This is a genomic window from Microbulbifer maximicatervae (SeqCode) (genome assembly GCF_056231245.1).
In genome coordinates this window covers 4,108,637-4,166,307 of record NZ_CP174334.1, presented here as the reverse complement: position 1 = coordinate 4,166,307, position 57,671 = coordinate 4,108,637, and the positions used below count along the sequence as shown (strand labels likewise).

The following is a 57,671-nucleotide window of genomic DNA, read 5'->3' as shown; positions in this document are numbered from 1 at the left end:
CACTACCAAGAGGGTGATGGGAATATGGCCGAGTCTTTCCAGCAGTTTATGACTGAGTCCAGTTCGTTGGAAATTAACCAGATTGGGAATAATAACGATACGACAGCGGAGCAACTTGAGTCACTTGGTTCTACCCAGGAACTAAATCAAGCTGGGGAAATGAACTTTATGACCATCACCCAGACTGATACTGAAGCATCCAGTATCGCGGTGAATCAAACTGGGGATATGAATGATGCGATCATAATGGGGCAGGTCTTCGATATTTTGGGAAGTGATGTCATCCTAAATCAAATTGGCGATGACAATATGGCCCAGATTTCCCAGCAGAGTGTTGTTGAATTTAGCTCTGTGTCAGCAGATCAGCTTGGCAACCAGAATAACTTTGATAGTGAGCAATTAATGGGGGTTTTTAACTCTACCGTTACTGCTATTCAGTCAGGCGATATGAATGACATCGAGTCCGATCAGGAAAATGGAGTTACTTCAAGTACGGTCCTTATTGCCCAAACCGGTACCAGCAACTTTGGTGGGGCACTACAGCAGAATGGTGTTGCCAATAGTACTGTAAGTGTGACTCAAGTAGGGGATGGAAACTTTGGTGGCGGCGTTCAGGATACTGGTATAGATGCCAGTGTTGGTATAGTGAGCCAATCTGGTACTGCGAATATGGGCGTTACCCAGCAAGCTGGGGGAACTTCTTTTGCCTCTGCAACGGTTACTCAGTTAGGGTCAATGAATGATGCGACGTTGGGGCAAATTACTGCCACCTCAGTTACGGGCTCCATATTTCAAAATGGCACCAGTAATATTGCCGGTGTGCTCCAACAGGGAAATATGCTCAGTGTGGCGACAACTACTCAAATCGGTGATTTGAATCAACATACAACATCGCAAATGCTAGATTCACAAACTGCAATCGCAACGCAAAATGGTACTTCCAATATTGGATTTATTTTTCAATAGATTTCATTGGGGCTTTGCGATATCAGTATGAATGCCGGCAGCTGTCGTGTATTTGCAAAGCCCCAGTTTTTCTTTTGTGTATTATTCAGTCCTATGTTTGAGATAAGAGCGATTTTTTAGGGAGTTGCATGTTCTCTTCCTATTGATTCTCTCCTGTCTGGTTTGGCTTTTAACTCTAATTTAAATTGGCTTAGATTATTTTCTGGGATGCTTTGCTACGCCTGGACTTTAAACAGAAGGGGTGGGATTTATGTACAAGGGATTAGTTAAATGAGAATTTGGACTTCAGTTACTGCAATAGCTGCGCTCACTTTCAGTGGCCATTCTATGGGCGGCAATAATACGACAGATATTGATCAGGACGGTGTTGGGCATCTGGCAACAGTGGACCAGTCTAATCCGACCAGTACCAATAATACCGTCTCGATAACTCAAACAGGGGATTCCCACCAGGCATCGGTTTTACAAGGTGCCCTTACAGATTTGAACACGGGCACGGTAGAGCAATCGGGTTTGATGAATGAAGCAATATTGGAGCAAATTGCAGAGGTCTCAGAGAGTACGGCTTTAATTAGCCAGTCTGGTGACGGTAATTTTGGTTGGGTAGTCCAGGATGACTTTGTTGAAGCTGGTAGTGCCACTGTTATCCAATCCGGTTTAAATAATGAGGGCATTGCTGCCCAGGTGGATGTGGGGGGAATACAGGGTACTGTCGCTGTTACTCAGAGCGGGACCATGAATTTTGCACAGGCTGTTCACGAAGATTTTGCGCTCAATAGTACTGGATTAATTAATCAACTTGGGAGTGAAAATAGTGCTGAGTTATTCCAGGGGCTTCTCACTGAGTCAAGCTTTATCAGTGTTGGTCAGGATGGAACGCTCAATGGGGCCTTAGTAGGGCAGGGGTTTGCCTTATTTTCCTCTATTACCACCTTCCAGAGTGGTGATATGAATTATGTAGAGGTTTCTCAGTTGGGGTTAAGCACTGGACTGGCCACTATTACTCAGGTGGGGACCTCCAATATTCATGTTACAACTCAGACAAATGATGGACAGGTGGCCACGGCGGTTCAGGTAGGAACGGGCAATCAGGGAAATATTGTTCAGTAGTAATGGACTTCTGGGGGGGTATTGTTATCTCTGCAGGATTGTGGCTGTACTGAAATATGCTACTGGGGTGGAAGGAACGAATACACTGCACTCGAAACACGCTGTGAATACATCCCTGTAAGTTCCTAATCGGCATCCATGCCTCATAGGGTCCCGAGCGCAGTGTATTCTTTCCTTCTCCCTTTTTAGTAAATTTTAGTCATTGCTAAGTAATAAGTTAGCCAATAATTTCTGAAACCACCTTTCCCAGATATAGTGAAGAAGTTAGACCTGGAGATTCAATACCAAAGAACGCCACTAGCCGAGAATGGTTGTTGAGTTTCTTATGGTAAACCTGAAAATCACCAGCGGGGGTTCCTTGGGGAACAATCTTGGGGCGAATACCGGCATAGCCAGGCTGCAATGTGTCGCTTTCTAAACCGGGCCAGTAGCGACGGATACTGCTATAGAATTTTTCCCGCTTGTCCGGATCTACTTGGTAGTTAATGGTTTTAATCCACTCCACATCCGGCCCAAACCGCGCCCCTCCAGCTAAATCCAGAGTGAGGTGAATACCCAGACCGGCGCTTTCAGGTAGAGGGTAAATTAAGTGTGAAAAAGGCACCTTACTTGACTGAGTAAAGTAGCTGCCCTTAACAAAATACGTGATGGGAATTTCTCGTTTTATAGCTTCGCTATTTACTGTGCCCATCAGTGAGCTGGTGTGAAGGCCTGCGGCCAAAATTAGATTACGGGTTTTCAATCGGTAACCATCTTCCATAATCAGCTGGCAAGCTTCGGCAGATATTTCAATTCGTGTGACTTTACTTGCGAGTACGATTTCCCCTTCCTTGGATTCTATGGCGCCCTCAAGAGCCAGCATCAGTCTGTGGCTGTCGATAATGCCCGTCGTTGGTGAGTAGATGGCCCCGGCACACTGTAACTCTGGCTCCATAGATAGAGCCTCTTTAACGTTCAGTAAACGAAGTCCCCCGGCGTTGTTCGCATCCCCCTGGGCTTTGAGGGCTCGGAGTTGCGGCAGCTGTGCTTTATCTGTGGCGACTACCAGTTTGCCGATCTGTTTATGGGGAACCGCGTATTCCTGGCAAAATTGGTACAGCATGGATTTACCGCTGACACAGGCGCGGGCTTTCAAGCTGTTCGTCGGGTAGTAGAGCCCTGCGTGAATAACCTCACTATTGCGCGCGCTGGTTTCAGTTCCAATAGCAGTGTGTTGTTCCAGCACCATCACTTTGTGGCCAGAGAGGCTCAACTTGTAGGCACAGGCAAGCCCCAATATGCCTGCCCCGACTATCACTGTGTCTAATATCTCCATAGAGACCCTGTTGCTAAAATACCCACCTTTTTGAGGTGGCCAGGATGAATCCCTTCGGCCTATTTTGCCTGTAACGCCAGATTAAAGTTGCTGTCGAAAGGGTGCGTGGTGGTGTCGTTTCATTGCGCTATAATGCGCGCTTTTCCGCGACTGGAAGTTAGTCATGACTCATAAGTCCATTGCCGCAGACAAGGTAGATTCTCGCTCTTTGGTGCAAGCGCACCTGGCGGAGCCGGTAATGTCTCAATATAGCGAAGAAGAGCTGCAAGAATGGCGCGAGCGCATCAAGCGCTTGTTGAAAGAACAGAATGCAGTATTGGTCGCACACTACTATACCGATCCTTTGATTCAGGCCCTCGCGGAGGAAACCGGCGGCTGCGTTTCTGACTCATTGGAAATGGCCCGTTTTGGCGCTCAGCACTCGGCGGACACTCTGGTAGTGGCCGGGGTAAAGTTTATGGGTGAGACCGCTAAGATCCTTACCCCTAACAAGAAAGTACTGATGCCGACCCTTGAGGCAACCTGCTCCCTGGATCTCGGCTGCCCCCCACAGGAGTTCTCTGACTTTTGCGATCAGCATCCGGACCGCACCGTGGTGGTTTACGCTAATACTTCTGCTGCGGTAAAAGCTAGGGCGGACTGGGTGGTGACCTCGAGTATTGCGCTGGATGTAGTGGATCACCTGGATGCCAATGGCGAAAAAATCCTTTGGGCACCTGACAAACACCTCGGCGGCTATGTCCAGCGGGAAACCGGCGCGGATGTACTGTTATGGGATGGTTCCTGTATTGTGCATGAAGAGTTTAAGGCCAAGGGGGTTGAGGACTTAAAGGCCCTCTACCCGGATGCTGTGGTTCTAGTGCATCCTGAATCTCCCGCCTCTGTGGTAGCCCTGGCCGATGTGGTGGGTTCTACCTCGCAGATTATTAATGCTGCCAAGACCCGCCCTGAGAAGCGCTTTATTGTGGCTACCGACCAGGGCATTTTCTACAAGATGCAGCAGGAGTGCCCAGACAAGGAGCTTATGGTAGCGCCAACCGCCGGTGCTGGAGCCACTTGCCGCAGCTGTGCTAATTGCCCCTGGATGGCGATGAACTCTCTGGAGAACCTCTGCGGTGTACTGGAGCGCGGGGATAATGAGATCTTTGTGGACCCGGAACTGGGGCGCAAGGCGATGATCCCGCTACAGCGGATGTTGGATTTCCGCAAAGGTTAGCTCTTGAGAGAATAGCGGTGGGTAAACAAAAAGAGCGGCCAGTGGCCGCTCTTTTTGTTGGGAGGAGTTACAGCTCTTCGATTCTTTCCTGCATTTTCAGTACATCTTTGAGGCGCTGTTCCAGGATGGCATTGACCTGGTAATCGTCTTTTGACATGCGAATTCCATGGCGCAGGTGTTGAATAGCCTTGTCGAATATGCCGTTGAGGATGTAATACTCGGCCCTGGCCTCGTGCACGCCAACAATATCTCCGGCCAATCCGTGAGTCTCCGCCAGTAGATACCATACTGCCGGGTCTTTCTTCCGCGTACGGCTATATTTCGCCAGCAGGCGTTCTGCAGCCAGGTAGTTACCGGCTTTAAAGTGGGCATTGGCGAGGCCCATGATTAAGGCGTGGTCTCCCGGATTGCGATCGAGGGCCCACTGCAGGCGCTTGGTGGCACTGCTGTAGTCTTCTCGGACCAGATCGATATCTGCTCGGGCCAACACATAGGCTGCTTTTGAGGGGGTCTTGTCTAACAGGGGCTGCAGGGTGTCCAGCGCTGAATCGGGCCTGCCTGCGGCTACTTGGGCCAGGGCGAGGCCGTAACGGGCCGCATCCTCATTGTCATTAATACCATTCAGCTCTGCGCTAAAGCGTTTTACTGCTTGCTGCGGCGTTGGTTCTGTGGCGAGCCGTACCCGGGCACGCATCAGGTGATAATCCAGGTCCTCGCTGGGAGCCACTTTTTCCATACGCTGAGCGCGCAACTTGGCATCGGCAATACGCTTTTCTGTAACGGGGTGGGTCAGGAGAAACTCTGGCGGGCGCTGGTAGTAACGTGTGGCCTTGAGCATTTGCTCGAACATTTCACCGGCGGCCTCTGGATCGCGACCGGATTTGGCCAGGGTATCGATACCGACCCTATCTGCCTCTTGCTCATTCTTGCGGCTGAATCGCAGTTGGTTATCCAGGGCTGCAGCCTGGGTCGCGCTCATAGCTGCTATTCCCGCTTCACCACCGGCGGTAGCTGCCAGAACCAGGGCACCGAGCATACCGGCCAGGGTGGGAATTGTACTGTTGCGCTGTGCTTCCAGGGAGCGGGCGTAGTGCCGCTGGCTGAGGTGGCCCAATTCGTGGGCAACTACCGATGCAAACTGGTCTTCACGCTCTGCAAACAGAAACAGGCCGGTATGGACCCCCATGACTCCACCGGGGACTGCAAAGGCGTTCATGGTTTTGTTGTTTACTACAACAACATCAATTTCTTTGTCTTCCAGTGGGCTGTACTCGGCCAATTCCTTGACCATGCCCTCGACAAATTGCTGAATCAGGGCATCACTAGAGGTGCGAACCTGACTGCGAAAAATACGCAGCCACATCTGCCCCAGTTCTTTTTCCTGGGTGTGCGATACGACACCGCTGGTTCTGTCACCGAGCTCCGGGAGGCGGATTTCATCACTGTCCGCTATGGCAGCAAACGGGACTGCGCCGAGTAACAACCCCATACCCAGGCTTCGCAGTCCTGCGCGAAGTCGGTGGAGGATAGCTGGGGGGCGCGTTCGGTGAAGCAGGCTGTTTTTGGAATCAGTCATCTTGATTACTGCTCGGTCTGTCCATGAAGGATCTATAGTCCAACTCTATACGCTACCCCGTTGGACTGTCGAGGGTTGGACTTAGTGGACCATAAAAGGTTCACGCTTGCGCCAGGCGGAAAGTTAAAAAGCGTAAAGCCTGTGCGGGTTATGGCGTCTGGTTCGCGCTATAATCCCCGGCAATTCTGGTTTGTGACTAAAAAGGCAATGTCAGTAACTTCTTCTACCAATCAGCCCGATACCCAGATACCGAACTGGGACGCGGCCACTATTGTGGATGCAAGAAATCTGCCCTGCCCACAACCGTTACTGACCATGCGCCGGGCATTGCGGGAATACCCAGAGGGAACGCTGCTTTGTGTGCTGGCCACTGATGAAGGGTCCTGGCGAGACTTCCACAGTTTTGCGTCTTTAAGTGGCCGGTCCCTGCTCCGCGCTGAGCGACGTAATAATACCTTTCAATATTGGCTGTACGCTGGCAAATGAATAAAGATAAATCCCGAGAGTCTATGTTATCGATTGTAAAAGGCTGGGTGAACCGCTACTTCAGTCAGGAAGAAGTGGTGCTTCTGGTTTTAATATTGACCCTGGCCCTGGTGGTCCTGGCGACTCTGGGCGCTGTGCTGGCCCCGGTATTCACCGCGCTGGTGATCGCCTTCCTGATGCAGGGTATGGTGCAAAAGCTGAAGTCTTGGCGTGTGCCACACTGGCTGGCGGTTACCCTGTCCTGCTTGGTGTTGGTGGGTACTATTGTGGCTCTGTTATTTGTGGTACTACCTATTATCTGGCGTCAGTTGGTGCGGCTTGGGGCAGAGTTGCCCAATATGGTGCAGCGCGGCCAAGAACTATTATTGTTACTCCCTGAGCGCTACCCACGATTAATTTCAGCCGGACAGATCGATGAAATCTTCAATACCCTTGGCAGCGAATTGGGCGGCCTGGGACAGACACTGCTGGCCTTCTCCCTTACCAATCTACCCATTTTTGCCGGCTTGCTGATTTACGTTGTAGTGGTGCCGATCCTGGTGTTCTTCTTCCTTAAGGATGCGGAACAGTTGATCCGCTGGTGCACCTCTTTCCTGCCCAAAGAGCGGCCCATGCTCCACCAGATTTGGCATGAGATGAATGATCAGGTGGCCAATTATGTACGCGGTAAGGTAATAGAAATTGGCATTGTGGCTGCTGTCAGTTATGCCGCCTTCCTGTTACTGGGGGTGAACTACGCCCTGTTGCTGGCGGTAGCTGTGGGTTTCAGTGTGTTGATTCCTTATATCGGTGCAGCGGTTGTCACTATCCCCGTTGCGGCTATTGGGCTTTTCCAGTGGGGGTGGAGTAATGAGTTTCTCTACCTGATGGTGACTTACGGCATCATCCAACTGCTCGATGGCAACGTACTGGTACCACTGCTGTTTTCTGAGGCAGTTAACCTGCACCCGGTTGCTATTATCCTCGCGGTATTGTTCTTTGGCGGCATCTGGGGCTTCTGGGGCGTCTTCTTTGCAATTCCCCTGGCGACCTTGCTCAAGGCCATTATGAGTGCCTGGCCCACCCATGAGCACCAGGTGGAATGGGAGGCCCGGCGAAGCTCGGAGTAATTGCCCGATATCTTTCTTTGTCTGTAGGCTGCGGCATTTGCTAGAATGCCGCGCTTTCTTTTATTTGGTCCCTTCAAATAGGTGAGAGCCCATGAGCCTGGCTGACAAAGTTCTAGCGGTCAATAATGACCTGCCGATCCGCACCGACAAGCCTATCCACAGTGGCAAGGTCCGTTCCGTATACTGGCTGAGCGAAGAAGACAGCCGTCGCCTGATTGAGGAGAAGGGCTACCCGGTTTCTCCTGATACCCCACTTGCGGTAATGGTGATTTCCGATCGCATCTCCGCGTTCGACTGTATCTGGACTGGCGAAGGCGGTATGCGTGGCGTACCAGGCAAGGGCGCAGCACTAAATGCTATTTCCAACCACTGGTTCAAGCTGTTTAAAGAGCAGGGCCTCGCCGATAGCCACATTCTGGATATCCCGCACCCGCTGGTGTGGATCGTACAGAAGGCGCGCCCGGTTATGATCGAGGCGATCGCCCGTCAGTACATCACCGGCTCCATGTGGCGCTCCTATGAGAAGGGTGAGCGGGAGTTCTGTGGTATCGAGATTGCCGATGGCTTGCAGAAGGATCAGAAGCTGCCTGAATTGCTCATTACCCCCTCCAGCAAAGGTATTCTCAAGGGTATCCCCGGCGTGCCGGAAGCGGACGATGTCAATGTCACCCGCAAGAATATCAAAGACAATTTCGAAGCCTTCGGCTTCCGCAATGCAGGCGATATCGACCTGTACGAGAAGTTGCTGAAAGAAGGTTTTGATTTGATTTCCGCAGAGTTGGAAAAGCTCGACCAGATCTTTGTCGATACCAAGTTTGAATTCGGCTATGTCACCGATGCCAATGGTGAAGAGAAGCTGATTTATATGGATGAGGTGGGTACCCCGGACTCCTCCCGTATCTGGGACGGCGAACAGTATCGCGCGGGTAAGGTTGTGGAGAAATCCAAAGAAGGTTTCCGTCAGGCCCTGCTCAACTACTTCCCCGATGCCGATATCCTGCTGAACAAAGATCGCATGGATGAGCGCTCGGCTCTGGCTCGTGATAACGAGCTGCCAGAATCTATGCTGATGGATCTCTCTAATACTTATATTGGTATTGCTGAGAAGATTATTGGTACGAAACTTGAGATATCTGATAATCCCAAAGAGGAATTGCTTGAAGTTCTCCGCAAGGATTACGGTCTGGTCGACTAATCTGGATCGAACTGCAAAAAACCGGCGTTTTCGCCGGTTTTTTTATGCCTGCCATAATTCGCCACAATTCCTCCTGTTTTGTGCTCGTATTCCTGCCGCCTTTCGCCCGCTTCCCTCTGTTTAATGACTTCAACATCCAATTTAAAAGTGGAGGTAAGTGAGTGAACAGGGTGATGTTATTCGGGCAGCGGTTCCATAAAGACGATCTGATGTTGCCGACAGAGGAATACTATCGTCGTCGCCAGAAGACCGGTGGTGCCGGGCGCTGGTTGTTATTTATTGTGGTGGTATTGGCGGTAGTCATTGCGGCAATCGGGGCAGAGGTCAATGCCCAGGAACTTCCCGCTGTGAGTGATGCGATCCAGCGGGAGTTCACCGAGACAGTTACTCTGGACGATGTAAAGGGCGGGGACTTACTTTTTACTGGCAATGAGTCCGGAAAGTATATTCCAGCGGTGCACCTGAAAAGTCAGGTCAGTATTTCCGTGCGGGGTCTGGTAGCGGAAGTCGAGCTTCAGCAGCAATTCAAGAATACCACCGACGGCTGGCAGGAAGCGGTTTATGCATTACCACTGCCTGAGCGAGCTGCGGTGGCGGGGCTTGAAATTCAGGTGGGCGAGCGCCGCATTGTCGGTAAGGTACGCGAGCGAAAAGAGGCCTCCAAGATTTATAAGGCTGCTCGTGCGGCGGGTAAGCGTGCAGCTCTTCTAGAGCAGCAGCGCCCAAATCTGTTCACTAATAAAGTGGCCAATATTGCCCCCGATGAGATGGTGCAAATTAATATCCGCTTTTTGCAGCCAGTGAATTATGACAGCGGCGTTTTTTCACTGCGTATGCCCACCACATTGACCCCGCGCTATGTCCCTGGCAAGCCAATACCCTCCCAGGCATTGAACGGCGATCAGCAGGAGTTGGTGGCAGAGAGTAGTGGCTGGGCACTGCCCACTAATCAAGTGCCGGATGCTGCGTCGATAACTCCGTTTATGCAGCCAGCGCAGGAGCTAGAGGCACTGGGTAGTCATAATATTTCTATCGAGGTGGATCTGCATGGCGGACTGCCGCTAGCAAAAATCGATAGCCCCTATCACCAGATTGATATTGATAACCGAGGTGACGGTCGCTATCGGATTCAGTTGCGAGATGAAACAGCTGCAATGGATCGGGATTTCTTATTGAATTGGCAGCCGCGCGCTTCTGCTATGCCGCGGGCGGCATTGTTTAGCGAGAAAATCACAGCGCAAGAGGGGGTAGAAGAGCAGGCTGGTGCTTATCTGCAGGTCATGCTGCTGCCACCCAGCGACGGTACCTCTGCGCAGCGTTTACCGAGGGAAGTGATTTATGTGATCGATACTTCCGGCTCCATGTCTGGCAATTCTATTCGCCAGGCGAAGGAGAGCCTTACCCTGGCACTGTCTCGCCTGCACAGCAATGATCGCTTTAACGTTATTGAATTTAACAGTACAACCCGCGCATTTTTCCCGCGCCCGATAGCGGCGAGCTCGGAGAATATCCGCCGTGCGCGTCAGGAAATCGAAAACCTGAATGCGGAGGGGGGTACAGAAATGGCGCCGGCCTTGCGAATGGCATTCGGTCAGCAAATGCAGGACGACACCAGTACCGTTCAGCAAGTCGTATTTATTACAGATGGTGCGGTGGGCAATGAGCGGGCCCTGTTCGAGTTAATTAGCCAGTCCTTGCATAACGCCCGGCTGTTTACTGTGGGTATTGGTTCGGCTCCCAATAGCCACTTTATGCGCAAAGCTGCTCAGTTTGGACGCGGTACTTTCGTCACCATCGGTGATATTTCCGAAGTTCGCGAGCGTATGCAGGCTCTGTTCGCCAAGTTGGAAAACCCTATGGCTACAGACCTGCAACTCAGTTGGCCCCAGGGCGTCGTCGCGGATGCCTACCCCAAGCGTATCCCGGATCTCTATAACGGTGAGCCTATGCAGTTGGTGGCCAAGGTGCAGGGTGATCTCTTGCAGGGAGATATCCAGCTGCGGGGCCGAATGGCGGGTAAACAGTTTGTGCGCAAACTCGCTCTGAAAGTAGAGAGTGGTAGCGATACTTCAGGCATCGGCAGTGTCTGGGCGCGCAGCAAGATAGATTCTCTGCGGGACCGGCAGCTTCAGTCTGGAGAGCAGTCGGATGCGGGGCTGGCTCTGCGCGAACAGATTTTGCAGATTGCACTGAGGCATCAACTTGCCAGCCCCTACACCAGTTTTGTTGCAGTCGAAGAGGAAGTTGTACGCAGTGCTGAAGAGAAGTTATCTCGCAGCTCGGTCACCAATATGGTGGCTAAAGGGCAAGTGCTACAGCGCCAGGCCTATCCGCAAACTGCTACAGGTCTCTACGGGCAGTTGTTGGCAGCGGCGGTATTGTTGATGTTTGCGGCGATCTTCCAGCGCGGTCGGGCCTTGCGCAGCAACTTGACCCGAGCCCTGCGCTCCTTCCTGCGCAGGGTTTTACCGGACCCCCGTCAACCCAGCGGCGCTAATCCTCTGCAACGGGGAGGTGTGTAAGCGTGGCTCGCTCACTGCTCTTTATGCTTTGCTTGGGAACGGGGTTGTGGCAGTTGGGCTCCGCCAGCTGGCTTCTGGCCAAGGCAGAATTGGCCCAAGTGTTGATTAATAGTGCTTGGGAAGAACAGCTACAGGGCGGGGCTCTGCAAAAGCCCTGGCCCTGGGCGGACACCTGGCCAGTGGCCAAGTTAAAGTTGGAAGGGCAGTCGCCATTAATTGTTCTCAGCGGCGGTAGTGGCCAGGCGTTGGCTTTCGGCCCTGGTCTCTTAGCTGGGTCCGGCAACCCTGGTGAGCCTCGCACCACGGTTATTGCCGCACACCGGGATACTCACTTTGCGGGATTAGAGCGTGTCAGGCGGGGTACCTCCATTTACCTGCAGGATAAACGCGGACGCTGGCATACTTATCGGGTTGCGGAAATGCGAATTGTGGACAGTGAGAGAGAGCGTTTGCCGATCTTTGCCGAGCGGGGTTTATTGCTGGTGACTTGTTACCCCTTTAATGCCCTGGCGGCTGGTGGCCCGCTGCGTTACTTGGTCTACGCTGAATATCAACCCGGTGGGGAGCTGGTTCAGCTGTGACTGATGTCTTTGTTTGAGACTCGATTTTGTAGTTCATTTTCTCAAAAATTCCATTAAATGTTCCGGTGAAACGGCCAAACGGCAAATAATTGTTTTGCTCTTTTGTTTTATTTGTTACTAACCGTCCTATCTGGAAAATTTTTTGTAGTAATACTACAATTCCCTCCGCTAACAACCGGGGATGGGGTTTTGTCCGCCAGTCTGCGCGGGCCCCGGAACAAATAATCACAGTCAAACTAGGCACTTGCGGCAATTAATTGCGCCGCTTTCCTCACCGTCATATTCGAGTAAAGATTCACAAACTTTGCATTTACGCCAACAAAGTTGGTGAATTGGCGGAACCAAGAAAAAAAGGAAGCTTTTTTTTGCTCGCGCTGTAGTTTGCCCGCGTACCGATTTTTGAGAAATAGACCGACTCGACGTCGCCTAATTCGCCGAGGAGCACTTGATGCACGAAGATACCGATAACCTCGAAACGCAGGAGTGGCTGGACGCGCTGCAAGCGGTTATCCGCTATAGCGGCAAAGAACGCGCAGCCTTCCTCCTGAAGCAGCTGTCTGACCGCGCTACCGATGTAGGCGTACAATTGCCTGCGGCAATCACCACTCCCTATCGCAATTCCATTCCGCCCAATGCGGAAAAGCGTATGCCTGGCGACTTATTTATGGAGCGCCGCATTCGCTCCCTGATTCGCTGGAATGCCCTGGCGATGGTGGTACGTGCCAACCAGAATGACGATGGCCTCGGTGGCCATATTTCCAGTTTCTCCTCTGCGGCGACACTCTACGATGTGGGCTTTAACTACTTCTTCCGTGGCAATGAGGGGGAGGAGCGCGGCGACCTGATTTTCTTCCAGGGCCACAGCGCGCCGGGTATTTATGCTCGCTCCTACTTGGAAGGGCGTTTCGATGAAGAGCAGCTGGACAACTTCCGCCGCGAAGTGAACGGCAATGGCCTGTCCTCCTACCCGCACCCCTGGTTGATGCCAGAGTACTGGCAGTTCCCCACGGTCTCCATGGGATTGGGGCCGATCCAGGCGATTTACCAGGCGCACATTATGCGCTACCTATCTGCCCGTGGCCTGTCCCCGCGCGGCGATCGCAAAGTGTGGGCTTTTCTTGGTGACGGTGAGTGTGACGAGCCGGAAACCCTGGGCGCAATTTCCCTGGCCGGCCGCGAGCAACTGGAAAACCTGGTGTTTGTGGTTAACTGTAACCTGCAGCGTCTGGACGGCCCGGTACGCGGCAACGGTAAGATCGTGCAGGAGCTGGAAGGCGTATTCCGCGGTGCCGGTTGGAATGTTGTCAAAGTACTCTGGGGTCGCCTATGGGATCCGCTGCTGGAGAAAGATGACAAAGGCCTGTTGCAGAAAGTCATGGACGAAGTTGTCGATGGCGAGATGCAGAACTTCAAGGCCAACGGCGGCGCTTATACCCGCGAGCACTTCTTCGGCAAATACCCGGAGTTGCTGGAGCTGGTTAAGGATATGTCCGACGATGAGATTATGAAGCTCAATCGCGGCGGCCACGATCCTTACAAGGTATACGCAGCTTACGCGGCGGCGATGGCCCATAAAGGCCAGCCCACCGTGATCCTGGCGCAGACCGTTAAAGGTTACGGCTTGGGCTCCGCCGGTGAAGCGGCGATGGATACCCATTCTGTGAAGAAGCTGGATCTGGATTCTCTCAAGCGTTTCCGCGATCGCTTTGCTATTCCGCTCACCGATAAAGAGCTGGAAGAGGTCCCATACTACCGCCCATCTCCGGACAGCCCGGAAATGAAATATATGGCGGAGCGCCGCAAGGCCCTGGGTGGCCCGGTTCCCCGTCGCCCGGTTGAGTGCCCGAAACTGGAAGTTCCCGGTCTCGATGCGTTCAGCGCACTGACCAAAGGCTCCGGTGAGCGTGAGATCTCCACCACTATGGCATTTGTCCGCGCTATTGCCGCCCTGGTGAAAGACAAGAATATCGGCAAAAACATCGCGCCGATCGTTCCCGATGAAGCCCGTACCTTTGGTATGGAAGGCCTGTTCCGCCAGCTGGGTATCTATTCCTCCCAGGGGCAGCGCTACACCCCGGTGGATCACGGCCAGATCATGTATTACAAGGAAGATAAGAAAGGCCAGGTGCTGGAAGAGGGCATCAACGAAGCCGGTGCTATGTCCACCTGGATGGCGTTGGCCACGGCTTACAGCAACCACGGCGTGCCGATGGTGCCTTTCTATATCTACTACTCCATGTTCGGTTTCCAGCGTATCGGCGACCTGGCCTGGGCCGCTGGCGATATGCAGGCGCGCGGCTTCCTGATCGGTGCTACTGCTGGCCGTACCACTTTGAACGGTGAGGGTCTGCAGCACCAGGATGGCCACAGCCACGTACTGTCCTCCACAATCCCCAACTGCCGCAGCTACGACCCGGCTTACGGTTATGAGCTGGCGGTGGTTATGCAGCGCGGCTTGAAAGAGATGTACGAAGAGCAGAAGAACCTCTTCTACTACATCACTATCGAGAACGAAAACTACCTGCAGCCGGAAATGCCTCAGGGCGTGGAAGAGGGCATTATTCGTGGTATCTACAAGCTGCAGTCCAACGTCAAGAAAGGCGCCAAGGGCAAAGCGGCGAAGAAACATGTACAGCTGATTGGTGGCGGTACTATTTTGCGCGAAGTACTGGCAGCGGCGGATATCCTCGCCGACCAGTTCGGTGTGACCTCCGATGTCTGGAGCCTCACCTCCGCTGTGGAATCGGCCCGTGAAGGCCAGGATGTGGCGCGCTGGAATATGCTGCACCCGGAAGCCGAGCCGCGCAAAGCCTGGATCACCGAGCAGTTCGAAGGTAATACCTCTCCGGTTATCGCCTCCACCGACTACATCCGTTCCTATGTGGAGCCACTGCGCGAATTTATCGACGGTGAACTGACCACCCTGGGTACCGATGGTTTCGGCCGCAGTGACAGCCGCGAGCAGCTGCGTCGCTTCTTCGAAGTGGATCGCAACTACGTGGTAATTGCCGCACTGAATGGCTTGGCCAAGCAGGGCGTTATTGATGCGAAAGAGGTTGCGGAAGCAATCGTGAAGCTCAATATCGACGCTGAAAAAGTTAACCCGCGCATCAGCTAAGAGAAGGCAGAACTCCTATGGCAAAACAAGTCATTAAAGTGCCTGATCTCGGTGGTGCCGATCAGGTGGATGTGATTGAAATTTCTGTTGCTGTCGGCGATACCGTCGCGCAAGAGGACTCACTGATTGTGGTGGAGGGCGATAAAGCCTCCATGGATGTGCCAGCCCCAGTGGCTGGCAAAATCCTCAGCATTAGCGTGAAGGAGGGCGATAAGGTCTCTGAAGGCGACGTGATTGGGGAAATCGAAACCGATGTGGCGGAAGCGCCGGCAGAGGAGCCCGCTGCGGCCCCCGCCAAGCAAGAAGCTGCACCTGTCGTGGAGCCTGTGGCTGAAGCCCCTGTGGCAGCGGCGAGCGGCGAGCCGAAAGAGGAAACGATCCAGATCCCGGATCTGGGCGGTGCTGATGCGGTTGATGTGATCGAGATCAGTGTACAGCCCGGTGATGTGGTTGAAGAGGGGGACTCCCTGATTGTAGTGGAAGGCGATAAAGCCTCTATGGATGTGCCTTCCCCCAGCGCCGGTACCGTGGTTTCTATCGCCGTTAAAGAAGGCGACAAGGTTTCCACGGGTGACACCCTGGGCGTGTTGAAAGTGGTTGCTGCAGGCGCCGCCGAGCCCGCTACTCCAGCTGCAGTCCCTGCTGCGACAGCGCCTGTCGAGAGCGCGCAGCAGCAGGCACCTGCTTCTGTTGAGCCCCCGGCAGTGCCGCAGAAAGACTATCAGTTGGAGCGCAACCTCACCGCAGCAGCCCAGGTTTACGCCGGCCCCGCCGTGCGCAAACTGGCCCGCGAGTTGGGCGTTACCTTGAATAAGGTGAAGCCCACCGGTCCGCGCAACCGGGTCTCCAAGGACGATCTGCATAATTACATCCGCGAGCAGGTGAAGAAAGCTGAGAGCGGCGCGGTTGGTGTCGGCGGTGGAATCGGTATCGCCAAGATGCCGGATATCGACTTCAGCCAGTTTGGCCCGGTGAATGTGGAGCCGATGAGCAAGATCCACAAGATTACCGCAGCCAACATGTCGCGCAACTGGCTCAACGTGCCTCACGTCACCCAGTTTGACGATGCGGATATCACAGAGCTGGAAACCTTCCGCAAGTCCATGAAGGCCGAGGCGGAGAAGCGCGGAGTGAAGCTCACCCCAGTGCCTTTCCTGCTGAAAGCGGTAGCCGCAGCCCTGCGTGCAGAGCCGAGCTTTAATGTGTCCCTGCACAACGATGGCGAGCACATTGTGCGCAAGGACTATGTGCATGTGGGTATGGCAGTAGATACTCCAAAAGGCTTAATGGTGCCGGTTATCCGCGATGTGGATAAGAAAGGCCTGTACGAGCTGGCGGCAGAGGCCACTGAAATGGCCCTGAAAGCCCGCGATGGCAAGCTGAAGCCCAACGAGATGCAGGGTGCCTGCTTTACCATTTCCAGTTTGGGGGCTATCGGCGGCACCGGATTCACCCCGATCGTCAATTCTCCGGAAGTTGGTATCCTCGGTGTTTCCAAGCTGGCGATGAAGCCGGTGTGGAACGGTAAGGACTTTGAGCCTAGGCAGATGTTGCCCTTGGCGCTCTCCTACGATCACCGCGCGGTAAATGGCGGAGATGCCGGACGCTTTATGACTTACTTGGTCAGCGTGCTGGCGGATGTGCGCAGACTGTTGCTGTAATTGCCAGCGAGTTAAAGCCAGTAAAAAAAGCGGCCAATCGGCCGCTTTTTTTATAGTCAGGACTAAGGAGCCTTTAAGTGGAAATGAAATATTCGCCGCGTAAAACAACAATAAGATGATTTACGCGCAAATCGATTCTGGGTTGCTGGCTGCTAATGCCTCGGCAGCTAGACTCACAGAGAGGCTACTATCATCGCAGCACTGAAAATGTGAGGTGTCGGATTATGGGACCTACAAGGAAATTCGCGTTGCCGCTTGTGGCGGTATTTGCGATGCAGGGCTGCTTGTTTTTGCCTGCGGACGAAGTGGAGGGTGAAGACCCTTTCTTTTATGAGGCAGAGGCTGCCGGACAAAGCGCCAGCTTTGTGGAAGTCGGCAGTAACCACACAAAATACCCACAACCCCTTACCGCCAAAAGCGAATGCGAGGCGGCGGATTGCGTAGATAGCTTGCAGGACTCCATGGCCTGGTTTTTCCCTATATTGCGGGTTTACTAACGATAGTAGCCGAGCCCAGTGTGGAGCTGTTGCGAAATAGCCGGATCTAAAAGTGCGTGGACTCTGTCCGCGCGGTGCTGATACGGAGCGCTACCATGCAAAAGTTTGCGATATTTATTTCTGCATTGTCGATGGGTGTATTCCTTGAGGGTTGTGGAACCCCCGATACGCGCAATCAAGTGGTTTATCCCGTAAGCCCGCCAATTCCCCGCCATGCGGAATACCGGGGTTATCCCTCTTCTCACTCTTCTCATTCCTCCCATGTGCCAGATGCGCCTGCATCTCCAACAAGCTGCCCGGGGGATTCTGAGGAGCTGGCGCCGGGTTCTATTTGCCCACCCAGTGCCCGTTGTTTTGACATTTCCGGTGGAAGGCGTTGTATTTCCTATGAAAATTAGCGTTGTTTTTATTCTTATTCTTGTAGCGCAGTCCCTGGCGGGCTGCGTGGCTGACGGTTTCGGTTATGACTTAACCGGCACGGCAACTTACTACACCTACAAAACCACTCCGGTGCCACCGGATGAACTTACTGCATTCCCGCGTTTTTGCCTGGCCGGTGATCCCTATATGGGAAGTCTCGATAACTGTATTGCCGAGGGTGTGCACTGCTATCAATTGGATACCGGTGATTGGTGTGAAGGGCCTTATTCACCGTTTGAATTAAGTTATAGCTTTTATTGATCGATATAAAGGTTATCTGCGATTGAAGGGAGTATTGGCTGGGTGATTTGGGGCTATTTTAATAGTGTTTTGATACTCTCTTTAATCGAGGTGCCAATATAGTACTTCAGGCCATGGAAAGTACCTTTGATGTTAATTCCTGGGTTGTATTCGTACCCGAGTTTTTCCAGAAGCACATTGAGTTTTTTCTTGATGCCAATAGCAAACCAGCTGCAAGGGAATGAAATAATACTCGGAGTTTCTCCATTGTGTAGGTATATTTCTTCGTTGTGAATTTTGCTTACTTGGCTTAGTAGATTGAAACTTGGATTGGCGGCATCAAAGTTAAAAAAAAGTTGGCTTTCGCCGTCGATACCTATTTGTGTGCAGTTTTGGTGTGCATAATAGTGCCTAAGAATTTTTTGGTCATCAGAGTAATTGGGGTACATCTTACGAGCGGTCTGGAAAAGGTTTTGTAGCGCTATATTTTTGCCTATAAAGACACCTGTAGAAAAAACACACTCGCTGGGAAAAAATTTTCTTTCAAAAAATCCTTGTATACCGCTATGTTCGTAATCATTGGAAAAAATAATTTCCTTGCCAAAGGTGAGAAATTTTTTTTCTAAGTGTTTGATTGATGGCAGTATTAGTGAATCGAAACCATCCAGGTAGCAGACGATATCCTCTTCCGGTAGGGATCTAAAGAAAGGCATTAAGATGTCTATTTTGGAAGAGAAATCTTTCCAAGGATAATTGTGCCCAAGGATAGATAATGACACGCCGTTGCGGTTGGCGGATTCCAGCAGGACAGGAAGCATCCTTTCCGAGTGGGTGGCAATCGTGGCGACATGCAACATCTTTTAGGAAGAGATCTCGATAATCTGAAGTATTTTTTAACGGCATGGATTTATTGCCGTTCGGAGAAAGTCTAGACGAACGCGGCTTTTGCCACTGAAGTTCGGCGGAACTTGATTTTCTTACGAAAAAGCGTTTGTGTGCACGCTCGTGTTTTTATGGATTATTCTTTCATTGGTGATTGTTTTACTGTGGATGCCAAACCCTAGGGCTGGGGGTATTAGGGAGGAGGGTTATCCGTCAATAAATAGGCTGGTAATGAAAGGTGCCAATAAAAGCTGGCTTTGGAATGTTATTGTTGCGGTGGATCAATTGGGCAATGCCATTGCTGGCGGCAATCCTGATGCAACTATATCTGCGCGCTGTGGCTATTTCTCAAGGGTGACAGAAACACGTTTTCGGCGTTACTGGAGGTTTCTGGAGCGGGTAATTAACTATACCCTGAAGCCGATTGATGGGCCCGATCACTGTTACCAATCCTACCTGTGGGATCACGCTGAGAAACACGAAGAAGGCAGTGATTATATGCGTGCTGTTTTAGGAGTTATTGTGATTTTGATTTGTGTGCCAATGGGCTTGTTGATCCGCTTGTATGTGATTGTTTTTCCTGGAGCCCGCTGGAAAAAGGAGAAGCGCAAGTAGAAAAAGCCCGGGCGCATAGTGTTGGTGCGCCCGGGATAAGCGGGGTTAAGTATTAGTCGCGTGCTCTAAGGGTAAATTGCTTTCTTGACTATCTGCGTGACGGGCAGCTGATAGTTTGCCGCCGGCAATCTTGCGCAGGGCAACATAAAATACCGGAGTGAGGAACAGGCCAAACAGGGTTACACCGATCATGCCGGTAAATACGGTAATGCCCATGGCATTGCGCACCTCAGCGCCAGCGCCGCCGGCCAATACCAGTGGAACAACACCGGCAATAAAGGCGACTGAAGTCATAATGATCGGGCGCAGACGCAGGCGGCAGGCTTCCAGTGCAGCCTCGACAGTGCCTTTGCCTTCCATTTCCAGTTCGCGAGCAAATTCCACGATTAAAATAGCGTTCTTACAAGCCAGCCCCATCAGTACAACCAGCCCGACTTGAACAAATACATTGTTGTCGCCGCCAGTAGCCCAGACACCGAATAGTGCAGCCAGCAGACACATGGGCACGATCAGGATCACCGCCAGTGGCATTACCCAGCTTTCATAGAGGGCGGCCAACACCAGGAATACCAGTAGTACTGCGAGAGGGAAAACCACCATGGCGGCATTGCCCTGGTTGACCTGCTGGAAGCTGAGGTCGGTCCACTGGATTTGCATGCCCGGTGGCAGGGCTTGGCTGGCAACCTGCTCAACCGCTGCCAGTGCCTCGGAAGAGGACAACATGCTGGGATCGGACTGCCCCATCAGGTCGGCTGCCGGATAGCCGTTGTATCGGATCACCGGGTCTGGTCCGTAACTCTGGCGCAGGGTCACCATGGTGCTGATGGGCACCATCTCCCCATTCATATTGCGGGTGTAGAGATTATCGAGATCCTGCACTTCATCGCGGAAGGGTGCATCAGCCTGGGCAACGACCTGGTAGGTGCGGCCGAAAAGGTTGAAGTCGTTGATATACATAGAGCCGAAGTAGAGCTGCAGGGTGCCGAACAAGTCGTCCATGCGCACACCTTGAGCCTTGGCCTGTAGTCGATCCACTTCCGCGTCCATCTGCGGCACATTGGCCTGGTAGGAGCTGAAGGGGTAGCTGAGGCCGCTGGCTTGGCTCAGGGCGCCAGCCAACATATTGGTGGCGTTTTGCAACTCACCGTAGCCAGCACCGCGACGGTCCTGAACATAGAGGGAGTAGCCGGAACCGGCACCCAGTCCGAAGATGGGCGGCGGCATAAAGGTCATGGCAAAGCCTTCCTTGATCTGTGAGATCTTGCCATTTAGCTCCGCAGCGATTTCCTGGGCACTGCGCTCACGTTCATCGAAATCGTCGAACAGGATAAATACCGTGCCCACGTTGGGAGTGTTGGTACCTTGCAGGGCATTGAAGCCGACAAAGGCCGCGGCGTTGGCAACACCTTCTGTTTCCAGGGCCAATTCACTCACGCGGCGAGCAACTTCCTCGGTGCGATCCAGGGAGGCACCTTCCGGCAGGCGGATACTACCCACCAGGTAAGTCTTATCCTGAACCGGAATAAAGCCGCCGGGGACCTGTTGGAACAGGGCGAAAGTACCGCCGAGCAATATCAGGTAAACACCAAATACGATACCGCGACGCTTGAGGCTACCACCAACGATCCGCTGGTAACGCTCGGAATTGCGCTGGAAGAAGCGGTTGAACGGGCGGAATATCCAGCCGAACAAACGCTCAATAATCCGCGCGGGCATATCCGGTTTGGCGCCGTGAGGCTTCAACAGAGTTGCCGCCAGAGCCGGAGATAGAGTCAGAGAGTTGATCGCGGAGATAATGGTGGCGATGGCAATAGTGGTGGCAAACTGGCGGTAGAACTGGCCGGTGATGCCGTCCAGGAATGCCATGGGCACAAACACCGCGCAGAGCACCAGGCTGATCGCGACAATTGGACCGCTCACCTCTCGCATGGCCTGGTGGGCAGCGGCTAAAGGTGTCAGTCCCTCCTCGATATTCCGCTCGACGTTTTCCACCACCACAATGGCGTCATCCACCACAATACCGATGGCCAGCACCATAGCGAACAAGGTCAGGGTGTTGATTGAGAAGCCCAACATCAACAGCACCGCAAAGGTGCCGACAATAGATACCGGCACGGCCAACAGTGGGATCAATGAGGCGCGCCAGGTTTGCAGGAACAGGATAACTACCAGAACCACGAGCAGCACGGCTTCCAGTAGGGTCTTGATCACTGAGCTGATGGAGGTGCTAACAAAAACCGTGGGGTCGTAAGCGACTTCCCACTTGAGGCCTTCCGGGAACTGATCATCCAGTTCAGCCATTTTCTCCCGTACCGCCGCAGAAACCTCCAGTGAGTTGGAGCCGGGGGATTGGAAAATAGGGATGGCGACAGCCTGGCGGCCGTTGAGCAGGGCGCGCAGGGAGTCCTGGGAAGAGGCCAGCTCTACACGGGCCACATCTCTCAGGCGGGTGATCTCACCATTATTGCCGGTCTTGAGTACAACATCGCCAAACTCCTCTTCACTTTCCAGGCGGCCTTTGGCGTTAATGGAAATCAGGAAGTCGGAGCCGTTCGGCATGGGGGAGGCGCCGATCTGGCCGGCGGAAACCTGTACGTTCTGCTCACGCACGGCACTGACAATATCGGCAGCAGTAATGCCTACGGCGGCGGCTTTCTGCGGGTCCACCCACAAGCGCATGGCGTAGTCACCGGAACCGAATACGGCGGCAAGACCCACGCCGGGAATGCGCGATAGCTCATCGCGAATATGCAGTACGGCGTAGTTGCGAATATAGGTAGCGTCGAGGCTATCGTCCGGTGAAATCAGGTGCACCGCCATCATCAGGTTTGGCGACTGCTTCTGGGTAGTAACACCTTGCAGGCGGACATCTTCAGGCAGGCGCGGCAGGGCCTGGGACACCCGGTTTTGCACCTGTACCTGGGCTTGGTCCGGGTCGGTGCCCAACTCAAAGGTCACGTTCAAAGTCAGGGTGCCATCACTGCCAGCCACTGACTTCATGTAGATCATATTTTCCACGCCGTTAATCGCTTCTTCCAGCGGCGTGGCTACAGTTTCTGAGATCGTCTTAGGGTTAGCGCCAGGATAGCGAGCACTCACTTGCACGCTAGGGGGTACAACTTCGGGATATTCGCTGACCGGCAGTGAGGGAATACTGATCAGGCCGACGACGAAAATAATGATCGACAACACGGATGCAAATATCGGTCTGTCGACAAAGAAACGGGAAAAATTCATATACTGCTACTCCGAGAGCGACTCAGTCAGCCGCTCGGATTCCATTGATAGGATTAGCTGAATGTATGGGCTCACTTCGGCAAGCCCCTTGCTCTTTGTTTAGTGGCCAGCGACTTGGGTCGCCTTTACCTGCTCCTGCATGGCCACCATTTCCGGTGCGACGGGCATGCCCGGGAAGAAAATCTTTTGCAGGCCATTCACCACAATTTTCTCGCCGGGCTCCAGGCCGCTGCGGATAACCACAAGGTCACCTTGGCGTTGGCCAGCGACCACGGGGCGCTTTTCGGTGACATTACTGTCGTTGACGATGTAGACATAGCGGCGGTCCTGATCGGTAAGAACCGCTTTGCTATTGATTAAAACTGCCTGTGAAACCTCTTCAATTGGCATTTCCACCCGGGCAAATTGCCCCGGTCTGAAAAAGCCGTCCCTGTTGTTAACCACAGCGCGGAACTGAATAGTGCCGGTATGGCTGTTCAGGCGGTTATCAATAAAGTCCAACTCTCCACTGTGTGGATAGCCCTGCTCACCGGCGAGACCTACGCGCACAGCAGGTTTTTGCCCGCTATTAAGTAAGTCGCGGCCCTTAGCAAAAGTCTGTTCGTCACTTTCGAAATACACGTACATTGGGTCGACAGAGACCAGCGTTGTCAGCAGGGTGCTGTCGGCATTGGCGAGATTGCCTTGAGTAACCAGGGCGCGGCTTACTCGGCCACTTATTGGTGCTTTAACTTCAGTGTATTGAAGGTCCAACTGGGCATTTTCCAGTGCTGCTTCGGCGGCGCTGAGAGCCGCTCGGGCCGAATCTCGCGAAGCGATACGCCGGTCGTATTCCTCGCGGGAGATGGCTTTGCTGTTGAGTAGCTGTTTTGCCCGGCCGGCTTGCTTCTCGCTATAGGAGAGGTCGCTGCGAACCCGAGCCAGGTCTGCGCGGGCGGCGCGTTCGCGGGCCTGATAAGGGCGGGGGTCAATGGTGAACAGGACATCGCCCTGTTTGACCAGAGTTCCCTCGGCAAATGAAACCTTGTCGATATAACCGCTAACCCGCGGGCGCAGTTCAACGGTTTCTGGGGCTGCCACACGGCCGGTAAAGCTGCGCCACAATGTCGTATTTCCTGCAGATACCTGGGCGACCTCCACAGCTGGGGGAGGCGGTTGTTGACCGCTGGGTGCGTCACTGTTGCAGCCGGCGAGTACCAGTGCAGATACGCCGAATAAAACCGTCGTTAATTTTCTTACCATTACGCGTGTACTCCCTTTGCTACGGAGGGGGAAGGGCTATTGGGTGCTTCTCCCAGTAAGGGCGTAACTCTAGCGCTGGCCAAGTTGGTTGCGGTATCCGGGAACTGTTAATTGATTGCCTATTTCTACTTAAGACGTGCTTTTGGGTTGGAAGGATCACATTCTATTGGATGTGTAAAGAACTGGATATATAACTAGTTATCGCAAAAAGTGATTAAGATATTACAGCGACTGTAGGGCTATTAATCGGTTATAGTTACCTATTACTGCACAGTGATTGCCCAATCCTGCAAAACTACACGGAAATTGCCTAAAACTCCGTATACTCTGTGCCACTTCGTGTTGAGTCGTGGAATTGTTAGCGGGCACAAGGGGAGCATATGAGCATTGAAAAAAGAGCGGAATTTAACTCTGTCGCCATGGATATGGAGTCGATACGGCAGAAGCTGATTGCCTCCCTGATGCGTCAGGCACCGGAACAGGGATTAAATGAAACGGTACTGGGTGGTCTCTCCCTGATTCGCTGCAATGAGCCGGGAGCCTGTGCGGCATCGGTGTATACACCGTCCCTGAATTTTATTATTCAAGGCCGCAAGACCTTGGAGCTGGGAGACCGGGAAATCTCCTATATGCCGCTGAGCTATGTGGCAACCTCAGTGCACTTGCCGATCCTGGGGCGTGTTGAAGACGCTTCCCTGGATACTCCGTTTCTCGGCGTAAAGATAACGATCGATCCGCAAGAGGTGGCAGACCTGGTTATGGAGCTGGGTGATAAGGCGCCGGGTGTGGAGGCTGGCTACGACTGCCCCGAAGTCAGCTGCGGCCTGTGCCTGACCAAAATGGATTACGGTATGCTTGATGCGCTAAACCGGCTGGTCTCCTTGCTGGATAGCCCTAAAGATGTCCCGATACTGGCGCCATTAGCCCGGCGTGAGATTATCTATCGCGCCCTGATGGGGGAGATTGGCGCGCGGATGCGCAAGTTTGCCATGGTAGATAGCCAGGCGAACCGGGTATCCCGCGTGATTGAGGTGCTAAAAGACCGTTTCTCAGAACCGCTGCGTATCAGTGACTTGGCCGACCAGGCCAATATGAGTGAGTCATCCCTGTATCACAGCTTTAAGCAGATCACGCGCATGTCCCCGTTGCAGTTCCAGAAAAAGCTGCGTTTACATGAGGCGCGACGCCTAATGTTGACTGAGGGACTGGAAGCGGCTTCCGCCAGCTATCGGGTTGGCTATGAGAGCCCCTCTCATTTCAGTCGTGAATACAGCCGTATGTTTGGTCTTCCGCCCCGCGCGGACGTGATTAAATTGCGCGGTGAACAGCGGGTCCCAGCTTAATTTGAAACTGGGTTGCCCTGCTTCAAAACAAATAAGCTACACCACCCTTCGGGACTGATATCGCCCTCCACAACCAGGCAGGCATTGGGGGGCTCAAACAGCTGACAGTCCACGCACTTTTTCCCATCCTTGGGAGTATCCTGGTAATTTACCTTGTCTTTTTGCGCTTTGATTTGGGCCTGAGCTGAGGGTGTTGAAATAAATGTGGCAGGAATTAAAAGTAGCGATGTTCCTGAAAGCTTAAGAAAGTGGCGACGGGAGTTGTCTAGAGGCTTTTCCATAAATGAACGCCTGAATGATGAAAATAAGTTTCTGGCATTCAGGTTAGCTGGAGAAGGGAGTTTTGCTCAAATTAAAGGCTTTGTTTTAAGCGGTAATCTTATTCTATTTGTTAAATTGGAGACGGCGCCATGTAGGCGCCGTCTGTTTTTACTTCTTTACTTGGTTACGCGTATTTTAGCTACAGATTTATCTCCGCTGCGAGATACGACCCGAACCTTTAAGCCGTAAGGTGTGATAGCGCGGCCGGCATCTGGTATTTCTTCGCTGCTATAGCTCCGGGTGTCATTAAACAATGGGTAGCGGCGGTTGTGAGTGTCACTTAAGAGTATGCCGTAGTCCTCGAGTAAATCCAGAACCATGTCGTCGGCTCTTTCGATGTTAAATGTGGCATCGTGAACCTGATAGCGGGTACTGGCAACGGAATCATCACTCCATCTCAATACATTTTGGTCGGCATCAACAACTCCGAGGAAGCCATTTCCTGGGTGTACGCCAACCCAGTTATTATCGTAGCTGGAATCTACGTACCAAACCAAGAGGCCTTCTGTGAAAGTGAGCATCTCGCCGGCTACATTCACATGTGCCAATCCGGCATCAACGCCGCGATGCGTACGCCATTCGAGTAAGTAGTAGTGATCGTGCTCGAGATAGCCTGGGTTTCGGCTAAAGCCTGCAAGGCTAAAGTTGCCATCAGTTTCAGCATCATCGAAAAGGAATGTTGTGTCATCAATTTCGATGCTGATGTCATCGGCAAAAAGACCTGAATTCGCTACGGCGCCATCAGTAATATAGGTAAGTGAAAGGCTAATTTCTTGCCCGGCGTAAGCGCTTAGATCGAATGCAACGTCAATCCAGCCCTCGGAGCTACCAGTAATACCATTACCTGGGTTGGTGCCGTTGGGGTTGGTATCTGTAGTTACTGAACCAGGAATGGAGACAAAGTCATCACCGGAATCTACCATGATCGCGGCGTAATCCCAATCCAGCTCAATGTCGTACCAAGCTTTGAAAGAGAGTCTTGCTGTTTCTGCATTGCTCAGATCAACAGATATTGTCATAGAGTTTTGCAGGTTGTTGCCGCTACCGCTGAAGTAGGCGTATTCTCCACTGCTGGGTTCGGTAACTATTTCTTGTTTTGCTGGTAGGTCAATTCGGACTGCATCGTTATTGGTCCCCTTATTAACCGCTTCATCGAGTAGCAACTCGATACCGCGGCGAGGAATTTCATCTAGTGCAATAGTTTCACCATGAAGCCAGTTCCCACCATGGTTGTGTTGCAGGTATTCCTTGGCATAGGCAGAGAAGCCGGTGGGCTCTGAACCCGGAATAATACCGGCCCAGCTACCACTGGACATAATGGACCAGGAGGAGACGGGTTCACCGCGACCGCTACCATCGGTATCGTATTCATCGGGCAAGCCCAGGTCATGGCCGTATTCATGACTGACAACCCCTGCAGCGGCGTCAGCCGGCTGAATGGTGTAATCATAAGCGGCCATAGTGCCGCCCCAGTAATCTACCTCCGCAGTAGTCCCTTCAAGTGAATAGACTCCGCCAAGATTCCAACGGTGAGACCAAATGGCGTCTTCGCCCAGTTGCCCGCCACCTGCTTCTTCACCAACCGAGGAGTGGAAGATCATGATGTGGTCTACTAAACCATCTGCTTCCCAAAAATCGCCATCACCATCCAAGTCGTAACGGTCTTCAATATCAAAATCTGACAGGTCTACTGTGGGGTCGGCAGCTGCAGCTTCCAGGGCCTCGCGAATCAGGGAGCGGGCATCTCCATCAGTGTTATTGCCGTAAAAAGCTGCAGGTTGGCTGGCCATATACCAACCTGCTACAGAGCCTTCAACTGAGTAGCTGTTACCGGATTGCTGCCAGTAAAACTGTTGCATGGATAGCATGTTTTCCCCATTGGGGCCTTCAAAGCCGTTTTGGGAGAAAAGTAAGTCAGCGTAATGTTCAGCGGCGTAATCCGCGTAGTACATATCACTTTCCCCGGGCTCGATGCTGTTATGGGGAAAATCGGGGAACTCCATCAATATAGCGAGAACCCGTGCAGTTTGGGCTTCACCGTCGTAGCTCTCTAGTTGAATGTTTCTAGGGTGGCGGCTGCCATGGTTGCGGTGAAGGGGGCCTTTGCCCCTTTTAAGCCGGGGGTGATGTCCTCCTCGGGCATCGCGCATCATCGTTACGGTATCGCTGGAAAGATCTTGAGCCCCATTAATGCTATGGGTGGCCCGCTCTTTTAAGTAAACCTTTAAAGTGCGTTCAGCTTCTGCAATAGAGGCATCTTGGCTGATGCGCCCAGAGCGCTTGAGCATATCAATTAATTTGGCTTCATTGGCAATAACCAAGTCGACTTGATCACCGCCCTTTTGAGATGAGTTAACGGCGTGGGCATTGACTGTCATCAGGCTCAGTGCAAGCGTGCCGACGGAGAGCAAACTGTTTATTTTTAGCATGATCCCTTCTTGTGCGTTCCGAGATAATTATAAGTTCCGAAATCAGACATAAATAAAACTTACTAAAATAGTCAGATTTCGAGTTGTGGCAGCTCAGTTTTTTTATTATTAGCTACAGAGGGATGACGTTTTAAGATGATTAGGCCGCAATAAAATTATAGAGATTTGGCATAATTTTAAACTAAAGTGTGACGTTCATTTGATCACTGAGAAATTTTCCCGTTGACACTGTTTGAAAATATTTCCCCGTCTGGATGGCTTTTGTAGCATAACTTGTTGCACATTTAATTTTTATTGTTTTTCCATGGTAGCCAGAGGCAAATTTGTAACCCTCCACCGGGGCGGTTCAAGAGTTGTATGTACCCATCGTGTGCATCAATGATTTCTCGGCAGAGAGCTAAGCCCAGGCCGACACCTTGCTCTTTAGTTGAGAAAAAGGGGAGCAAAGCCTGCTCGAGCACTTTCTCACTCATGCCACAGCCACGATCGGAGAGTACTAACTTTTGCCCAAGGATATCGGTGCTGACTTCAAGCTCAATATTCTCACTATCACTACCAGCTTCTCGTGAATTTTTAATCAAATTTAACAGGGCCTGTTCAATTTGAATGGGGTCAAAATAACCGGGTTCATCCGGTAAGGCGCCCTTAATTGAGAAGGCCTGAATTGGCATTATACGATCGACTAGATCTTGCCAAGTTATGGCCTCGCAGCTAGGGGGAGGGAGTTTTGCAAAAGAGGCATATCCTTGGGTGAACTCTGTTAGATGCTTACAGCGATCTGCAATAATATCGAATACTTTTTCCAGGGCTTTCTCTTTGCCGGGCTTTGTTACCAGCATTTTTCCTGAGTGGGCGAGAGACGAGATCGGGGCAAGGGAGTTGTTCAGTTCATGGCTTATCAGGCGAATAACTTTTTTCCAAACTTCTACTTCCGCACGAGTTAGTTCGCGGGTCATTTCCCGCAAGACGATTAAGCGATGCTTTTGGGTATTCAATATAAATGTACTGTTCCCGATATGCATGGAGTGCGGTCCATTACTATCAGTGTAATTAAATAGTCCATTTTTCCAGCTATTAATGGCGCTAGCTATTTCTTTAGGGCTTTTGGGTAGGAGGTTTTGTAACATTAACCCTTGTATAGGCTTACCATTATTGAGTAGTTGTTTGGCACTACTGTTTGAGTAAATAATACGATCGCTTTGATCGACCAGTAAAAGAGCTTGGGGAGATGTCTGGATAACGGTGTCTAAAAGGAGTTCCCGTTGATAAATATGAGCGCGCTCTTTACGTAAATGTTCGCCAATTTCATTGTAAAGCAGTGTTATTTTTCTGAGCTCGCTATCCTTTGGATGTACAAGGGAAATTGAGAAGTCGCCGTCACGAAAATTTAGCAGGCCATTTTGTAGTGATTTTAGGGTGCTAGTTAGGGGGGTAATTATAAGGCGAACCAGTATAATTAATAACGGCAATGAAATGATAAGCCCCACTGCCCAGGATAGCGAGGGGTTAAAGCCAGCCCGAGTGCCGAGCCAGGATATGGTAATACCAGCGACTAAGGGAATGGCCGCTGTTGTAATAAGGCGGCCTTCAAGTGAAAAATATTTCGACATCAATAGGGTATACCGTGTTTTTCCAGGCGGCGGTATAGCGCTTGGCGGCTCATACCGAGTTCTCGTGCAGCCTGGGCAATAATGCCATTGCAGTTGGATAGTGTCTCTTGTAGCAACTCGCGGCTGGGCTCAAAACTCACTTCCACTTTATCGGTTGTCATTTGCTCAGGAAGTGCCAGGACGGCTTCATCGATAGTATCCTCCTGACTTAGGACGGCCGCTCGCTGCATAACATTTTGCAGCTCCCGTACATTGCCGGGCCAATGATAGCGAGTAAGGGCATTTAATGCTTGAGGAGATAGTTTTTTGGAGTTACCACTTTCTGCGAGGAAGCTCATTGCGAGGGGGGCGATGTCCTCAGGGCGCTCATGCAGTGGCGGAAGGCGCAGCTCTATAACATTGAGTCGATAAAATAAATCCTGGCGAAACTTGCCTTCCTCGATAGCCTTGTGGAGATCCCTATTGGTAGCACTGATTACCCGAACTTTGGTTTTGCGGGTTTGGCTGCTGCCTAAACGCTGGAATTCCCCGGTTTGTAGTACGCGCAGTAATTTCACCTGGCCACTGGGTGACAGCTCGCCAATCTCATCGAGAAACAGGGTGCCGCCATCGGCAGCTTCAAACCTGCCTTCCCGTGCCCGATTGCCGGCGCCGGTATAGGCTCCAGGTTCGGCCCCGAACAGCTCTGCTTCCATCAGATCTTCTGGCAGTGCACCTACGTTAACTTTAATAAAAGGCCCTTCTCTAGATGAAGAGTTCGCCTGGACAATCTCAGCAATCTTTTCTTTGCCTGCCCCATTTGGCCCTGTGATCAGGATGGGAACTTCAGATTTCGCTACTTGAGTGGCCATCTCCAACAGCTTTTGCATTTTATCGCTGCGGTAAATTATGTCTTGTAGTAAAAAGTCCTCCCGTAATTGGCTGCGAGCATTCAAAGCTTGTTGCTGGGATGCCTGCTGGCGCTTTTGTAATTCTCCCAACTCCAATAAATTGTTAATTGTGGATATTAGCTTATTATCATCCCAGGGCTTACCCAGGTAATCAGCAGCACCAGCTCTGACTAACTCAACGGCCATTTCCAGTTGAGTCCAAGCGGTCAGCAGGATAATCGGAAGGTCCGGATTTATTTCCCGAATCGCAAAGAACAGTTCTTTGCCTTCTTCTCCAGAAGTTGTGTCAGCGGTGAAATTCATATCCTGGATAACCAGGTTGATATCGCTATTCTCTCGTAGTAGCTGTAAGCCGGCTTGAGGAGTAATCGCACAAAGTGGCTGCAAGTCATGCAGAGACAACAGGATCTCCAGGGCAGAAACGATACTGCTGTTGTCGTCAATAATAAGTACTTTGTCCATAGTTTCTAAGACACGCTATTAAGGCGCCTATTATGCAATGTGTTGATGGCGAGGGGGAGTGCTTGTGGCAGGTTTTCCCTGCCACAAATAGATTAGGGAGAGTTAGTGGGCGATATGTTGCTCAGCAGGTTTATGGTCGAAGCTGAGTACCCTCGCGAGCTGCCACTTTCCGTCTACCTGTTTCCAGAGATGAGTAAACTGTGAACTTTCCCGTAAGATCTCAGATTTGTCGTCATTGATGCCATAAAATCGATGGGTGCCTGACTGAATAGCACCGTAATGGTTAACAGGGTAGATTTTAGTACTCTCGATTACCAGTTCACGACGTGCACGAATACCATTTCCATTCTCACGCTGTTTACACATATTGGTAATGGCATTGACAAACTCCTCTCCAGACTTTGCTGTTTGACCCCACTTGTCATGGTACATTTCAAAGTCATCGGTAACCAAGTTTTGTGCTTCTCTTAGATCACAATTATTGAATAATGCATCAAATAAACGTTGGTCGGCTCTAGTAATTTGTTGTACTAGTTCTTCAGTTACTAGTGGGCCAGCAATAACCGGATGTTTTTCAGCTTGTGAGTTTGGGCTAATGAAGGTTAGCCCCACAAAAAATAAAGAAGATATTTTTTTTAACAAGATCAATGTCCTTATTGTTTATTTTCTGTAGTCTGGGCATGTCCGCCGGATGTGACAAATAAATCATGCGAAGTGAATAAAAAATTTTGACCTTTATTTGGGGGTGAGTATGTAGTTCACCCCCTCAAGGTTGTTGTTTAAATACTTCGAGTGGCTGTTGCCGGTGATATATTCGCTGCTCGCAAAGCTGGGGCAAGTGCAGCAGCAAGGCTGACCAAAAGGACAAGTAGTGCACAAACAACTAGGGGAACAATCGTTAAAGCAGGCTGTGAGTAATCGCGAACCATATATTGATTGGCAATCAGTGCCGCTGCACTTCCCACTGCGATACCCAGACTCGCTATCATTCCATTCTCAATAAGGAAATATCGGCTGATATTAGTACGGGTGGCCCCTAATGCACGTCTAACACCAATTTGCTTGGCCCTTTGATTAATCCAGAAAATGGTTAGACCTACAATGCCAAGAGCTACAATAAAGCTCAACATGGCTGCAACAATAGAAAGTACTTTAACCATCATATTGTCGATAGCATAGCTGCGCTTGACATACTTAGAGAGTGGTTCAACAGAGATTACTCGCTGAGGGTCCCGTTCAGACAGCTTGTCAGCTAACACCTTCATTACCTCATCGCGTTTGCCCGGCTCTGTACGTACTATATATTTTGCATAACGCCTATTTTTTATTTCTGGGTAAAACATCACATTGCCAGCTTTGGACCATCCAACCCAGGCTCCCAAGTGCCGTTCTACAACTCCGACTATTTCCATCGGTTCAGAGCTACCACCGGAGAAAATTGGCCGCCCTATAGGATCCTGATTGGGGTAGAACTTGTCAGCAAGTTGCTGGGTGATAATGACAACAGGTTTTTTTGTAGCCTCGTGAGAGTTGCTGGCCTGCATATCTGCCTCGGTAAAGTTGCGACCTGCGACTAACTCTAAATTTAGGGTGTTAATAAAGTGTGGATCAACCTGATAGTAGTTGGCTCCCTCACCGCCGATCTCCTGATTGGCTTTATTGTGATATACCGAAGACGATCCTGATTGCGATAGAGGGATTTGTTGAGTGATCGAAGCATCGACAACATTTGGAAGTTGGCGGAGAATCCCCAAATCGGCTCTTACCGCCCCAATTGTGTCGTAGTCTTTTGGTATTGCCATGAACCCAATAGTAATAATGTTGTCGACATCGATTCCTGTGGGCCGGTTTATCTTTTCTACTCTATCTTGGATTATTATTGCTGTGTTGCTGATAATTGCCAGGGTTAAGCCAAGCTGAAGGGCAATCAGCAGTGCAGAAACTTTGTTGCGCCAGAGGGCGGACAGCATCGGTTTTAATTCAAGCATGGTCAGGCCTTACTGGGTTTTCAGGTAGATAGAAGGGTTGGTTTGACTGATCTTCAATGCTGGGTAAAAGCCTGCCAATAGGCTTGCGACAATAGCCAGGCCAATAGCCGCAACCATCATGACCCAATCCATAGTTGGAAGTGTGTCGATTTGGCCCATGGCCAGGTAGCGAATGCCGCTAAGGCCGAGTATGGCGAGAAAAATACCTGCTACTCCGCCGATGATTCCTATGGTTGCGCTTTCAATCAAGTGCTGGGTGAAAATCGCACTTCTACTTGCTCCCAAGGCGCGACGTACACCAGCTTCTGGTGCTTTGCGTAGAAATTTTGCCAACAACAATGCGACGGCATTGATAATACATACCAGGAGAAACGCCAGAGAAACCCACCCAAGAATACGGTTGTCATCACTGAGTACCTCATTGAGAACCAACCATTCAGATGGTTTACTCAAGGCAAATTTTAGTGGTCGCTCGAAACGCCCTTGAGCTTTCTCTTGCTGTATATAAGCGCGAAGAAAATTTTCGTACTGCGCTTTTTGCTCGCTAGTTGTAAGTTCAACCCAGTATTGAACCCAGAGATATTCACTCTGTAGAAACTCTTCATATCCCTGCGGATCGGCATTGTCCCAGCCATTGGTGTTGCCCCAGCTGTGAATTTCCAACTTGCGGTGTAAGCCAAAGGGTATGAATAACTCTTCTACTGTATCAAACGGGCTGTTGTTGACATCATATACCTTTGGTGAGGGCTCCCAAGTGTCGATAACACCCACTACCGTATAGGGTTCGTCGTTGAGTTTTATTGTCTTTCCAACGCTATTTTGACCAGAGAAAAGCTTGTCATTTGTCGGCTTGGAAAGCACAACTACTTGAGTAGGAGAGCTATCAGCAGACTCCTCCCAGGTGCCGCCATAAATAAAGGGCACATCGAACAAAGCGAAAAAGTCCCGGGTAGTTACCCGGGTATGTGATTCAAAAGGTCTAATAGCAGAGTTTTCAATCTCAACGGTAAAACCGTAGCGATGCATGGCAACTTGACGGGGGGGAATATCTGAGCGCAATAACGCTTCGGCGTCCCGATAGGTCAGCTGCCAGGGTATTTCATTCTTACTTTTGTAAGCTTTATTAACATCCCAACTGTCTAGCTGTACAGCAAAGAGAACGTCGTCTTTGTGCTTTAAAGCATTCTGGGACATGGTGTAGTTCAGGGTCAGCACCGTCATAGAGGCGCCGACACCGACTGCAATAGCGGCAACCATTAAGCTGCTTAAAATCGGGGTTCCGCGCAAACTTCGTAGGGCCAGGGAAATATAATATCCAAACATGGTGCAGTCTCCTTAAGCAGTAACGGCAGCAGGATGCTCGGGGACCGCACGTAAATCGCAAACCTGTCCATCTACGATCTGGATGTTGCGGTGGGCACGGCGTGCAAGTTCTGGATCGTGGGTAACCATTACGATGGTGGTTCCCCACTCGTTAATAAACTCCAGTAGCTCCATTACCTGGCGGGCCATTAAGGAGTCGAGGTTACCGGTGGGCTCATCCGCAAGCAGAAAACGGGGTTCGCCAGCTAAAGCGCGGGCGATAGCGATACGTTGCTGCTGTCCACCGGAGAGCTGTGCCGGCAGGTGTTTAGCGCGTGCAGAAAGGCCTACCTGCTCGAGCACTTTTTCAATACGCTTGCGACGTTCTTTTGCATTGAAACCACGATAGCGCAGGGGAACGTCGATATTGTCGAATAAGGTTAGGTCGGGAATCAGGTTAAACCCCTGGAAAATAAAGCCTATTTTTTCGTTGCGCAGATGTGAGCGCTGGCGGTCATTGAGATTACTGACATTCTCACCGTCGAGCAGGTACTCTCCACTGGTGGGCGTTTCCAGTAGGCCGGCAATATTAAGAAAGGTGGTTTTACCGGAGCCACTGGGGCCGGTTACAGAAACAAACTCCCCCTCTTTAACCTCGAGACTGAAATCGCGCAGCGCATGAGTTTCGATAGTATCGGTACGGAAACTTTTACGGATATTGTTCATTTTCAACATTGCGATATTCCCTTTTTCTTAAACTTTAAATTATTGATTGATTTACTAAGGAGCTATATCGAGCTCCAATTTGAATTCGGGGTTAATCTGTCAGCGCAATTAGCTGGGCATTTTCGAGTTCCTCGGAAGAGGAGATAATGATTCTGTCTCCCTCTTGTAGGCCCGAGATAATCTCTACCTGTTTTAAGCCAAAGGCGCCTATCTGGATGGAAACTCGCTCCGCCTGTTGTTCGCTGTTCAAACGAAAGGCATGGTTGCCACCGCTTTGATCGAGGAAGCCACCGCGTTTGACCAACAGTACGTTATTGCGGTTTTCCAGCAGTATGCGGGCGGTGAGGCGGAGATTTTGTCGAAGCTTTTTCGGCTGGCCCTCAGTGAAACGAACCCGTGCAACCACCTGACCGTTGATGACTTCGGGGGAGATTGCGGTAATTTCCCCGGATAATTCTTTTCCACCGAGATTGATTGCCACGGCCATGCTGATGCCCAGGTCGTCGGCATAGTTTTCCGGCACCTTGGCCTCGAGTTCAAAGCTGGTGAGATCGACAACTGTAATAAGTGGCGCATTGGCGCCTACGGCGCTGCGCTGCGCCACAGCTAAGCTACCGACGGTGCCGTTGACCGGTGAGATAATGTTCAGCTCGCGTACACGGCGCTCAGTTTCTTCTACCTGAAGGCGTTGTTGTGAGACCTGGAGTTCCAGGTTCTGGGTTTCAAAGGTCAGTGATTCTTTTTCCAGTCCCGCATTTTGTACGGCTTGTTCGTACTCCAGCTGGGCTCGGGCCATATCGTCTTTGGTTTTTTCAAAATCCAGCCGCGAGATAATTTGCTTTTCCATAGACAGCTCTGCACGTCTTAACTCTCGCTTGGCAGCGGTGAGGTTGACTTTGGCCAGGTCGGCCTTTTGCTGGTTTTCCATATGCTGGCGTTTGGCCTGGATTTTTTGGCGCTGCAGGTTCACCGTCAACTGGTTGAGTTGGGCGTTTTCCTGGGCCAGTTGATTGGATAGTTCCGGGCTGTCGACGGTGGCCAGCAATTGCCCTTCGTCAACGGTATCCCCAGCTTTCACCGCAAACTTCACAATGCCCTGGGCAGGGCTGAAAAGCGTGGGGCTGTTTGCAGCGACCACCTGGCCCTGAACCACCAGGTCCCGCACCAGGTCTCCTCGCTGGACTTGGGCGATATTGATTCGGGAAAGGGAAAGGGTGCTGTCGACGGAGCTATTGCTGTGCCAGGAATTGATACCCCAGATCAGGAATGCCACTGTCAAACTGGCAAATACCGAGGCTTTGACGACCTTTTTGTTCTTCCAAACCGGCACGGCTTCTATCTTGGTATCTTGCCTGGAAGTATCTCTAATCATTGCGGCTTTCCGTTTCTCTTACTGTTTGCCTGTCATTGCTATTTGGATGCAGGCTTTTGGAAATTTGGATTCTGAGTTAAGAATCTGCTTGTTAGGAGGGGTATCGCAATAAGCATGCCAACAGTTAATTTTTATTTAACTTGTTGAAATAAAAGGAATTTTTTGAAACTTTGTAGTTTTTAGTTTTCTTGATGGTGTCCGCAAAAAGTGTCCGGTGTCCGCCTTGTCCACGGTCGGACGGCAGTGGACAGTTCTGATATTTGTCAGAGGAAAAGTGGGGGAGAGGGAGGCTGCGCCATGCGGGGTTGCTGCCGTTTATGGTAGAGTGCGCGGCCTTTTTTTGATCAATCTCAATTTAATTAGCTGTCTCCTATGTTTCCTTCGCTGCTTTCATCGACCAAAGCCGACTGGTTCGGCAACATACGTCGGGATGTTCTCGCCGGCCTTGTAGTGGCCCTGGCTTTGATACCCGAAGCCATCGCTTTCTCGATCATTGCGGGCGTTGACCCCAGGGTCGGGCTCTACGCCTCTTTCTGTATCGCCGTTGTGATTGCATTTGTCGGCGGTCGCCCGGGAATGATCTCCGCTGCCACCGGGGCCATGGCTCTGCTGATGGTGACCCTGGTGAAAGAACACGGGTTGCAATATCTGCTTGCGGCAACCTTATTGACGGGGGTACTGCAGATTATTGCGGGTTACCTGAAGCTGGGGAGCTTAATGAGTTTTGTCTCCCGGGCTGTGGTGACGGGGTTCGTCAATGCCCTGGCAATATTGATATTCCTGGCGCAAATGCCGGAATTGATCGGCGGCACCTGGGAAGTCTATGCAATGACTGCGGCGGGTCTGGGGATTATTTACCTGTTCCCTTATATCCCCGTGATTGGCAAGGCTGTGCCATCACCGCTGGTGTGTATTCTGCTCCTCACCGCAGTGGCAGTGACGATGGGATTGGATATTCGCACTGTCGGCGATATGGGTGAGCTGCCGGATACTCTGCCTGTGTTCCTCTGGCCAGATGTTCCGCTTAACTTTGAAACCTTACAGATTATCCTTCCCTACTCCGCAGGTCTGGCCGTAGTGGGCTTGTTGGAATCCCTGATGACGGCGACGATTGTCGACGACCTGACGGATACTACCAGTGACAAGAACCGTGAGTGTAAAGGTCAAGGTATTGCCAATATTGCTGCGGGTACCCTGGGTGGTATGGCTGGCTGTGCCATGATCGGCCAGTCTGTTATTAATGTGAAATCCGGTGGCCGCGGCCGTCTTTCCACTCTGGTGGCCGGTATCGGTCTGCTGACACTGGTAGTGTTTATCAGTGACTGGGTTGCTGTGATCCCCATGGCGGCGCTGGTGGCAGTCATGATTATGGTCTCTATCGGCACCTTTGACTGGGGCTCCATCCGCAACTTGAAGCACTACCCACTCTCTACAAATTTGGTAATGCTGGCCACTGTGGTTGTGGTAGTGTGGACTCACAACCTGGCCTATGGTGTATTTGTCGGTGTGCTATTGGCATCGCTCTTCTTTGCCAACAAAGTCAGTCACTTTATGTATGTGAGCAGCTCCCTGGATGAAAAGCAGAGTCGCCGCACTTACAAGGTCATTGGGCAGGTATTTTTCAATTCAGCCGATAAGTTTACCGCTTCGTTTGATTTCAAAGAGGTGGTGGATACGGTGGTGATCGACCTCAACCGCGCGCACTTCTGGGATGTTTCCGGGGTTAATGCGCTAGACAAGGTGGTGCTTAAGTTCCGCCGTGAGGGAGCACAAGTCGAGCTGGTAGGATTGAATGAAGCCAGTGAAACGATCGTCGACCGTTTTGGCGTACACGATAAGCCCGAGGAAATTGAGCGGGTTCTTGGAGGACATTGATGGCCGTAAGCAACAGCGAAAATAACAATGAGAACACAGGCAATGGCGGCAAGGCGCCATTGATACTCTCCTGTATCGATGGCTCTCATTACACTGGAGCGGTGTGTGATTACTCGGCCTGGCTGGCCAGGAGCCTGCAAGCACCGTTAAAGCTGTTGCACAACATCGAAAGAAGCAGTGTCCCTGCGGTAACCGATTTTACCGGCAGCATTGGCCTGGGAAGTCAGGAGGAGTTACTGGAAGAGTTAACTGCGCTGGAGCAGCAGCGGGCGCAGTTAATGGTGCAGCAGGGCAAACTGATGCTACAGGCCGCCCGCAGCCGTGCCGAAGACGCCGGTGTGCAAAATATCAAAGCCTGCCAGCGTCACGACAGCCTGACAGAATCAGTGGTGGAAATGGAAGACTCCATTCGCGCGCTGGTGTTGGGAATTCGCGGTGAAGAGCACGGGGATTCTGAGCGTGGACTTGGCGCTCACCTGGAGACAGTAGTGCGCTCACTGCACAAGCCGATTCTGGTGGTCAATCGGGACTTCACAGAGCCCAGCAGGGTGATGCTTGCCTACGATGGCAGTGAGGCCTCGTGCAAGGCATTGGCGATGGTTGCAGAGAGCCCATTATTTCGCGAACTCTCCTGTCACCTTGTCTATGTAGGGCCCGCTGAAACTGCGGAGAGTTTGTTGGCTGAAGCCTCGGCCAAACTGGATTCTGCAGGACTCACTTGTACTACCAGTAATCTCACCGGCAATACCGTTGAAGCTTTGGTGGCTTACCAAACCGAGCACCAGATTGACCTAACCGTGATGGGAGCTTTCAGTCACAACCGCCTGCACGACCTTCTGATGGGAAGCATCACCGTAAAAATGTTGTTGAAAGCCCGCCAGCCTCTGTTGCTGTTGCGGTAGAAGCCCCTTCGCTTCCCACTTAAAGTGCCAGTGCCGCTTCCCGGGGGCTGGCAAACCAGCGTAGGGGTTCTGCCTCATCAGGTAGTCTTAAATCGTAGAAATGGGCTTCGCGACCAACTTTGCGAAGCTCTTTTTCTCCCATCATTAAATAGCTCTTAAGATCTAAGTTGCAACGGTTCTCCTGCTCTTGTTGCGTGTCTTTCTCGGTAAATGTCAGCTGAGAAATATCAAGCGATGTCTTCATTTTTTTATCCTGATATCGCCATACGCCGGTGAGTGGGTCAAAACGGTAAAACGGCAACAATCTCCAGCCGTAGTTGGCGACCAGGGCCATTGCCTCCAATAAGTATTCGAAGACCTCCTCGCTGATAAAATAGTTAAAATTGAGTCTTATCCAACCGGGTCTCAGTACCTTGTGACCTTGCAGGATTTGTTCTTCCAGGGATTTACTGTGGGCCATATCGATACCCAATAAAGCGTGCCCATAGGGACCGGCACAGGAGCAGCCTCCGCGAACCTGAATACCAAACAGGTCATTGAGCAATGCCACTACAAAACCGTAGTGAAGGTCCTTATTGTTCCATTTAATTCGCAAGGAGATGATGGATAGTCGCGCAGAGTCAGTATTGCCGAGTATCTCAATGGCCTCCTCCTCCGACCAGCGTTGCAGTGCCCGCTGTAAAAATTGGGTTTCGCGTCGACCAATCTCTTTTGTGCCCACCGTCTGTTGAAGTCTGAAAACCATTCCGGCCCTGATCGACTCGATAATGGCTGGGGTGCCGCCCTCTTCACTGCGCTCGGCGTCTTCCAGATAGCGGTGATCTTCCGGCGTGACATAAAGGACGATACCGCCTCCCGGTGTGGCAGGTACCGAATTTTTCAGCAGATCTTCGTGTACAACCAGAATACCTGGGGTGCCAGGTCCTCCGATGAATTTGTGCGGGGAGATAAACACGGCATCCTTTTGGTAGTGGCTATCCGGCGTTGCTGGCCCTTGCATATTAATTTGCACATAGGGTGCTGCGGCGGCGTAGTCCCAAAATGATAAAGCTCCGTGTTTTTTAAGGAGTGCAGTCACTGCCTCTACATCTGTTTTGATTCCGGTTACGTTAGAGGCCGCAGAAAAACTGCCGATTTTAAATGGTCTATGGGCATGGGCACGCAGTTCTGATTCCAGTACTTCAAGGTCAAGTTTGCCTCTTTGATCCAGTGGAATAGCGATCAAATCGGCAATGCTCTCTCGCCAGGGGAGTTCATTGGAGTGGTGCTCGTATGGGCCGATAAAAATAACCGGGCGATCATGTTCGGGAATTCTACTTAAGAGCTGGTGTTGCCTATCCAGGTCTGCGGGCAGGCGCAAGTTGAGAATATCGATCAATTTGTTGATCGCGGCTGTTGCACCAGAACCACAAAAAATCACTTTATGGTTATCGCTGGCGTTGACTGCCTGACGAATTTCTTCACGGGCCTGCTCCCGTAGCGCGGTGGTATGGGCACCTGCATAAGAACTCTCGCTGTGGGTATTGGCATAGAAGGGCAGTACCTGCTGGCGGATAGTCTCTTCGATAAATGTCAGCGCACGACCGGAAGCTGTGTAATCGGCGTACACCAGAGGACGTTTTCCAAACGGCGTTACGATTGCTTGCAATTCGCCGATTACCGAGTCGCGAATGTGCTTTATCAGGTCTGTCATGATTTCCTTTCCCCTGTTTTGTGGGGCTCACTTTAGTCCCGAATGCTTGAAACAATGTCTCTACTTGTATCTTTTATTGTGTAATTTATGAATGAATGTGCCGATAATAAGATTTAAATCGTAAAGATGTGCCATAAGGCGTCATTTTGTGTGATTGGGCGAGGCGGGGACTGAGTGATGACTGAAGGATTAAGCAAATTGGATAGGGCAATACTAGAGCTGTTGCAGGCTGATGCGACCCTGTCAGTGGGGGACATTGCCGAGCGGGTTGGGATGTCCAAGTCGGCGTGCTGGCGCCGCATTCACCGTCTTGAGAATGAGGGGGTGATTTGCGACAGGGTTACCCTCCTTGATCAGCAAAAACTGAACTTGCCGCTGACGGTCTATATTTCAATTCGTACGAACCAGCACAATGATCAGTGGGCCGCCCGTTTTAGCGAATTGATACAGGGGGTGGCTGAAATTCTTGAGGTCCATCGCATGAGTGGAGATTTGGACTATCTGATCAAAGCGGTAGTCACCGATATGCCTGGCTACGATCGTCTCTATAAGGAACTGATCAAGGCCGACCTGTTTGATGTCAGCTCCAGTTTTGTAATGGAGACGATGAAGCAGACAACCCGTTTACCGCTAAATCATGCATTGTCCAAATAGGGCTGGACTCTAGCCGCGTCGATTACTCCACCAGTGGCGCAAGCGGGTTTCTCCCAGGGCGCTGTCACCCGGGGGGGCCTTAAGACTGTTGCGAATCTCACTCCAGGCGTTGGAGTTCAACCACAGGTTCAGGGCGAGTACCACCAGCATAGTGGTGATAGAGCCGAGCCCCGCCAGCAGCATGTCTTTTTGCGCATCCCAAATATCTCCCTGGGAGCCAAGGAAGGCTGCGCCCAATTCTGGAGAGACAGCTTTTGCCGCTTGCCACTCGATGATTTCGTAGATTGATGAGAGCGCAAAAGTCACGTCTACCGGGAAGAAATAGGCCCAGAATCCATGCAGCTGAGCCAGGCGCACAAGAACCTCTCGCACCGGATAGGCCAGGAGAAGGCCAAAGCTGAAATGCACCAGGCGGTCGTACATATTGCGATCGGAGCCCAGCCATTCCTGCAAGGTGTAGCCAAAAGGAGTTTCGGCATAGGTGTAGTGAGAGCCGATCACATGAAGGCACATGAAGATGGTGATCAATGTATAGGAGATATTCGATAAGGGAAAACTCCGTGCACTGATCAAAATGATCGGTAGAGCGGCAAATACCAGATAGTTCTCCAGCAACCAGTCATCGGGGTGCAGGGGGTTCCAGGCAGACCAGGCCCAGGTAATGGCAAATGTGGTCAATAAGAACAGATGGAACCAGTGTTGGCGAAGGAAAGTCTGCATATGTTTGGCGCCTCTACGTCGGGCTAGAGATTGGCGCCAGGATACACCATTGGAGGGGAATAGGAATTGCGTTGAATTACGGTCCGCTAATGCAATGCCGCGCGGTGTGGGAGTGCGGCAGTAATCGCGGCTTCCTCGTCGAGTAATTCAGATAGCCTCGCTTCCACTTTTTCGCGGGGAAAGTACTCCAGCGCGAGTTCGACAAATAGTTCGTGGTGGCGAGCTTCACTATCGGTGATGACCTGGTAGAAGGTCTTCAGGGGGCCAGCTGGCAGAGCTTCAGCCACCAGTCCAAAGCGCTCACACCCCCGCGCTTCGATAATCGCTGCGGTGAGCAGGCGGTCCATCAAGTATTCATCGGGCCCCCGGCGAATCAGTTGGCGCAGGGTGTTGATATACGGGTCTTTCACATCCGGTGCCTGGTAGATCCCTCGATCATGCATAATCTTGATAACCTGGCGGAAGTGGTTCATTTCTTCCAGTGCCAGATTGATCATGGCTTCCACTAAAACGGGCTTGTCGGGATAGTGAGAGAACATGGATACCGCCATGCCGGAGGCCTTTTTCTCTGCGGCAGCATGGTCTTGCAGGAATCGATCAAAGTCGGCGAGCACCACTTGAGCCCAGGGTTTGGGGGTGTGAAATCGCAGTTCAAACATAGTCGATGGCGGTTAGTGCAAAGCGTCAGTATACCGCCACCGGTTCACTGCTCTAGAGCGTTATTGCTCCGGGGTAGAGTCAGCTGGCAATTCTGCGTTCGCGAACCTCCCGCTCTTGTTGAGTAACAATTCGGGCCTGTTCCAGGGACATGCCGGCCTTTGCGTGAGGGGTGGGCTTGCCATGTGCGTCCAGCGCGACAAAAACAATTTGGTCTACTTGCACAATCAGCTGCTGTGACTGTTTGTTGCGAACCTCACAATGGACTGTGAGAGAGGTTTGGCCGATACCAACCACTTCGAATCCAAACTCCACCACATCACCGCAGCAAGCGGAGCTGACGAAGTCAATTTCCGACATCAGTTTGGTGACCAGCATTGGAGTACCCATCTGGCAGCCGGCAAAGATTGCTGCTTCCTCATCAATCCAGGACAGTAGCTGTCCGCCAAACAGGCGCTGGGCGGGATTGAGGTCTCCGGGTTTCACACAGTGTCGCGAATAGTATTTCACTCTGACCTTCCTAACTTACTACAGGTTGAACAACGCTCGAGCCATCCCTGGCTTGCTGTATGACAGCGAAAAGCTTCCTTCACTGGTGAGACTGCATACAGCGTGCCAAGCCAGAAAAAGCGCAGTTGATGAATTTTCCTGTGGAAATATGTCAATTAGCCCTTTTGTGGCACCGGCTTGGCGCGACATTAATCACTGTAGCCCCTTTTATGTGCAGGAAAGTCAGGAAATATCGATTTCCTGTTTGGGTTTTGAACAGGATATGGCGCTTTGGCCGGGATAGTAGATATTTTGGACGTCATCTATCGATTGTGGGAAATACCGCTATGGGACTCCTCGGCGACAGAGATTAGAATGGCCCACGAACCTGACCCAGGCGTCGCACTCACGACCTTGGGTTGATAGTTCTCCGGAGCGCCACCAGCGTATCTGTAATCAGGTAACAACGATTCCCAAAAGACGAAGGGAGAGACTGTAAGGATGATCATCCAGCCGAAAGTACGCGGTTTTATTTGTACCAATGCCCACCCGCAGGGCTGCGCTGCTAACGTACGCGAGCAGATTGAGTATATTCAGTCCCAGCCAGCGGTTGAAAATGGGCCCAAAAAGGTGCTGGTGATAGGTGCCTCCACAGGCTACGGCCTGGCATCACGAATTACAGCTGCTTTTGGTTGCGGCGCAAGCACCCTTGGTGTGTTCTTCGAGAAGCCGCCTACTGAAAAGCGCACGGCTTCTGCGGGTTATTACAATTCCGCAGCTTTTGAGCAGGAGGCCCACAAAGCGGGGCTTTACGCAAAGAGTATCAATGGCGATGCCTTTTCAGATGAGGTGAAAGCCCAGACTGTAGAGATGATCAAAGAAGACTTAGGTCAGGTTGATCTCGTGGTTTACAGCTTGGCATCCCCGCGTCGCACAGATCCGAAAAGCGGTGAGCTGTATAGCTCTGTCCTCAAGCCCATTAACAAATCTTACACTGCCAAGAATCTGAACACTGACAAGCTGGAGATCTCCGATATTACTTTGGAGCCGGCGAGCGACGAAGAGATCGCAAATACCGTCAAGGTTATGGGTGGTGAAGACTGGGAACTGTGGATGCAGGCCCTCGGTGATGCCGGGGTATTGGCTGATAACTGCAAAACTGTGGCTTATACCTATATCGGTGAAAAGTTGACCTGGCCGATTTATGGTCACGCGACTATCGGTAAAGCTAAAGAAGATCTTGATCGCGCGGCAAAAGCGATCACCGATAACGGTAAGGCTGCGGCTAACGTTGCCGTTTTGAAGGCGCTGGTGACCCAATCCAGCTCTGCAATTCCGGTGATGCCACTCTATATCTCTCTTGCGTACAAAATCATGAAAGAAGAGGGGACTCATGAGGGCTGTATCGAACAGCTATACCGCCTCTACACTGAGGGGCTCTATACCGATACTCCACGTCTCGATGATGTAAACCGTTTACGTATGGACGAGAAAGAACTGCGCCCTGAGACTCAGGCGAAGATCGAAAAGCTCTGGCCAGAGGTAACTGCTGAGAACTTGTTTGACTTGACTGACTTCAAGGGCTATCAGGCGGATTTCCTCAAGTTGTTTGGATTTGGTGTTGATGGCGTTGATTACGATGCTGACACCTCACCCATGGTAGAAACCAAATTCAGCTGATATTTTACGGGACTCCATTTGGGAGTCCCGTTTCTCCTTCCGTAATGCACTCCTACAACTCTTCCTAGCAAAGCTGCATAATCCGGTTTTTCGGTTTTTCGGTTTTTCAGTTTTTCGGTTTATGGGGGCTTTTCAATGGAGTATCGCCAACTCGGCACCACCAACCTTAAGGTCAGCCAGATCTGCCTGGGCACCATGACTTATGGTGAACAAAATAATGAAGCTGAATCCGCTGAGCAGCTCGACTATGCAATATCTCAGGGGGTTAACTTTATTGATTGTGCGGAAATGTATCCTGTACCGCCACGGCCAGAAACTCAGGGCCGAACCGAGGAATATATCGGCAACTGGTTGGCTGCGCGAGGAGGCAGGCACCAGGTTGTTGTCGCAACTAAAGTGGCGGGCCGCAGTGCCGCCAATTCAGGTGTCGGTCATATTCGCTCGGGTCCCCGCCTGAACCGAGAGCAGATTTTGCAGGCTTGTGACGATTCCTTAAAACGTTTGCGCACTGACTATATCGACCTCTACCAGGTCCATTGGCCTGAAAGGCAAACTAATTTCTTCGGGCGCCTGGACTATACCCACGGCAGCGATGATGGTGTGTCTATAGCTGAAACATTGGGCGCACTCGAGGAGTTGGTTGAGCAGGGTAAGGTTCGTCATATCGGTGTTTCCAATGAGACCCCCTGGGGTATGTTTGAGTACCTGCAGCAGTCGATTGCCTACGGGAAGCCAAGGATTGTATCGATTCAAAACCCCTACAGTCTTTTAAACAGGGCTTTTGAAGTTGGCTGCGCTGAAATTGCTATTCGCGAGAGATGTGGCCTATTGGCGTACTCCCCCCTCGCATTTGGGGTTCTTTCGGGCAAGTATCTGGGGGGAAGGAAGCCTGAGGGTGCACGACTTACCCGCTATGATCGCTTTCAGCGCTACGCTGGAGAGCGAACCCTGGCTGCGACCCAGGCCTATGTGGATTTGGCCCGGGAGTTTGGTCTGGACCCTGCGCAGACGGCACTGGCATTCGTGAATCAGCAGCCATTTGTCACTTCAAATATCATTGGCGCCACAACTATCGAGCAATTGCGTTCCAATATTTCCAGCGTTGAAATTACCCTGGACAGTGAGCAATTAGCGGCTATCGAAGCTATACACCAGGGGAATCCCAACCCGGCGCCCTAAATGGGCAGAGTCTGAATTCTATTGATTAAAGCCTGTGATGCCTCTGAAAGCCCCGCAGGAATAATGCGGAATGAATCAGGGGCTGCCCAACTATAATTGGGGTAGTTGCCATGAAAATATGGCTGCCAGAATAGATAGCGGTAATCGTTATGGAAACTACTGGACATCACACACTGAAGGACCTGTTTTCCCAGTTGGGGCTGGCGTCTGAAGATGCACAGATCCATGAATTTCTGGTCACTCACTATTTGCACCGTCACGAGAAGCTTTCCTCCGCCTCCTTTTGGAGCGATGGGCAGCGAGAGTTCCTGGAGAATGCCATCTTGGATGATTCGGATTGGTGTGTCGCAGTGGATGAGTTGGATACCCTGCTAAGGCACTGACCTCCTGTGGCTGTTACGCGCTCCCCGCTCTCTTCGCATAGGGTATACTACGTCGTTTTCAACCGACTTAGGTTGCGCCTCGGCGCCACACCCTGATATAGATCTGATGGAAAAACCCCGATTTCGCGCGGCGCTGCTGCATCCTCGCTACTGGCTGACCTGGCTGCTTTTTGCACTATGGTTTTTGATCGCGCAATTGCCCTATCGCTGGCAGTTGGCCATGGGCCGTGCGTTTGGCCGCCTAATGCTAAGAGTAGCTACCAGCCGGCGCACGATTGCTGAACGCAATCTCGCGCTGTGCTTCCCCGAGCTGGGGGAAGATGAGCGAGATGAACTTCTTAGGCGTAATTTTGAGTCCAGTGGTATCGCTTTGATGGAAACCGGCATGGCCTGGTTTCGCTCTGCAGCGTGGTTACAGAAACGCTTTACCTTTGAAGGGCTGGAAGCCCTGCAGGCCATCCAGGCCCAAGGCCAGGGCGTTCTCCTGATGGCTATGCATTTCACTACCCTGGAAATCGGCGCCGCCATGATGGGGATGAGCATTACTCTCGATGGCATGTATCGGCCGCACAAAAATCCGGTTTATGACTACATGCAGCGCAAAGGGCGAGAGCGCCATACTGAGAATGGCAGTGTTTATCAGCGTAAAGATGTGCGCGGGGTATTGCGAGCCCTGCAGCGCGGGCGTGCGGTCTGGTATGCTCCGGATCAGGATTATGGGATTAAGCAGGGGATCTTTGCTCCTTTCTTCGATGTTCCGGCGGCGACTGTGACGGGAACCTCACGGTTCGCCAGGGTCGGTAAGGCCAAAGTAGTGCCCTATGTGGTGACACGACTGGATGATGGCTCAGGTTACCGTTTGAAGATTTACGATCCTATTGATCAGATCCCTTCGGGAGATGAGCTGCAAGATGCCATTTTGGTGAACCAGTTTATCGAAGCGCGTATTCGCGAGGCCCCAGAACAATACATGTGGGTGCATCGCCGTTTTAAGACCCGTCCTGAAGGGGCAGAAAGCGTGTATCACGGGGTACGCAAAAAGAAAAAGAAACGCAAAAGAGTGGCGAGCTAGTCGCACTGGCGCAGATACCCTGGCCTAAGTAACATACTGAACTGACTCTGGCGGTGGTATTCCGGGTGGAGTGCAAAAAATAAGGAGTGAGGATGTTAACCGGTAGTATGGTGGCCCTGGCCACCCCAATGTACGCAGACGGAAGCCCGGATTGGGACAGCCTGCACAACCTCGTTGAGTGGCATATCGAGCAGGGGACCCGAGCACTGGTTGCGGTGGGGACTACCGGTGAATCTGCAACCTTGGACTTCAATGAGCATATTGAGGTTATTCGACGTGTTGTGGACCAAGTGGCAGGTCGAGTGCCAGTGATTGCTGGAACTGGCGCAAACTCTACTTCTGAAGCGATTGACCTTACAGAGAATGCCGCCCGATGTGGTGCAGATGCCTGCCTGCTGGTTACACCTTATTACAATAAGCCCACCCAAGAAGGCCTCTACCAGCACTATCGTGCGGTGGCCAAGGCTGTCTCCATTCCCCAAATTCTCTACAATGTTCCCGGCCGCACAGCAGTTGACATGTTGCCGGAGACGGTACAGCGCCTGGCGTTGGTCGGCAATATCGTAGGCATCAAGGAAGCCACCGGTGATCTGAAGCGGGCTAAGGTTTTAATAGATACTCTGCCCGAAGGGTTTGCCGTTTACTCTGGCGACGATAGTACCGCGGTTGAACTAATGTTACTGGGTGGTCATGGAAATATTAGTGTAACCGCTAATGTGGCTCCCGCAGCAGTGGCCCAAATGTGTGAAGCGGCGCTGGCCGGTGATGCGGTGACTGCACGGACAATTGACCAGCGAATACAAATATTGCACAAAGTGCTGTTTTTGGAGTCCAATCCGATACCGGTGAAATGGGCTCTCCGGGAGATGGGTCGTGTCGACGGTGGAATACGCCTACCTCTGACAAGTTTATCCCCTGAGCACCACGGAACAGTGCGCGAAGCTCTGCGTAGTGCCGGTGTACTCTAAACCCGCGAACTGAGAATTAACCAGGATAGCTTTAATGAAAAAATTGACCGTTGGAGCCGGGCTCTTTATCTCCAGTATTACGCTGGCAGGGTGCGGTGTGTTCGGCAACGATGGCTATTTCCGCGATCGCAGTAATGATTACCAGCATGCTGATAGCCTGACGCCTCTGCGGATACCTGAAGGTGTTAATACCAAGCACCAGGAGGAACTCTATGAGATCCCTCAGATTGCAGGGGAGCAGCTGGCCCAGGGGGAATTTGAAGTTCCGCGTCCTCAAGCGCTTTCAGTGAATGCGGGTCTGGAGAGAGTAAAGATTCAAAAGCTCGGCGGAGATCGCTGGGTGCTTGTATCCCAGCCTCCTGAAGAGGTGTGGCCCCAGTTGCACCAATTCCTTCGCAGCTCAGGCTTGAGTATAGAAATGTCAGATGCCAATGCGGGTGTGATGGAAACTACCTGGATGGCCTTTAAAGAGAGCCCTGACACCAAAGATAAGTATCGCTTGCAGGTAGAAACCGGTGTGCAACCCGATACGACAGAGATTCACGTACGCCACTTGTCTGTGCCTTCTGCTGCCCCGGTTGGCGGTAGCGTTAATTGGCCGGACCGCTCTTCGAGCCCTGAGCGAGAAGGGTGGATGATTGATGAAATGTCCACGGCTCTGGCGTCAGAAACAGCTGCTGCTACAGCCTCTCTAGTCGCCCAGGCGATTGGTAGCAGCTCTCTTAAAGTCCAGTTGAGGGAACCTGCTGGTCACGAGCCTTATATTGCAATGGGGCTCGAAATGGACCGGGCCTGGGCTACTGTCGCTCATGCTGTGAACTCCGGTGCTTATCGTCTGCACCGTGAAGATTCCGATATTGGACTTCTTTACGTCACCTACGATGAAGATCGTGCACTTGCTTCTGATGAAGAAGATAGCGACGGAGGCTGGTTCTCCTGGGGGAGCAAGAGCGATGAGGATGAGCTGGCAGAGAGCGCTGATCAGGTAAGCCTACAACAGATCTTGGCTGGTATTGATATGACTGAGGGTACTGAACCTGCTCTCTTCAAGGAAATCAAAGGCCTGGGAGTAGGAACCGCTACAAGCGAGGCTTATCCCGGTTATCTGATTGTTATTCGTGGCAATGACGATGAGATTGAAGTGCGCGTGCGCGATACTCGCGGACAGCCGCTTTCAAAGAATGAAGCTTCCCAGCTGCTTCAATCTATCCAGCAGAACCTTATTTAATGGGCCTGCGCTTCGCCTCTTTGGGAAGCGGCAGTAAAGGCAATGGAACAGTGGTCGCCAGTGGCGACCACTTTCTTTTGGTTGACTGCGGTTTTACCATCAAGGAAACCGAGCGTCGTATGGCGCGGCTCGGTATGTCTCCCGCTGATATCTCTGCGATTGTGGTTACCCACGAACACAGTGATCACCTCTCTGGTGTAGGTCCACTTGCGCGCAGATATGGCCTGCCTGTCTACCTGACGCCCGGTACTTTTAAGGCGCGTGATATTGGCAAGTTACCGGAGTTGCACTTAATTGAGGGGCATCAGCCTTTTGTTGTTGCTGATATTGAAATAACCCCGGTCGCGGTTCCTCACGATGCCCGTGAGGCGGCGCAGTTTGTGTTTCGCTGTCGCGGTAGCAGTCTGGGCTTGTTGACGGACTTGGGGACTATCACCCCTCATGTTGAAGCGCACTTTGGTGATTGTGATGCCTTGGTTCTAGAGGCAAATCACGATCCTCTGATGCTCGCTCAAGGACCCTACCCACCTTCGTTGAAGCGACGCGTTGGAGGCGCCTATGGCCACCTGAGTAATCAGCAGGCTGCTGGCTTTCTACAGCGTGTTGGCTATGAACAGCTACAGCACCTGGTTGTAGCCCATATCAGTGAAAAAAATAACAGTCTTGCCCTGGCAAAGGAGGCCCTGGCAGAGGTTACCGAAACAGTGGAGAGCTGTATTTTTGCCTGTCAGCAGGAGGGATTTGACTGGCTTACAGTGGAAAGCCGAAGTTAAGGTCGCTATCTATCCCCAGCTTATATCTGTTTAAATGCGACAAAATTGTTTGTCGTATTTAAACGGGGTGGGCTATGGAAATACTACTGGTTTATTTGTTGGTCGGTGCTGCTGCTGGAACTATTGCCGGACTATTTGGCGTAGGTGGTGGCCTGATCATTGTTCCTGCCTTGGTTTTTGTTTTCACCGCCATGGGGATATCCCCTGAAATCCTCACCCACATGGCTGTGGGCACCTCCCTAGCAACAATCATTGTCACTTCAATCAGTTCAGTGCGCGCTCACAATAAGAAAAGGGCGGTGGACTGGAAGATCTTTGGAATTATGGCTCCAGGCATTTTAATCGGCTCCTGGGCCGGTGGTGCCACTGCTGAGTTACTCCCCGGTGCCTGGCTGCAGCTGCTGATAGGCGTCTTTGCGATCGTGATTGCGGTGAGGATGTGGCTTAGTGGTGCCCGGCACGATCAATTAACGGAGGGGGCCGGCAACTTGCCAAGGTCATCGTTATTGCTATCTGCTGGGGGAGTTATCGGCTGGGTATCGGCGATTTTTGGTATCGGTGGGGGCTCACTAACCGTTCCATTTTTATCCCGTTGCCGGGTGAAGATGCAGCGTGCGGTCGCTACGTCGGCGGCTTGTGGTCTTCCCATTGCGGTTGCGGGTGCGCTGAGCTTTGGTTTCCAGGGCTGGGGCAATCAGCTTCTACCAGAATGGAGTAGTGGCTATGTGTACTGGCCTGCGTTTTTTGGAATCGTTGTCACCAGCACGTTTTTTGCCCGCTTTGGTGCCAATCTCGCCCATCGCCTTTCTCCCAAAATGCTTAAGCATTGCTTTGCCGTTTTGCTGTTTATTATTGGGGTGCGCTTTATCTGGCTGAATGTCGGTCTGTTACAAGGCTTGCTTTAGGCGAGGGAAAATAAAAAAGGCCACTGCATAGCAGTGGCCTTTTTTTGGAATACAGCTAAGTATTAGGCCGTTTTAGTAGAGCCTTCAGCTGTCGCAGTATTCTGGGGTGCTTCTGAGTCAGTTTCCCAGTACTTGGACTTGAGACTGATCAGGGCCAGGATGCTACCCACTCCGATTGTGAACAAGCTGATTTGCAGGAACAGGTTTGGCATCTCAGCAACATTGTTCGGATCAAAGTTACCTGACAGAAGACCGGCAAAGAGGTTGCCGATAGAGTAAGTCAGAACAAAGACACCCATCATCTGGCCAGCAAAGCGGCGAGGAGAAAGTTTACTTACTGCACTCAGGGCCACCGGGCTCAGGCAGAGTTCACCGACAGTGTGCAGGAAGTAAGTAGCTACCAGCCAGTAAGGAGCAACTTTCAGGCCCGCTGCTGCGTATTGAGCGGCAAAGAACATTACCAGGAAGCCACTGGCCATGATGATCAGGCCAAGTGCACATTTCAGCCCATAGGATGGGGTGATCATGCGTTTGCCCAGGTTAATCCACAGCGCGGCAAAGAAGGGGGACAGGGTAATGATAAAGATGGAGTTAAAGCTTTGTAGCCAGGAGGTTGGCATTTCAAAGCTGCCAATCAGGCGATCCGTGTAGTCGCGGCCGAATAGGTTCAGTGAGGAGCCCGCTTGCTCGAAGCCCGACCAGAAAAAGGTAGAGGCTATACAGACTAGGAATAGCGCCCACATTTTCTTTTTCTCTGACCCGCTCAGCTGGCCGCCAAAGTAGATAAAGCCAAAGTAGGCAAGGAAGGTCAGGGTGAAGGCTACAGCTACGTACTTGGCTATTTCTACCGGGTTGATGGTGATAGTGCCATTCATCACCAAGCCGGTAATCACTGCAACACCGACTACAACAGCACCAATTATGCGCCAAGCCAGTTTTGCCTTTTCTGGCGAAAGCGGGTTCTCGGGATTGAGGCTTGCGTCCCCCAGATTGTGGATAGTGCGGCGATACTGGATCAGGCCAATAGCCATCCCCACAGCAGCGGCACCAAAGCCCCAATGCCAACCGACATTTTCACCGAAGTACCCGCAGACGGCATAACCGATGATTGAGCCCATATTGATGCCCATATAATACAGTGCGTATCCACTGTCGCGGCGAACATCATCTGGTTGGTACAGGTGTCCAACTGCTGCACTGATATTGGGCTTGAGGAGGCCTGTGCCGGTAGCAACAAGGATCAAGCCTATAAAAAAGCTCCAACTGGTTGGGATCGCGAGCACAATATGGCCACACATAATGATGATGCCGCCGTACCATATGGTGCGTTGTCCTCCTAGTAGGCGGTCTGCAATCCAGCCACCGGGCAGGCCGAGGAAGTACACGGCGCCAGTGTAGAGCCCATAAATAGCTCCCGCTGCTGCAACGGTAAAGGCCAAGCCCTCTTCCTGAAGGCTGGCTGTCATAAACAGCACAAGCAGGGCTCGCATACCGTAGTAACTCATCCGCTCCCACATCTCAGTGAAGAAAAGTGTCGAGAGCCCTTTGGGGTGGCCAAAAAAGCCGGCGTCATTTTGGTCTGTATTTGACGACATAAGCTGAAATTCCAGTTGTTATAGCTCTAATGCAATATGCTGTTGCATATTAGGAAGGCAGCCTGGCCAGGGAACTGAAATTTCGGTGCCCTTTGGCTAGCCAGGTAATTCATCCGTGTGTCAGAGTACTATTTTTTTCCTGTATTGCTCTTGTTTAAAGAGGTCGGAATCGATCATTGGTTTGGACTGGGTGTTTCCAGCCAGCTCAAAGGTCCAAATGTTTGTAGCGCCTACCTCCTGCGTAACTTGGAAAGTTTACCAGCTGTCTATTTAACAGGCGAACTGTTGTGGGGCATTTTAAGCAAATGGTACCAGGGCACTCTATTTGCCCCTAAATTGGTGATAAATCCTGTTACAGTTCAAAATTTAGGGGGAGAAACGCTGTGAGGGTGCTATTCATAGTCGCTTTGATACTGGCTATTGTTGGTTGTTCCCAGTATCCAATTATCCACACAAAACAAGTAGATACCGACTCTGTTTTGAGTGGACAGGCTGTTTTTAATCGATCTGTTCGAACAAATGAGCTGCCAGACGAGCAGCTTTTAGAACTTGATACGGAAATTCGCTCATATCTAAATACTCTTTCTCCTGGTTCGATACCTGATAACCGTCTTCAGGCATTGACGAACGCGGTGAGTAAAAGGGAGCTGTTCTTTGAGTATGATGCGAATAGTACCCTCTCTGCTAGGGAAGCCTTTTATCAGCAGCGGGGAAACTGCTTAACTTTTACACTGATGATGGTTGCTATGGCTAGGGAGTTAGGGGTTGAGGCCTTCTTTAATGAAGTCGATGTCCCCCCTGTCTGGAGTCAGGAAGAGGCGGAGACTTTTGTTATTTATCGTCACGTGAATATGGTATCTGAGCACCCAAGCGGTCAACGAATTATCGATCTCAATCTCGAAGTTTACGATCCTATTTATCAGCAGAGAACTTTGGACGATATTACGGCATTCGCTCTTTATTACAGTAATAAAGGTGTGGAGTTCCTTCGTGAAGGAGATGAGGAGCAAGCATTTCTATATTTACGTAAAGCCTTGCAATTACGTCCTGAAAGAAGTGATTTCTGGTCTAACATGGGGGCTTTCTATAGTCGTTTTGACCATCTTTATGAGGCTGAGCAAAGCTATCTCCAATCCCTTGTTTTACAGGAGGATAACCTGGTTGCCAGCAGTAACCTAGAGTGGTTATATCGCGGCACGGGACGTGATGAGTTAGCTGGGGTCTATGCTGATAGGGTGAAATTTCACAGGGAACGTAATCCTTACTACCTGTATTACCAAGCTCGCGAATCTTATGAAAACAAAAAATACCAGGATGCAGAAAAACGTCTAAGGCGAGCTATAAAGACTAATGATGATGATCACCGATTTCATTTTTTACTTGGGCTAACGCAATATAACCTTGGTGATTTATTGGCTTCCAGGAATAGTTTTGAGAAAGCATTTTCGCTGGTGAGTAGCTCAGAGGTGAAAAGTGTATATCAGCAAAAGCTGGATCGTTTGTTGAATAGTGATGATTAATTTAAGTCGTTAGTAAAAAGGGTACCTATGGCACCCTTTTTACATTGGTTCTCGGCCTGACTTTAGAACTGGTAGCTAATACCAGCCCAAGCGTAACGACCTTGGTAGTCATAGCTGCTGTTCACGTCATACCAGCTAGAAGTGTACGACGGTTCGCGATCAGCGATGTTATCGATTCCTGCAGTGAGACGCATGTTGTCGTTCACATCCCAGCCTGCCTTTAAGTTCAGATAGGTGTGTGAAGGAACATCAACATATGGACTCTGGCCATCACTCAAATACTGCGCGTCAATACCAAAGTCCCAGTTATCAGCATACCAAGTTGCACTAGCAAGGCCGCGCCATTTCACGTAGACGCCGCTACTGGTACCGACGTAATCCAGGTAGTCAGAAGTGGCTTCAGTCTCGGTATTGTAAATTTCATACTCAAGGAGACGAGTAGCCTGGGCACGCAGAGCGAGTTTACCTGTGTCAAAGTAAAGGTTTTGAACTACGTCGAGGTCAATACCCTTGGTTCTAATTTCACCGATATTGAGCAGAGAGCCTTCCAGATATGTGATCTGGCCACTGTCTCCGCGTTCGATCAGGGCGCAAGCATCGGCAATACCATCGCGGTAGCAGTCGTCCAGAATTTGCTGAAGATCGGCACTATCGATTGCGTTGGTGATTTCAACGTCGTAGTAGTCCACTGTGATGGAGAGATCTTCAGCAAAAGAGGGTGTCCAGACGATACCAGCAGTAAAGGTACGTGCTTCCTCAGCTTCTAGGTCCTCGTTACCCCCAACATTGGTAGCAATTTGAGATCCTGCCTGGGTAAAGCTTGACCCGACTTCACTACAATTAGCGCCTTGCCCGGAAGTATTTGAACTGCTGGTATCACAGGGGTCGAGCAGGTACTCGTAGCTCTGAGAAGTACCGCTGTAGAGCTCGTAAATACCCGGTGCACGGAAAGAGGTTGAATAGCTGGTACGGAAACGGAAGTTTTCAGTTGGGGCGTAGACAATACCCAGTTTCCCTGTGCTCTGGCCACCGAAGGTGTCAAAATCGGAATAGCGCAGGGCGATATCCATAGACAATTCGTCAGCGTATTTTTCACCGGCGAGAATCGGCAGGTTGAACTCGGTGAACAACTCGGTTACTGAGTAGTCGCCAGCAGTAGCGTCTTGCTGGTTACCAAAAGTATCGCCGTTTTGGGTTTCCTCACTAGGGTTAAACTCACCGGATTCTTTGCGGTATTCAATACCGGCTGCGAATCCGAGAGGGCCGCCAGGAAGCTGAACAGCATCAATATCACCGGTTAAACTTGCACCAAAATTAATCAGATCGTACTCATTATCTTCGCGATCTGTGTAGCTGATGTAGTTGGTAACATCATCGCTCATTCCGCCGAGGAAGGATATATCCTCATCAGCGATGCCACTATTTCCGTCGATAACTTCTTGCAGTAGGGTTTTGTTGTAAGAGTTGCCGATGGTGTTTTCGCCCTCGTTGCGGCCATAGCTCAGGAAAGTATCCCAGCCCCAGCCATTCGCCAGATCACCGCGGGCACCGCCCAGAAGGCGGAAGGTTTCCGTTTTTTGTTCATAGTCTCGAGTGCCGCCTGAAACGGGGCGGAGACGAATATCAGAGATGCCATCTTGCCAGCTGTCACCGTGGGTTGCCTCAGGGGCGGAGGGCTCCAACCCGTCAGGGCTGCCCTGCGATTCCCACTCGTCATAGGCGGCTTCATAAGCAGCTAGTTCAATCTGATACTGGTCTTCCGCTTCCTGCCAGGCTTCTTCCAACTGAGCGGCAATTTCATCTGATACGTTATCTGAGGTCAGGTTTAAGCCGTTCCCACTGTACATGGGTTGGGCTGCCAACTGTTGGTTGGTGGTTTTTACGGTATAGGAGCCTTCACCGTATAGTTCTACGGCATCGGTGATTGAGTAGCTGCCGTTAGCGGTCAGGCTGGTACGTTCCATGGAACCGGAGAGCCACATAAATTGACCGATATCGTATGAGGAATAGTCGGTTAGGGTTTCACCATCATCAGCAACACTAAAAGAGCCGTAGTTGGTGAAGATATTGCCGGTGGGCGACATAGAGCTGTAGAGCTCTGCCCAATCGCGATCGTTGTAGGTAATCTCATCACGTTTACTGTGGCTGAGGTTGGCGATAAATTTGCCGCGATCGCTTTCACCGCCAAAGGTGATCGAAATTTCACCATTTTCACCGCCGCCAGCTTCGGTTGCGCCTGCGCGGGCATTGATGCGAACTCCCTCAAAAGAGTCCTTCATTACGATATTAATAACGCCAGCAACCGCATCAGAGCCGTATACCGCTGAGGCACCGTCAGTCAGAACTTCAATGCGGTCAATCATATCCACAGGGATGTTGTTCATATCCACAGCCGAGCTAACGCCAGAACTGGAGGATACAAAGCGGCGACCATTGACCAAAACCAAGGTACGGGCAGAGCCCAGGTTGCGCAATTCAACGAAAGACAAACCGGCACCGCCGTTGTTGTCGTTGGAGTTGATGCCTGTGGTACCCATGGATGGCAGCTGGTTTAGCAGCTCGTCAATGGTGCCAACGCCAGAACGCGCAATGGTTTCTGAGTCAACCAGAGTGATTGGGCCAGTAGTGGACAAAGGGTCACGAGCAATACGTGAACCAGTAACAATTACTTCTTCTACTTCTGCGCCAACATCAGTGGACTCCTGGGCAAAAATGCCAGTGCTGGCGAGGGTGCCAAGAGCAGCGATGGCAATGCTCAGTTTGGTCTTGATCATAATATAACCTTCTTATACTTAAGGTACTTATAGTGCTTTTTATGATATTAATTAAAAGCTGTCAGACCTGACTTTAATGCATTATTTTTGGATATGGAACTACTCTTGGACTTTTGGAGTCTCTCGACGCCCGGTTTGAGAGTATGTTTATTAGCTAATTTGGCTAATTCTTA

General features: G+C 51.3%; 48 protein-coding genes (1 of these 48 cut by a window edge). 28 read left to right on the top strand and 20 right to left on the bottom strand.

Translation table 11 applies throughout. The annotated features are described in order from the left end of the window. Together ACJJIS_RS18190 and ACJJIS_RS18185 are read left to right on the top strand one after the other, a co-directional pair. A protein-coding gene (locus ACJJIS_RS18190) for a hypothetical protein (protein WP_475708768.1) crosses the window boundary here: on the top strand, nt 1-966 show its 3' portion. Its footprint begins 228 nt before the window's first position; 966 of the gene's 1,194 nt are visible here — the last part of the coding sequence; the start codon falls outside the window, past its left edge; its stop codon occupies nt 964-966. Nucleotides 967-1,236: 270 nt separating this feature from the next. Further along, complete coding sequence (locus tag ACJJIS_RS18185) at nt 1,237-2,076, top strand: hypothetical protein (RefSeq protein ID WP_475708767.1); 840 nt, start codon at nt 1,237-1,239, stop codon at nt 2,074-2,076. Between the two features lie 217 nt (nt 2,077-2,293). Here ACJJIS_RS18185 and ACJJIS_RS18180 read toward each other — a convergent pair whose 3' ends face one another. Beyond that, nucleotides 2,294-3,454, bottom strand: coding sequence for an NAD(P)/FAD-dependent oxidoreductase (locus tag ACJJIS_RS18180; RefSeq protein WP_475710369.1), 1,161 nt, complete (start codon nt 3,452-3,454; stop codon nt 2,294-2,296). Between the two features lie 100 nt (nt 3,455-3,554). Between ACJJIS_RS18180 and nadA the strand changes: the two genes are divergently transcribed. Continuing rightward, nucleotides 3,555-4,607, top strand: coding sequence for a quinolinate synthase NadA (gene nadA, locus ACJJIS_RS18175; RefSeq protein ID WP_444895159.1), 1,053 nt, complete (start codon nt 3,555-3,557; stop codon nt 4,605-4,607). Between the two features lie 67 nt (nt 4,608-4,674). On the opposite strand, the gene ACJJIS_RS18170 is transcribed toward nadA, so the two are convergent. Beyond that, a complete protein-coding gene (locus tag ACJJIS_RS18170) occupies nt 4,675-6,183 on the bottom strand; it encodes a M48 family metalloprotease (RefSeq protein ID WP_475708766.1) in 1,509 nt (502 codons plus the stop codon). Between the two features lie 192 nt (nt 6,184-6,375). On the opposite strand from ACJJIS_RS18170, the gene ACJJIS_RS18165 reads away from it, so the two are divergent. The 10 genes from ACJJIS_RS18165 to ACJJIS_RS18120 all read left to right on the top strand — a co-directional run bounded on the left by ACJJIS_RS18165 (nt 6,376) and on the right by ACJJIS_RS18120 (nt 18,033). Then, entirely contained in the window at nt 6,376-6,669 is a 294-nt protein-coding gene (locus tag ACJJIS_RS18165) for a sulfurtransferase TusA family protein (RefSeq protein WP_445359435.1), read from the top strand. A gap of 23 nt (nt 6,670-6,692) precedes the next feature. After that, on the top strand, nt 6,693-7,778 hold the full coding sequence (locus ACJJIS_RS18160) for an AI-2E family transporter (protein WP_445359658.1): 1,086 nt from the start codon (nt 6,693-6,695) through the stop codon (nt 7,776-7,778). A gap of 91 nt (nt 7,779-7,869) precedes the next feature. Then, nucleotides 7,870-8,973, top strand: coding sequence for a phosphoribosylaminoimidazolesuccinocarboxamide synthase (locus ACJJIS_RS18155; RefSeq protein ID WP_475708765.1), 1,104 nt, complete (start codon nt 7,870-7,872; stop codon nt 8,971-8,973). Nucleotides 8,974-9,134: 161 nt separating this feature from the next. Next, nucleotides 9,135-11,495: a marine proteobacterial sortase target protein gene (locus ACJJIS_RS18150; RefSeq protein ID WP_475708764.1), complete on the top strand. Its 2,361-nt coding sequence runs from the start codon at nt 9,135-9,137 to the stop codon at nt 11,493-11,495. Between the two features lie 2 nt (nt 11,496-11,497). Next, nucleotides 11,498-12,076 carry a class GN sortase gene (locus ACJJIS_RS18145; protein ID WP_444895154.1) on the top strand — a complete coding sequence of 193 codons (579 nt, stop codon included), beginning with the start codon at nt 11,498-11,500 and terminating at the stop codon, nt 12,074-12,076. Nucleotides 12,077-12,524: 448 nt separating this feature from the next. Next, entirely contained in the window at nt 12,525-15,194 is a 2,670-nt protein-coding gene (gene aceE / locus ACJJIS_RS18140; RefSeq protein WP_413664434.1) for a pyruvate dehydrogenase (acetyl-transferring), homodimeric type, read from the top strand. 17 nt (nt 15,195-15,211) lie between these two features. Further along, nucleotides 15,212-16,855, top strand: a complete 1,644-nt coding sequence (aceF, locus tag ACJJIS_RS18135) for a dihydrolipoyllysine-residue acetyltransferase (protein WP_444906378.1) — start codon at nt 15,212-15,214, stop codon at nt 16,853-16,855. A 224-nt stretch (nt 16,856-17,079) separates the two neighbouring features. Beyond that, on the top strand, nt 17,080-17,352 hold the full coding sequence (locus tag ACJJIS_RS18130) for a hypothetical protein (protein WP_282934208.1): 273 nt from the start codon (nt 17,080-17,082) through the stop codon (nt 17,350-17,352). Nucleotides 17,353-17,447: 95 nt separating this feature from the next. Further along, nucleotides 17,448-17,750 carry a hypothetical protein gene (locus tag ACJJIS_RS18125; RefSeq protein ID WP_282934207.1) on the top strand — a complete coding sequence of 101 codons (303 nt, stop codon included), beginning with the start codon at nt 17,448-17,450 and terminating at the stop codon, nt 17,748-17,750. Next, nucleotides 17,740-18,033 (top strand): hypothetical protein, encoded by a 294-nt coding sequence (locus ACJJIS_RS18120; protein WP_444906377.1) that lies wholly within the window; start codon nt 17,740-17,742, stop codon nt 18,031-18,033. Before ACJJIS_RS18125 ends, ACJJIS_RS18120 begins: the two co-directional genes overlap by 11 nt. 53 nt (nt 18,034-18,086) lie before the next feature. Here the strand turns inward: ACJJIS_RS18120 and ACJJIS_RS18115 are convergent, their stop codons facing one another. Beyond that, nucleotides 18,087-18,869: a glycosyltransferase domain-containing protein gene (locus ACJJIS_RS18115; protein WP_444895149.1), complete on the bottom strand. Its 783-nt coding sequence runs from the start codon at nt 18,867-18,869 to the stop codon at nt 18,087-18,089. A 256-nt stretch (nt 18,870-19,125) separates the two neighbouring features. Here ACJJIS_RS18115 and ACJJIS_RS18110 point away from each other — a divergent pair, with 256 nt between their 5' ends. Then, on the top strand, nt 19,126-19,509 hold the full coding sequence (locus tag ACJJIS_RS18110) for a hypothetical protein (protein WP_444895148.1): 384 nt from the start codon (nt 19,126-19,128) through the stop codon (nt 19,507-19,509). A gap of 45 nt (nt 19,510-19,554) precedes the next feature. On the opposite strand, the gene ACJJIS_RS18105 is transcribed toward ACJJIS_RS18110, so the two are convergent. Together ACJJIS_RS18105 and ACJJIS_RS18100 are read right to left on the bottom strand one after the other, a co-directional pair. Beyond that, nucleotides 19,555-22,746 carry an efflux RND transporter permease subunit gene (locus ACJJIS_RS18105; protein ID WP_444895147.1) on the bottom strand — a complete coding sequence of 1,064 codons (3,192 nt, stop codon included), beginning with the start codon at nt 22,744-22,746 and terminating at the stop codon, nt 19,555-19,557. 99 nt (nt 22,747-22,845) lie between these two features. Beyond that, nucleotides 22,846-23,988 (bottom strand): efflux RND transporter periplasmic adaptor subunit, encoded by a 1,143-nt coding sequence (locus tag ACJJIS_RS18100; RefSeq protein ID WP_282934203.1) that lies wholly within the window; start codon nt 23,986-23,988, stop codon nt 22,846-22,848. Between the two features lie 380 nt (nt 23,989-24,368). On the opposite strand from ACJJIS_RS18100, the gene ACJJIS_RS18095 reads away from it, so the two are divergent. After that, a complete protein-coding gene (locus tag ACJJIS_RS18095) occupies nt 24,369-25,331 on the top strand; it encodes an AraC family transcriptional regulator (protein ID WP_282934202.1) in 963 nt (320 codons plus the stop codon). Here ACJJIS_RS18095 and ACJJIS_RS18090 read toward each other — a convergent pair. From ACJJIS_RS18090 to ACJJIS_RS18050, 9 genes are all read right to left on the bottom strand, one after another. After that, on the bottom strand, nt 25,328-25,612 hold the full coding sequence (locus ACJJIS_RS18090; RefSeq protein WP_444895145.1) for a hypothetical protein: 285 nt from the start codon (nt 25,610-25,612) through the stop codon (nt 25,328-25,330). The two genes, ACJJIS_RS18095 and ACJJIS_RS18090, sit on opposite strands and share 4 nt — an antisense overlap. 156 nt (nt 25,613-25,768) lie before the next feature. Beyond that, the gene (locus ACJJIS_RS18085) at nt 25,769-28,081 is read right to left on the bottom strand and encodes an immune inhibitor A domain-containing protein (protein ID WP_475708763.1); all 2,313 of its coding nucleotides are present in this window, start codon (nt 28,079-28,081) and stop codon (nt 25,769-25,771) included. 284 nt (nt 28,082-28,365) lie between these two features. Further along, a complete protein-coding gene (locus ACJJIS_RS18080; RefSeq protein ID WP_475708762.1) occupies nt 28,366-29,691 on the bottom strand; it encodes a sensor histidine kinase in 1,326 nt (441 codons plus the stop codon). Further along, nucleotides 29,691-31,043, bottom strand: coding sequence for a sigma-54-dependent transcriptional regulator (locus ACJJIS_RS18075; protein WP_475708761.1), 1,353 nt, complete (start codon nt 31,041-31,043; stop codon nt 29,691-29,693). The genes ACJJIS_RS18080 and ACJJIS_RS18075 overlap by 1 nt, the downstream gene beginning before the upstream one ends. A 102-nt stretch (nt 31,044-31,145) precedes the next feature. Continuing rightward, nucleotides 31,146-31,685, bottom strand: a complete 540-nt coding sequence (locus tag ACJJIS_RS18070; protein ID WP_444895141.1) for a nuclear transport factor 2 family protein — start codon at nt 31,683-31,685, stop codon at nt 31,146-31,148. A gap of 137 nt (nt 31,686-31,822) precedes the next feature. Beyond that, on the bottom strand, nt 31,823-33,031 hold the full coding sequence (locus tag ACJJIS_RS18065) for an ABC transporter permease (RefSeq protein WP_445360443.1): 1,209 nt from the start codon (nt 33,029-33,031) through the stop codon (nt 31,823-31,825). A 9-nt stretch (nt 33,032-33,040) separates the two neighbouring features. Next, complete coding sequence (locus ACJJIS_RS18060) at nt 33,041-34,354, bottom strand: ABC transporter permease (RefSeq protein WP_475708760.1); 1,314 nt, start codon at nt 34,352-34,354, stop codon at nt 33,041-33,043. Nucleotides 34,355-34,366: 12 nt separating this feature from the next. Next, complete coding sequence (locus ACJJIS_RS18055) at nt 34,367-35,068, bottom strand: ABC transporter ATP-binding protein (RefSeq protein WP_444895138.1); 702 nt, start codon at nt 35,066-35,068, stop codon at nt 34,367-34,369. 82 nt (nt 35,069-35,150) lie between these two features. Next, on the bottom strand, nt 35,151-36,431 hold the full coding sequence (locus ACJJIS_RS18050; RefSeq protein ID WP_475708759.1) for an efflux RND transporter periplasmic adaptor subunit: 1,281 nt from the start codon (nt 36,429-36,431) through the stop codon (nt 35,151-35,153). Between the two features lie 372 nt (nt 36,432-36,803). Between ACJJIS_RS18050 and ACJJIS_RS18045 the strand changes: the two genes are divergently transcribed. Together ACJJIS_RS18045 and ACJJIS_RS18040 are read left to right on the top strand one after the other, a co-directional pair. Beyond that, the gene (locus ACJJIS_RS18045) at nt 36,804-38,306 is read left to right on the top strand and encodes a SulP family inorganic anion transporter (RefSeq protein ID WP_475708758.1); all 1,503 of its coding nucleotides are present in this window, start codon (nt 36,804-36,806) and stop codon (nt 38,304-38,306) included. Continuing rightward, nucleotides 38,306-39,208: a universal stress protein gene (locus ACJJIS_RS18040; RefSeq protein ID WP_444906368.1), complete on the top strand. Its 903-nt coding sequence runs from the start codon at nt 38,306-38,308 to the stop codon at nt 39,206-39,208. Before ACJJIS_RS18045 ends, ACJJIS_RS18040 begins: the two co-directional genes overlap by 1 nt. Before the next feature lie 19 nt (nt 39,209-39,227). On the opposite strand, the gene ACJJIS_RS18035 is transcribed toward ACJJIS_RS18040, so the two are convergent. Further along, entirely contained in the window at nt 39,228-40,901 is a 1,674-nt protein-coding gene (locus ACJJIS_RS18035) for an aminotransferase class V-fold PLP-dependent enzyme (protein ID WP_475708757.1), read from the bottom strand. 177 nt (nt 40,902-41,078) lie between these two features. Here ACJJIS_RS18035 and ACJJIS_RS18030 point away from each other — a divergent pair, with 177 nt between their 5' ends. After that, nucleotides 41,079-41,555 carry an Lrp/AsnC family transcriptional regulator gene (locus ACJJIS_RS18030; protein ID WP_444914710.1) on the top strand — a complete coding sequence of 159 codons (477 nt, stop codon included), beginning with the start codon at nt 41,079-41,081 and terminating at the stop codon, nt 41,553-41,555. A 9-nt stretch (nt 41,556-41,564) separates the two neighbouring features. On the opposite strand, the gene ACJJIS_RS18025 is transcribed toward ACJJIS_RS18030, so the two are convergent. The 3 genes from ACJJIS_RS18025 to ACJJIS_RS18015 form a co-directional block, all read right to left on the bottom strand. Further along, nucleotides 41,565-42,275 (bottom strand): DUF2238 domain-containing protein, encoded by a 711-nt coding sequence (locus tag ACJJIS_RS18025; protein WP_475708756.1) that lies wholly within the window; start codon nt 42,273-42,275, stop codon nt 41,565-41,567. Nucleotides 42,276-42,361: 86 nt separating this feature from the next. After that, nucleotides 42,362-42,934: a tRNA-(ms[2]io[6]A)-hydroxylase gene (locus tag ACJJIS_RS18020; protein ID WP_444906364.1), complete on the bottom strand. Its 573-nt coding sequence runs from the start codon at nt 42,932-42,934 to the stop codon at nt 42,362-42,364. 79 nt (nt 42,935-43,013) lie between these two features. Beyond that, nucleotides 43,014-43,442, bottom strand: coding sequence for an acyl-CoA thioesterase (locus ACJJIS_RS18015; RefSeq protein WP_444906363.1), 429 nt, complete (start codon nt 43,440-43,442; stop codon nt 43,014-43,016). Nucleotides 43,443-43,922: 480 nt separating this feature from the next. Here ACJJIS_RS18015 and fabV point away from each other — a divergent pair, with 480 nt between their 5' ends. The 8 genes from fabV to ACJJIS_RS17975 all read left to right on the top strand — a co-directional run bounded on the left by fabV (nt 43,923) and on the right by ACJJIS_RS17975 (nt 51,609). After that, the gene (gene fabV, locus ACJJIS_RS18010) at nt 43,923-45,101 is read left to right on the top strand and encodes an enoyl-ACP reductase FabV (RefSeq protein ID WP_475708755.1); all 1,179 of its coding nucleotides are present in this window, start codon (nt 43,923-43,925) and stop codon (nt 45,099-45,101) included. Between the two features lie 135 nt (nt 45,102-45,236). Further along, nucleotides 45,237-46,280 (top strand): NADP(H)-dependent aldo-keto reductase, encoded by a 1,044-nt coding sequence (locus ACJJIS_RS18005; protein ID WP_475708754.1) that lies wholly within the window; start codon nt 45,237-45,239, stop codon nt 46,278-46,280. 149 nt (nt 46,281-46,429) lie between these two features. Next, entirely contained in the window at nt 46,430-46,663 is a 234-nt protein-coding gene (locus ACJJIS_RS18000) for a DUF2789 family protein (protein WP_413664456.1), read from the top strand. A 106-nt stretch (nt 46,664-46,769) separates the two neighbouring features. After that, nucleotides 46,770-47,735 (top strand): LpxL/LpxP family Kdo(2)-lipid IV(A) lauroyl/palmitoleoyl acyltransferase, encoded by a 966-nt coding sequence (lpxL, locus tag ACJJIS_RS17995; protein WP_475708753.1) that lies wholly within the window; start codon nt 46,770-46,772, stop codon nt 47,733-47,735. 92 nt (nt 47,736-47,827) lie between these two features. Continuing rightward, nucleotides 47,828-48,703 carry a 4-hydroxy-tetrahydrodipicolinate synthase gene (gene dapA / locus ACJJIS_RS17990; protein ID WP_444895129.1) on the top strand — a complete coding sequence of 292 codons (876 nt, stop codon included), beginning with the start codon at nt 47,828-47,830 and terminating at the stop codon, nt 48,701-48,703. 34 nt (nt 48,704-48,737) lie between these two features. After that, complete coding sequence (locus tag ACJJIS_RS17985; RefSeq protein WP_444895128.1) at nt 48,738-49,931, top strand: NlpB/DapX family lipoprotein; 1,194 nt, start codon at nt 48,738-48,740, stop codon at nt 49,929-49,931. Next, entirely contained in the window at nt 49,931-50,704 is a 774-nt protein-coding gene (locus tag ACJJIS_RS17980; protein WP_444895127.1) for an MBL fold metallo-hydrolase, read from the top strand. The genes ACJJIS_RS17985 and ACJJIS_RS17980 overlap by 1 nt, the downstream gene beginning before the upstream one ends. Before the next feature lie 74 nt (nt 50,705-50,778). Beyond that, nucleotides 50,779-51,609, top strand: a complete 831-nt coding sequence (locus tag ACJJIS_RS17975; RefSeq protein ID WP_475708752.1) for a sulfite exporter TauE/SafE family protein — start codon at nt 50,779-50,781, stop codon at nt 51,607-51,609. A gap of 62 nt (nt 51,610-51,671) precedes the next feature. Here the strand turns inward: ACJJIS_RS17975 and ACJJIS_RS17970 are convergent, their stop codons facing one another. Next, nucleotides 51,672-53,204 carry a peptide MFS transporter gene (locus tag ACJJIS_RS17970; protein WP_475708751.1) on the bottom strand — a complete coding sequence of 511 codons (1,533 nt, stop codon included), beginning with the start codon at nt 53,202-53,204 and terminating at the stop codon, nt 51,672-51,674. Between the two features lie 117 nt (nt 53,205-53,321). On the opposite strand from ACJJIS_RS17970, the gene ACJJIS_RS17965 reads away from it, so the two are divergent. Continuing rightward, complete coding sequence (locus ACJJIS_RS17965; RefSeq protein ID WP_475708750.1) at nt 53,322-53,591, top strand: hypothetical protein; 270 nt, start codon at nt 53,322-53,324, stop codon at nt 53,589-53,591. Further along, a complete protein-coding gene (locus tag ACJJIS_RS17960; RefSeq protein WP_475708749.1) occupies nt 53,588-54,724 on the top strand; it encodes a tetratricopeptide repeat protein in 1,137 nt (378 codons plus the stop codon). Before ACJJIS_RS17965 ends, ACJJIS_RS17960 begins: the two co-directional genes overlap by 4 nt. Nucleotides 54,725-54,786: 62 nt before the next feature. Here ACJJIS_RS17960 and ACJJIS_RS17955 read toward each other — a convergent pair whose 3' ends face one another. Continuing rightward, nucleotides 54,787-57,498, bottom strand: coding sequence for a TonB-dependent receptor plug domain-containing protein (locus ACJJIS_RS17955; RefSeq protein WP_475708748.1), 2,712 nt, complete (start codon nt 57,496-57,498; stop codon nt 54,787-54,789). Between the last annotated feature and the right edge of the window lie 173 nt (nt 57,499-57,671).

Coding starts and splice junctions, on each gene's coding strand:
- ACJJIS_RS18185 (WP_475708767.1), top strand. CDS start 1,237: ATGAGAATTTGGACTTCAGTTACTGCAATAGCTGCGCTCACTTTCAGT.
- nadA (WP_444895159.1), top strand. CDS start 3,555: ATGACTCATAAGTCCATTGCCGCAGACAAGGTAGATTCTCGCTCTTTG.
- ACJJIS_RS18170 (WP_475708766.1), bottom strand. CDS start 6,183: ATGACTGATTCCAAAAACAGCCTGCTTCACCGAACGCGCCCCCCAGCT.
- ACJJIS_RS18160 (WP_445359658.1), top strand. CDS start 6,693: ATGTTATCGATTGTAAAAGGCTGGGTGAACCGCTACTTCAGTCAGGAA.
- ACJJIS_RS18155 (WP_475708765.1), top strand. CDS start 7,870: ATGAGCCTGGCTGACAAAGTTCTAGCGGTCAATAATGACCTGCCGATC.
- aceE (WP_413664434.1), top strand. CDS start 12,525: ATGCACGAAGATACCGATAACCTCGAAACGCAGGAGTGGCTGGACGCG.
- aceF (WP_444906378.1), top strand. CDS start 15,212: ATGGCAAAACAAGTCATTAAAGTGCCTGATCTCGGTGGTGCCGATCAG.
- ACJJIS_RS18130 (WP_282934208.1), top strand. CDS start 17,080: ATGGGACCTACAAGGAAATTCGCGTTGCCGCTTGTGGCGGTATTTGCG.
- ACJJIS_RS18125 (WP_282934207.1), top strand. CDS start 17,448: ATGCAAAAGTTTGCGATATTTATTTCTGCATTGTCGATGGGTGTATTC.
- ACJJIS_RS18120 (WP_444906377.1), top strand. CDS start 17,740: ATGAAAATTAGCGTTGTTTTTATTCTTATTCTTGTAGCGCAGTCCCTG.
- ACJJIS_RS18115 (WP_444895149.1), bottom strand. CDS start 18,869: ATGTTGCATGTCGCCACGATTGCCACCCACTCGGAAAGGATGCTTCCT.
- ACJJIS_RS18110 (WP_444895148.1), top strand. CDS start 19,126: ATGAAAGGTGCCAATAAAAGCTGGCTTTGGAATGTTATTGTTGCGGTG.
- ACJJIS_RS18105 (WP_444895147.1), bottom strand. CDS start 22,746: ATGAATTTTTCCCGTTTCTTTGTCGACAGACCGATATTTGCATCCGTG.
- ACJJIS_RS18100 (WP_282934203.1), bottom strand. CDS start 23,988: ATGGTAAGAAAATTAACGACGGTTTTATTCGGCGTATCTGCACTGGTA.
- ACJJIS_RS18095 (WP_282934202.1), top strand. CDS start 24,369: ATGAGCATTGAAAAAAGAGCGGAATTTAACTCTGTCGCCATGGATATG.
- ACJJIS_RS18090 (WP_444895145.1), bottom strand. CDS start 25,612: ATGGAAAAGCCTCTAGACAACTCCCGTCGCCACTTTCTTAAGCTTTCA.
- ACJJIS_RS18085 (WP_475708763.1), bottom strand. CDS start 28,081: ATGCTAAAAATAAACAGTTTGCTCTCCGTCGGCACGCTTGCACTGAGC.
- ACJJIS_RS18080 (WP_475708762.1), bottom strand. CDS start 29,691: ATGTCGAAATATTTTTCACTTGAAGGCCGCCTTATTACAACAGCGGCC.
- ACJJIS_RS18075 (WP_475708761.1), bottom strand. CDS start 31,043: ATGGACAAAGTACTTATTATTGACGACAACAGCAGTATCGTTTCTGCC.
- ACJJIS_RS18065 (WP_445360443.1), bottom strand. CDS start 33,031: ATGCTTGAATTAAAACCGATGCTGTCCGCCCTCTGGCGCAACAAAGTT.
- ACJJIS_RS18060 (WP_475708760.1), bottom strand. CDS start 34,354: ATGTTTGGATATTATATTTCCCTGGCCCTACGAAGTTTGCGCGGAACC.
- ACJJIS_RS18055 (WP_444895138.1), bottom strand. CDS start 35,068: ATGTTGAAAATGAACAATATCCGTAAAAGTTTCCGTACCGATACTATC.
- ACJJIS_RS18050 (WP_475708759.1), bottom strand. CDS start 36,431: ATGATTAGAGATACTTCCAGGCAAGATACCAAGATAGAAGCCGTGCCG.
- ACJJIS_RS18045 (WP_475708758.1), top strand. CDS start 36,804: ATGTTTCCTTCGCTGCTTTCATCGACCAAAGCCGACTGGTTCGGCAAC.
- ACJJIS_RS18040 (WP_444906368.1), top strand. CDS start 38,306: ATGGCCGTAAGCAACAGCGAAAATAACAATGAGAACACAGGCAATGGC.
- ACJJIS_RS18035 (WP_475708757.1), bottom strand. CDS start 40,901: ATGACAGACCTGATAAAGCACATTCGCGACTCGGTAATCGGCGAATTG.
- ACJJIS_RS18030 (WP_444914710.1), top strand. CDS start 41,079: ATGACTGAAGGATTAAGCAAATTGGATAGGGCAATACTAGAGCTGTTG.
- ACJJIS_RS18025 (WP_475708756.1), bottom strand. CDS start 42,275: ATGCAGACTTTCCTTCGCCAACACTGGTTCCATCTGTTCTTATTGACC.
- ACJJIS_RS18020 (WP_444906364.1), bottom strand. CDS start 42,934: ATGTTTGAACTGCGATTTCACACCCCCAAACCCTGGGCTCAAGTGGTG.
- fabV (WP_475708755.1), top strand. CDS start 43,923: ATGATCATCCAGCCGAAAGTACGCGGTTTTATTTGTACCAATGCCCAC.
- ACJJIS_RS18005 (WP_475708754.1), top strand. CDS start 45,237: ATGGAGTATCGCCAACTCGGCACCACCAACCTTAAGGTCAGCCAGATC.
- ACJJIS_RS18000 (WP_413664456.1), top strand. CDS start 46,430: ATGGAAACTACTGGACATCACACACTGAAGGACCTGTTTTCCCAGTTG.
- lpxL (WP_475708753.1), top strand. CDS start 46,770: ATGGAAAAACCCCGATTTCGCGCGGCGCTGCTGCATCCTCGCTACTGG.
- dapA (WP_444895129.1), top strand. CDS start 47,828: ATGTTAACCGGTAGTATGGTGGCCCTGGCCACCCCAATGTACGCAGAC.
- ACJJIS_RS17985 (WP_444895128.1), top strand. CDS start 48,738: ATGAAAAAATTGACCGTTGGAGCCGGGCTCTTTATCTCCAGTATTACG.
- ACJJIS_RS17980 (WP_444895127.1), top strand. CDS start 49,931: ATGGGCCTGCGCTTCGCCTCTTTGGGAAGCGGCAGTAAAGGCAATGGA.
- ACJJIS_RS17975 (WP_475708752.1), top strand. CDS start 50,779: ATGGAAATACTACTGGTTTATTTGTTGGTCGGTGCTGCTGCTGGAACT.
- ACJJIS_RS17970 (WP_475708751.1), bottom strand. CDS start 53,204: ATGTCGTCAAATACAGACCAAAATGACGCCGGCTTTTTTGGCCACCCC.
- ACJJIS_RS17955 (WP_475708748.1), bottom strand. CDS start 57,498: ATGATCAAGACCAAACTGAGCATTGCCATCGCTGCTCTTGGCACCCTC.